The 57,671-nt window shown below is 51.0% G+C and carries 50 protein-coding genes (1 of these 50 running past the window's edge); 29 read left to right on the top strand and 21 right to left on the bottom strand.

All coding sequences use genetic code 11. The annotated features are described in order from the left end of the window. Positions 1-145: the 5' end (the start) of an alpha/beta fold hydrolase gene (locus JKP77_RS17510; RefSeq protein ID WP_218312462.1), read on the bottom strand. Its footprint begins 830 nt before the window's first position; the window shows 145 of its 975 coding nt (coding positions 1-145); its start codon is at positions 143-145; its stop codon lies beyond the left edge, outside the window. Between the two features lie 181 nt (positions 146-326). Between JKP77_RS17510 and JKP77_RS17505 the strand changes: the two genes are divergently transcribed. Genes JKP77_RS17505 through JKP77_RS17475 form a run of 7 tightly spaced genes read left to right on the top strand, consistent with a single transcriptional unit; the run spans position 327 to position 9,481 of the window. Further along, entirely contained in the window at positions 327-1,403 is a 1,077-nt protein-coding gene (locus JKP77_RS17505; RefSeq protein WP_218312461.1) for an alcohol dehydrogenase, read from the top strand. Then, positions 1,400-2,653, top strand: coding sequence for an acyl-CoA dehydrogenase family protein (locus JKP77_RS17500; RefSeq protein WP_218312460.1), 1,254 nt, complete (start codon positions 1,400-1,402; stop codon positions 2,651-2,653). Before JKP77_RS17505 ends, JKP77_RS17500 begins: the two co-directional genes overlap by 4 nt. Positions 2,654-2,695: 42 nt before the next feature. Continuing rightward, positions 2,696-3,892: an acyl-CoA dehydrogenase family protein gene (locus JKP77_RS17495; RefSeq protein WP_218312459.1), complete on the top strand. Its 1,197-nt coding sequence runs from the start codon at positions 2,696-2,698 to the stop codon at positions 3,890-3,892. 10 nt (positions 3,893-3,902) lie between these two features. Further along, entirely contained in the window at positions 3,903-5,030 is a 1,128-nt protein-coding gene (locus tag JKP77_RS17490; protein ID WP_218312458.1) for an acyl-CoA dehydrogenase family protein, read from the top strand. Between the two features lie 21 nt (positions 5,031-5,051). Then, complete coding sequence (locus tag JKP77_RS17485; protein WP_218312457.1) at positions 5,052-6,701, top strand: electron transfer flavoprotein-ubiquinone oxidoreductase; 1,650 nt, start codon at positions 5,052-5,054, stop codon at positions 6,699-6,701. Positions 6,702-6,710: 9 nt separating this feature from the next. After that, entirely contained in the window at positions 6,711-8,261 is a 1,551-nt protein-coding gene (locus JKP77_RS17480; protein ID WP_218312456.1) for a 3-hydroxyacyl-CoA dehydrogenase, read from the top strand. 17 nt (positions 8,262-8,278) lie between these two features. Next, entirely contained in the window at positions 8,279-9,481 is a 1,203-nt protein-coding gene (locus JKP77_RS17475) for a 3-oxoadipyl-CoA thiolase (protein ID WP_218312455.1), read from the top strand. Between the two features lie 125 nt (positions 9,482-9,606). Here JKP77_RS17475 and JKP77_RS22695 read toward each other — a convergent pair whose 3' ends face one another. Further along, entirely contained in the window at positions 9,607-10,773 is a 1,167-nt protein-coding gene (locus JKP77_RS22695; RefSeq protein WP_218312454.1) for a DUF418 domain-containing protein, read from the bottom strand. Positions 10,774-11,085: 312 nt separating this feature from the next. Between JKP77_RS22695 and JKP77_RS17465 the strand changes: the two genes are divergently transcribed. From JKP77_RS17465 to JKP77_RS17400, 14 genes are all read left to right on the top strand, one after another. After that, entirely contained in the window at positions 11,086-11,883 is a 798-nt protein-coding gene (locus JKP77_RS17465; protein ID WP_218312453.1) for an IclR family transcriptional regulator, read from the top strand. A 136-nt stretch (positions 11,884-12,019) separates the two neighbouring features. Beyond that, positions 12,020-12,685: a response regulator gene (locus JKP77_RS17460; RefSeq protein WP_218312452.1), complete on the top strand. Its 666-nt coding sequence runs from the start codon at positions 12,020-12,022 to the stop codon at positions 12,683-12,685. A 1-nt stretch (position 12,686) separates the two neighbouring features. After that, positions 12,687-13,988 carry a sensor histidine kinase gene (locus tag JKP77_RS17455; protein ID WP_218312451.1) on the top strand — a complete coding sequence of 434 codons (1,302 nt, stop codon included), beginning with the start codon at positions 12,687-12,689 and terminating at the stop codon, positions 13,986-13,988. Continuing rightward, positions 13,982-14,338 (top strand): cupredoxin domain-containing protein, encoded by a 357-nt coding sequence (locus JKP77_RS17450; RefSeq protein ID WP_218312450.1) that lies wholly within the window; start codon positions 13,982-13,984, stop codon positions 14,336-14,338. The genes JKP77_RS17455 and JKP77_RS17450 overlap by 7 nt, the downstream gene beginning before the upstream one ends. Further along, entirely contained in the window at positions 14,328-15,092 is a 765-nt protein-coding gene (locus JKP77_RS17445) for an FTR1 family protein (RefSeq protein ID WP_218312449.1), read from the top strand. The genes JKP77_RS17450 and JKP77_RS17445 overlap by 11 nt, the downstream gene beginning before the upstream one ends. Next, a complete protein-coding gene (locus JKP77_RS17440) occupies positions 15,089-15,793 on the top strand; it encodes a hypothetical protein (protein WP_218312448.1) in 705 nt (234 codons plus the stop codon). The genes JKP77_RS17445 and JKP77_RS17440 overlap by 4 nt, the downstream gene beginning before the upstream one ends. A 212-nt stretch (positions 15,794-16,005) precedes the next feature. After that, a complete protein-coding gene (locus tag JKP77_RS17435) occupies positions 16,006-16,704 on the top strand; it encodes a thermostable hemolysin (protein WP_218312447.1) in 699 nt (232 codons plus the stop codon). Continuing rightward, complete coding sequence (locus JKP77_RS17430) at positions 16,701-18,161, top strand: AMP-binding protein (RefSeq protein WP_218312446.1); 1,461 nt, start codon at positions 16,701-16,703, stop codon at positions 18,159-18,161. The genes JKP77_RS17435 and JKP77_RS17430 overlap by 4 nt, the downstream gene beginning before the upstream one ends. A 2-nt stretch (positions 18,162-18,163) precedes the next feature. Beyond that, positions 18,164-18,835 carry an iron-containing redox enzyme family protein gene (locus JKP77_RS17425; RefSeq protein ID WP_218312445.1) on the top strand — a complete coding sequence of 224 codons (672 nt, stop codon included), beginning with the start codon at positions 18,164-18,166 and terminating at the stop codon, positions 18,833-18,835. Then, the gene (locus tag JKP77_RS17420) at positions 18,832-19,644 is read left to right on the top strand and encodes an SDR family oxidoreductase (RefSeq protein WP_218312444.1); all 813 of its coding nucleotides are present in this window, start codon (positions 18,832-18,834) and stop codon (positions 19,642-19,644) included. The genes JKP77_RS17425 and JKP77_RS17420 overlap by 4 nt, the downstream gene beginning before the upstream one ends. Next, positions 19,641-20,282: a tetratricopeptide repeat protein gene (locus tag JKP77_RS17415; protein WP_218312443.1), complete on the top strand. Its 642-nt coding sequence runs from the start codon at positions 19,641-19,643 to the stop codon at positions 20,280-20,282. Before JKP77_RS17420 ends, JKP77_RS17415 begins: the two co-directional genes overlap by 4 nt. A gap of 368 nt (positions 20,283-20,650) precedes the next feature. Then, a complete protein-coding gene (gene arfB, locus JKP77_RS17410; RefSeq protein WP_218312442.1) occupies positions 20,651-21,064 on the top strand; it encodes an alternative ribosome rescue aminoacyl-tRNA hydrolase ArfB in 414 nt (137 codons plus the stop codon). A 193-nt stretch (positions 21,065-21,257) separates the two neighbouring features. Beyond that, entirely contained in the window at positions 21,258-21,548 is a 291-nt protein-coding gene (locus JKP77_RS17405; protein ID WP_218312441.1) for a hypothetical protein, read from the top strand. A gap of 506 nt (positions 21,549-22,054) precedes the next feature. After that, on the top strand, positions 22,055-22,573 hold the full coding sequence (locus JKP77_RS17400) for a hypothetical protein (RefSeq protein WP_218312440.1): 519 nt from the start codon (positions 22,055-22,057) through the stop codon (positions 22,571-22,573). A gap of 146 nt (positions 22,574-22,719) precedes the next feature. Here JKP77_RS17400 and JKP77_RS17395 read toward each other — a convergent pair whose 3' ends face one another. Further along, positions 22,720-22,914, bottom strand: a complete 195-nt coding sequence (locus JKP77_RS17395) for a DUF3185 family protein (RefSeq protein ID WP_218312439.1) — start codon at positions 22,912-22,914, stop codon at positions 22,720-22,722. Between the two features lie 308 nt (positions 22,915-23,222). After that, complete coding sequence (locus JKP77_RS17390) at positions 23,223-23,963, bottom strand: glucosaminidase domain-containing protein (RefSeq protein ID WP_218312438.1); 741 nt, start codon at positions 23,961-23,963, stop codon at positions 23,223-23,225. Between the two features lie 290 nt (positions 23,964-24,253). Here JKP77_RS17390 and JKP77_RS17385 point away from each other — a divergent pair, with 290 nt between their 5' ends. Then, the gene (locus JKP77_RS17385; protein ID WP_218312437.1) at positions 24,254-25,264 is read left to right on the top strand and encodes a substrate-binding domain-containing protein; all 1,011 of its coding nucleotides are present in this window, start codon (positions 24,254-24,256) and stop codon (positions 25,262-25,264) included. Between the two features lie 16 nt (positions 25,265-25,280). Here JKP77_RS17385 and JKP77_RS17380 read toward each other — a convergent pair whose 3' ends face one another. Beyond that, positions 25,281-25,787, bottom strand: coding sequence for a gluconokinase (locus JKP77_RS17380; protein WP_218312436.1), 507 nt, complete (start codon positions 25,785-25,787; stop codon positions 25,281-25,283). A 209-nt stretch (positions 25,788-25,996) separates the two neighbouring features. Between JKP77_RS17380 and JKP77_RS17375 the strand changes: the two genes are divergently transcribed. Continuing rightward, a complete protein-coding gene (locus tag JKP77_RS17375; RefSeq protein WP_218312435.1) occupies positions 25,997-27,370 on the top strand; it encodes a GntP family permease in 1,374 nt (457 codons plus the stop codon). A gap of 342 nt (positions 27,371-27,712) precedes the next feature. Here JKP77_RS17375 and JKP77_RS17370 read toward each other — a convergent pair whose 3' ends face one another. The 7 genes from JKP77_RS17370 to JKP77_RS22595 form a co-directional block, all read right to left on the bottom strand. Continuing rightward, positions 27,713-30,193 carry a glycoside hydrolase family 9 protein gene (locus JKP77_RS17370; RefSeq protein WP_218312434.1) on the bottom strand — a complete coding sequence of 827 codons (2,481 nt, stop codon included), beginning with the start codon at positions 30,191-30,193 and terminating at the stop codon, positions 27,713-27,715. Positions 30,194-30,467: 274 nt separating this feature from the next. Then, positions 30,468-31,463, bottom strand: a complete 996-nt coding sequence (locus JKP77_RS17365) for an aldo/keto reductase (RefSeq protein WP_220100201.1) — start codon at positions 31,461-31,463, stop codon at positions 30,468-30,470. Positions 31,464-31,817: 354 nt separating this feature from the next. Continuing rightward, positions 31,818-32,009 carry a CsbD family protein gene (locus JKP77_RS17360; protein WP_218312433.1) on the bottom strand — a complete coding sequence of 64 codons (192 nt, stop codon included), beginning with the start codon at positions 32,007-32,009 and terminating at the stop codon, positions 31,818-31,820. 238 nt (positions 32,010-32,247) lie between these two features. Further along, positions 32,248-32,766 (bottom strand): siderophore-interacting protein, encoded by a 519-nt coding sequence (locus JKP77_RS17355; RefSeq protein ID WP_218312432.1) that lies wholly within the window; start codon positions 32,764-32,766, stop codon positions 32,248-32,250. 1,006 nt (positions 32,767-33,772) lie between these two features. Continuing rightward, positions 33,773-35,212, bottom strand: coding sequence for an aldehyde dehydrogenase family protein (locus JKP77_RS17350; protein WP_218312431.1), 1,440 nt, complete (start codon positions 35,210-35,212; stop codon positions 33,773-33,775). Beyond that, positions 35,212-36,237 carry an AMP-binding protein gene (locus tag JKP77_RS22600; RefSeq protein WP_274608683.1) on the bottom strand — a complete coding sequence of 342 codons (1,026 nt, stop codon included), beginning with the start codon at positions 36,235-36,237 and terminating at the stop codon, positions 35,212-35,214. The genes JKP77_RS17350 and JKP77_RS22600 overlap by 1 nt, the downstream gene beginning before the upstream one ends. Next, positions 36,218-37,096, bottom strand: a complete 879-nt coding sequence (locus JKP77_RS22595) for an AMP-binding protein (RefSeq protein WP_218312429.1) — start codon at positions 37,094-37,096, stop codon at positions 36,218-36,220. Before JKP77_RS22595 ends, JKP77_RS22600 begins: the two co-directional genes overlap by 20 nt. A 317-nt stretch (positions 37,097-37,413) precedes the next feature. Between JKP77_RS22595 and JKP77_RS17335 the strand changes: the two genes are divergently transcribed. Then, a complete protein-coding gene (locus JKP77_RS17335; protein WP_218312428.1) occupies positions 37,414-37,902 on the top strand; it encodes a hypothetical protein in 489 nt (162 codons plus the stop codon). A gap of 363 nt (positions 37,903-38,265) precedes the next feature. Further along, positions 38,266-39,822 (top strand): alpha-N-arabinofuranosidase, encoded by a 1,557-nt coding sequence (locus JKP77_RS17330; protein WP_218312427.1) that lies wholly within the window; start codon positions 38,266-38,268, stop codon positions 39,820-39,822. 185 nt (positions 39,823-40,007) lie between these two features. Here JKP77_RS17330 and JKP77_RS17325 read toward each other — a convergent pair whose 3' ends face one another. The 5 genes from JKP77_RS17325 to JKP77_RS17305 all read right to left on the bottom strand — a co-directional run bounded on the left by JKP77_RS17325 (position 40,008) and on the right by JKP77_RS17305 (position 49,598). Then, the gene (locus tag JKP77_RS17325) at positions 40,008-42,395 is read right to left on the bottom strand and encodes a TonB-dependent receptor (RefSeq protein WP_218312426.1); all 2,388 of its coding nucleotides are present in this window, start codon (positions 42,393-42,395) and stop codon (positions 40,008-40,010) included. Positions 42,396-42,614: 219 nt separating this feature from the next. Further along, positions 42,615-43,805: an MFS transporter gene (locus tag JKP77_RS17320; protein WP_218312425.1), complete on the bottom strand. Its 1,191-nt coding sequence runs from the start codon at positions 43,803-43,805 to the stop codon at positions 42,615-42,617. Positions 43,806-44,103: 298 nt separating this feature from the next. Next, complete coding sequence (locus JKP77_RS17315) at positions 44,104-46,239, bottom strand: 3-hydroxyacyl-CoA dehydrogenase NAD-binding domain-containing protein (RefSeq protein WP_218312424.1); 2,136 nt, start codon at positions 46,237-46,239, stop codon at positions 44,104-44,106. Between the two features lie 260 nt (positions 46,240-46,499). Next, positions 46,500-47,060 (bottom strand): BON domain-containing protein, encoded by a 561-nt coding sequence (locus JKP77_RS17310; RefSeq protein ID WP_218312423.1) that lies wholly within the window; start codon positions 47,058-47,060, stop codon positions 46,500-46,502. Positions 47,061-47,444: 384 nt separating this feature from the next. After that, positions 47,445-49,598, bottom strand: coding sequence for a TonB-dependent siderophore receptor (locus JKP77_RS17305; protein ID WP_218312422.1), 2,154 nt, complete (start codon positions 49,596-49,598; stop codon positions 47,445-47,447). 169 nt (positions 49,599-49,767) lie between these two features. Between JKP77_RS17305 and JKP77_RS17300 the strand changes: the two genes are divergently transcribed. Genes JKP77_RS17300 through JKP77_RS17285 form a run of 4 tightly spaced genes read left to right on the top strand, consistent with a single transcriptional unit; the run spans position 49,768 to position 54,688 of the window. Further along, entirely contained in the window at positions 49,768-52,314 is a 2,547-nt protein-coding gene (locus JKP77_RS17300; RefSeq protein WP_218312421.1) for an efflux RND transporter permease subunit, read from the top strand. Positions 52,315-52,326: 12 nt separating this feature from the next. Then, positions 52,327-53,130, top strand: a complete 804-nt coding sequence (locus JKP77_RS17295; protein ID WP_218312420.1) for an outer membrane lipoprotein-sorting protein — start codon at positions 52,327-52,329, stop codon at positions 53,128-53,130. Next, positions 53,130-54,467, top strand: a complete 1,338-nt coding sequence (locus JKP77_RS17290) for a hypothetical protein (RefSeq protein ID WP_218312419.1) — start codon at positions 53,130-53,132, stop codon at positions 54,465-54,467. Before JKP77_RS17295 ends, JKP77_RS17290 begins: the two co-directional genes overlap by 1 nt. 5 nt (positions 54,468-54,472) lie before the next feature. Next, positions 54,473-54,688 carry a YgaP family membrane protein gene (locus JKP77_RS17285; protein ID WP_218312418.1) on the top strand — a complete coding sequence of 72 codons (216 nt, stop codon included), beginning with the start codon at positions 54,473-54,475 and terminating at the stop codon, positions 54,686-54,688. Positions 54,689-54,696: 8 nt separating this feature from the next. On the opposite strand, the gene JKP77_RS17280 is transcribed toward JKP77_RS17285, so the two are convergent. The 4 genes from JKP77_RS17280 to JKP77_RS17265 form a co-directional block, all read right to left on the bottom strand. Further along, a complete protein-coding gene (locus JKP77_RS17280) occupies positions 54,697-55,320 on the bottom strand; it encodes a hypothetical protein (RefSeq protein ID WP_218312417.1) in 624 nt (207 codons plus the stop codon). Between the two features lie 186 nt (positions 55,321-55,506). After that, a complete protein-coding gene (locus tag JKP77_RS17275) occupies positions 55,507-56,109 on the bottom strand; it encodes a hypothetical protein (RefSeq protein WP_218312416.1) in 603 nt (200 codons plus the stop codon). Then, positions 56,102-56,659, bottom strand: a complete 558-nt coding sequence (locus tag JKP77_RS17270) for an RNA polymerase sigma factor (RefSeq protein WP_338024888.1) — start codon at positions 56,657-56,659, stop codon at positions 56,102-56,104. The genes JKP77_RS17275 and JKP77_RS17270 overlap by 8 nt, the downstream gene beginning before the upstream one ends. Positions 56,660-56,668: 9 nt before the next feature. Continuing rightward, a complete protein-coding gene (locus tag JKP77_RS17265; protein WP_218312415.1) occupies positions 56,669-57,316 on the bottom strand; it encodes an energy transducer TonB in 648 nt (215 codons plus the stop codon). Positions 57,317-57,671 lie beyond the last annotated feature (355 nt).

The raw sequence follows: 57,671 nt of genomic DNA, 5'->3' as shown, positions 1-57,671 counted from the left end.
AGTGAATACTGCCGCCATCGACGTCGAGAGACTTTCCCGAAGGCGGGAACTGCTTATGAATGGTTGCATCTACCCGGCGGGTGTACATCCATGCCAGGAAAACGATAGCGAGCGCCGCGGCAATAATTACTAATAACAGTGTCATAACGGGTTCCTTAATCTACGCTTTTTAACCATACCATTGCGGCGCAAAAATAAACGATAAAGAAAATGAATGGGGTGATATTTAGTTTCGTTATTGTATTTGTTGTACCGCAGTGCGGTAGTATCTTTCACAATTTAGAGCGACTGACAGTCTGGTGTCAACGCAACAGAAGGAGGCGGCTGTGTACAGTCAGCAATTCTCAGAATACGGCGAAGCCCTGACGAAACAAGACTATGACTTGCCTGAGCCGAAGGGCAAAGAAGTGGTAGTGAAGGTAGAAGCCTGTGGTGTTTGCCACAGCGACTTACACGTGTGGGACGGCCACTTTGATATGGGCGGCGACAATAAAATGGATATTCGCGCCATTCGTGAACTGCCATTCACACTGGGTCATGAGATCGCCGGTGAAGTGGTGGCGGTGGGCGAAGAGGTGTCCGGCGTAAAGCCTGGACAAAAGTACGTGGTGTATCCGTGGATTGGCTGCGGCCACTGTCAGCTTTGCGATACCGGCTTTGAACACATTTGTAACAAGCCCCGCTCACTCGGCTTTGCGGTAGACGGAGGCTTCAGCACCCATGTCATAATCCCCGACGAGAAATACCTGCTGCCGTTAGGCAACCTGCCTGCCTCGCTGGCCTGTACTTATGCCTGCTCCGGCGTGACGGCTTATAGTGCGATTTCACAAATTCAGGAAGCATCAAAAAATGGCGCGGTACTGATAGTGGGAGCCGGTGGTGTCGGGCTTTCGGCATTGGCAATGGCGAAAAGCCTGATTGATGCCCACATCATTGTGGCGGATATCGACCCGCAAAAGCGCGAGCTGGCACTGGAAGAAGGGGCTGATGAGGTCTTCGACCCTGCTGACAGCAATGCGTTTAAAGCCTTAATGAAGTCTACTGACGGTGGCGTGGCTGCAGCTGTGGATTTCGTTGGCTCAGATAAAACGGCCTTGCTGGCTACCCGACTACTGAGAAAAGGTGGTATTGCCATCATCGTAGGCTTGTTTGGTGGCGCAATGCAGATCCCGGTACCCATTTTACCGATTAAAGCTATCACCATTAAAGGGTCGTTTGTTGGCAGTCTGGAAGACATGAAGGCACTAATGGCCTTGGTTCACGAAGGGAAAGTCAAGCCCATTCGTATTACCGAGAAGCCCCTTTGCTGTGCCAATGAAACGTTAAACGCGATGAAGCAGGGACAAATTACCGGACGTGTCGTACTGCGTCCGGATCAGGACAGCGAGGGCACACCAGCATGAATTTCGAGTACAGCGATAAAGTAAAAGCCCTGCGCTCGCAGCTGCAGAACTTCTTTGATAACTATATTTTGCCACGGCTTAGCGCTTACAGAAATGAAGTCCATGGGGGAACCTATCCGGTTTCATTTATGGAGGATTTGAAAGCGCTGGCCCGTGATGAAGGACTGTGGAATTTGTTTCTGCCGTCGTTGAAAGACGATGAACCAGGCACCCGGCTGACCAATCTGGAATATGCGCCACTGGCAGAAATCATGGGGCGGGTGAGCTGGAGCGCTGAAGTATTTAACTGTAATGCGCCAGATACCGGCAACATGGAGTTACTACACATGTTCGCCACGCCAGCCCAGCGCGAGCAATGGTTAACACCGCTGTTAAACGGTGAAATCCGGTCCTCATTTGCTATGACTGAGCCGGACGTTGCGTCCTCTGATGCAACCAATATCCAGACCAGCATTATTCGCAAGGGCGATGAGTACGTGGTGAACGGGCGCAAATGGTATATCTCCAATGCCGCGCATCCGAACTGCAAACTGTTCATTCTGATGGGCAAGACCGATGAGCAGAATCCGGATCGTCACCGCCAGCAGTCCATGATCCTGATTCCGAAAGACACACCAGGCGTGAAAGTGGTGCGCAACTTGTCGGTGATGAACCACACCAATTCTCACGGCCACTGCGAAGTGACGTTCACCGATGTGCATGTGCCGGCAGAAAATCTGTTGGGTGAAGAGGGAGATGGCTTTGCCATGGCGCAGGCGCGACTTGGACCAGGACGTATTCACCACTGTATGCGCAGTATTGGCCAGGCCGAGCTGGCGCTGGAATTAATGATTGCGCGTTCCCAAGAGCGTAAAACCTACGGCAAATATCTGCATCAGCACGGTGCGGTGGCGGAATGGATTGCGAAATCGCGTATTGAAATTGAACAGGCACGGCTGCTGGTATTGCGCGCGGCGTGGGCCATTGATGAACGCGGAGCAAAAGGCGCTGCCGATGAGATTTCGCTGATTAAGGCACTGATCCCAACATTACATACCACGGTGGTGGACCGTGCCATGCAGACTTTTGGGGCCATGGGTACCGGCCCGGATCTACCCCTTGCAGATATGTGGACCCAGGGGCGCGCACTGCGCTACGCCGATGGTCCGGATGAGGTACATCTTCGCAAGATTGCGCGCATGGAACTTAAGCGTGCACAGGAAGCTGGCACTGATCTCAGTCACTATTTTTATACATCGTCAGCAGAGTAACACGCTGGCCAGGACACGTTATTAACTACGCAGGATATCGCCATGAATACAGATTTTACAGAACAGGAACTGGCGTTTCAGAACGAGGTGCGTTCGTTTTTTGAAAACGAGCTACCCGAAAGTGTAACCCGCCGTTTAAAAGCCGGATTGCGCATGGATAAAGCGTCGCAGGTAGATTACCAGCAGGCACTTTACGAAAAGGGCTGGGCTGGCATCAACTGGCCGGTCGAATACGGCGGCACTGGCTGGTCGGCTACACAGCGTTATATCTTCTTTAATGAAGCCGCCCGTGCGAAAGCCCCGCGTATTATTCCGTTTGGCCTGAACATGGTAGGGCCGGTTATCTATACCTTCGGCAACGACGAGCAAAAGCAGCGTTTTCTGCCGGATATCCTGTCCAGCAAAGTGTGGTGGTGTCAGGGGTATTCCGAGCCAAATGCCGGCTCTGATTTGGCCAGCCTGAAGACAAAAGCGGTGCGCGATGGCGATAACTACATTGTTAACGGCGTGAAGACCTGGACCACACTGGGCCACTACGCCGACTGGATTTTTTGTCTGGTACGCACCAGCGACACCGGCAAAAAACAGGAAGGGATCAGCTTTTTGCTTATCGACATGAACTCACCCGGCGTGACAGTAAAACCCATCATCACACTGGATGGCCGTCGCGAAGTCAATGAAGTGTTCTTCGAAGATGTCAAAGTCCCGGTAGAAAATCTGGTAGGTGAAGAAGGCAAAGGCTGGACTTACGGCAAAGTTCTGTTGACCCACGAGCGCAGTAATATCGCTGGGGTGGCCACCAGTAAACAACGCCTGACAGACATTAAAGGCATGCTGAATAATCCGCCGGCCGGCGTGCCGCCGCTGAAAGACAACAGCGTGTTAATGCAGCGCGTAATGCAGACCGAAGTCGAGCTGACAGCGCTGGAATACACCGAGCTACGGGTATTGTCTTCGGTCAGTACCGGTAAAGCACCCGGACCTGAGTCCTCCATTCTGAAAATTAAAGGGACTGAAGTGCAGCAGGCGCTGGACGAACTGTTCCTTGAGCTGGCGGGCATTTACGGATTGCCATTTGTTCCGGAGCAATACGACGATGAAGATCCATCGCTGAAACTGGAGCCGTTCTTTGCGCCGAATGCTGCCCCGCATTATTACAACAACCGTAAAGTGACGATTTACGGCGGCACCAACGAAATTCAGAAAAACATTATCGCCAAGCAAGTGCTGGGCGTGTAAGGAGGACATCATGGATTTTGCATTAACCGATATCCAGGAGATGCTGAAAGACAGCGCCTCCAAATTCATCAACAACGCCTATGACTTTGATGCTCGCCAGAAGCTGAGCGCCTCTGACACAGGTTACAGTGAGGAACACTGGCAGCTGTTTGCCGAACTTGGCTGGCTGGCTCTGCCGTTTGAAGATCAGTATGGCGGCCTTGACGGTACCGCAGTAGAGCTGATGGTGCTGATGGAAACCTTAGGCAAAGGGCTATTGCTGGAACCCTATCTGTCTACGGTAGTGCTAAGCGGTAACCTTATTCAGCGCCTGGGCAACGAGTCGCAAAAAAGCGAGTGGCTTACGGCCATTGCCGGTGGCGAAAAGAAAGTGGCTTTTGCTGGCTTTGAAACGGCCAGTCAAACCGATATTACGTCAATCACAACGCGTGCCGAAATCAACGGGGACAGTGTGAAATTAACCGGCAAAAAGCCGGTGGTGCTGCACGCCCAGTCTGCCGACATGCTGCTGGTGGCAGCGAAAACCAGTGATGATGACATCGGCGTATTTATGGTGTCACCGAAAGAAAGTGGCGTCACCATCGCTGCCTATCCAACCAATGATGGCGGTCGCGCAGCAGACGTGACACTAAACAATGTCACGGTATCTGCAGACGCACGTTTAGGCGAAGGCGAAAACGCGACAGACGCGATAGGCCGGGTACTGGCTGATGCCGTTATTGCCGTGAGCGCCGAAGCAGTGGGCTTGATGGAGAAAATGCTGAATGCGACCGTGGAATACACCCGTGTTCGCAAGCAATTTGATATGCCCATCGCCCGTTTTCAGGTGCTGCAACATAAGATGGTAGATATGTTTGTGGAAGTGGAGCAGGCCCGTTCCATGTTGTATTACGGCGCCATATCTTTGTCAGCAGATAACGGTGTGGATGCCGCAAAAGCGGCGTCGATGGTCAAAGCCAAAATCGGGAGTGCCAGTCGTCTGGTGGGCCAGACAGCGGTGCAGCTTCACGGCGGCATGGGTGTAACCGAAGAGTTGGACGTTGGGCACATGTTCAAGCGTCTGACCATGATCAACACATTATTCGGCTCGCATGATGCGCATATGGATGCACTGATTAAAGCCGAACAAGCAGCCTGATTGACTATCCGCGGAGGGTGTATGGAACGCGAAGTAATGGAATTTGATGTGCTGATTGTGGGGGCCGGTCCTGCCGGCCTGGCAGCAGCATACCGAGCGAAAAAGCAGGCATCAGATGCGGGAAACGATCTGCAGGTTTGCGTTATTGAAAAAGGCTCTGAAGTCGGCGCGCATATCTTATCCGGCGCGGTAGTGGATACGCGGGCACTGGATGAGCTTATTCCCGACTGGAAAGAAAAGGGCGCTCCGCTGAATGTGGAGGTGACAGAAGACCAGGTATTCTTGTTGTCAGACAACCAAAAGTCCCGTCGCATTCCCAATGCGTTTGTACCAAAACCAATGCACAACGACGGCAATTATATTGTCAGTCTTGGGAATGTCTGTCGCTGGCTGGCGGAACAGGCCGAAGCCATTGGTGTGGAAATATTCCCGGGTTTTGCCGCCGCTGAGATTCTTTATGGCGAAGACGGCAGCGTTGAAGGTGTCATCACCGGTGACATGGGCGTGGGCGAGAACGGCGAAGAAAAAGATGGCTACATGCCGGGCATGGCCTTAAAAGCGAAGTACACACTGTTCTCTGAAGGAGCACGCGGTCACCTTGGGAAACGCCTGATAGAGCGGTTTGAGCTTGATAAAGACGCCGATCCACAGCATTACGGCCTGGGCATTAAAGAGCTGTGGGATGTGCCGGCTGACGTCCACAAACCCGGTCTGGTGATCCACGGATCAGGCTGGCCGTTATCGGATGGCACGTCGGGCGGATTTTTCCTTTATCACGGTGACGATCAACAGGTCGTGGTCGGGCTGATTGTCGACTTAAATTATCAAAATCCAAGTGTCAGTCCGTTTGACGAGTTTCAAAGGATGAAACATCACCCGGAGTTAGCGCAGTATCTGAAAGACGGGAAACGGGTTGCCTATGGTGCCAGAGCCATCACTAAAGGCGGCCTGAATGCGTTACCAAAAATGGTATTTCCCGGCGGGGTGCTGATCGGCTGTGATGCAGGCACCCTGAATGTAGCGAAAATTAAAGGTACGCACACGGCAATGAAAACGGGCATGCTGGCCGCGGATGAAGCCGTGAATGCGTTGCTCAACAACGATTCTCCTAAGCCTGAGCTTAGCGGTTTTGAGACTGCTTTTAAAAACAGCTGGGTTTACGACGAGCTCGAACGCAGTCGTAATTTTGGTCCGGCGCTGCATAAGTACGGCACACTGCTTGGCGGGGCGTTTAATTACATTGACCAAAACTGGTTTGGCGGAAAGCTTCCCGTGCACCTTCGCGATACCACACCAGACTATGCGCAGTTGAAACCCGCCGCTGAGTGCGACGTGATCCAGTATCCGAAACCCGACGGCAAGCTAAGCTTTGATAAGCTTTCCTCCGTGTTTCTGTCCAACACCAATCATGAAGAAAACCAGCCTTGTCACCTGAAGCTGAAAGACCCCACCATTCCCATTCAGCATAATTTGCCAAAGTTTGACGAACCAGCCCAGCGTTATTGTCCTGCGGGCGTGTATGAAGTGGTTGAGGAAGCAGGTAAAAAGCAGTTTGTGATAAACGGCCAAAACTGTGTGCACTGTAAAACCTGTGACATTAAAGATCCTGCACAAAACATTACCTGGGTTGTGCCTGAAGGGGGCGGCGGCCCCAACTATCCGAACATGTAAGGACAAAAAATGGCTGACTCACAGATAAAACAGGTTGCCGTTATTGGCGCCGGCGCTATGGGGCGTGGCATCGCCCAGCTTATGCTGCAAAGCGGGCTGAGTGTTGCACTGTTTGATCTTAACCGTGACATGTTAAGTGACGCGCAGACAACCGTCTTTTCGATGCTGGATAAGCTGGTGGCGAAGGGCAAGCTGAGTGAGCAAATTGCCGCGGATGCACGCCATAATCTGTCTTTACACAGCGCAGATGACTTCAGTCCGTGTAGCCGGGCTGATCTGGTTGTTGAAGCTATTGTCGAGCGACTGGAGGTAAAGCAAACGTTGTTTACCTCCCTTGAAGCTATTGTGTCAGAAAACTGTATTCTGGCCTCCAATACGTCATCGTTATCAGTAACAGGAATAGCCAGCGTATGTGAGCACCCTGAAAGGGTCGCCGGGCTGCACTTCTTTAACCCCGTTCCTATCATGAAGCTGGTGGAAGTGATTGGCGGTCAGCGTACAGCACCAGCCGTGACTGACACGCTGAGCAAACTGGTGACATCAGTGGGGCACGTTCCCGTGGTCGTTGCGGATATGCCTGGCTTTCTGGTGAATCACGCCGGGCGTGCCTACAGTACCGAAGCCTTGCAGTTGTTGCTGGAGTCAGTTACCACTACACGGGAAATCGACCGCATTTTAAAAGCGCAGGTGGGGTTCAAAATGGGGCCGTTTGAGCTGTTTGATTTAACCGGGCTGGACGTGTCGCATGCGGTAACCGAGTCGGTGTTTAACCAGTATTATCACGAGCCAAGATACCGCCCGAGCCCGCTGGCAGCTAAACGTGTAGAAGCCAACTTGCTGGGCCGTAAAACCAAAGAAGGGTTTTATACTTACCCTCGTGACACCAATGATGCTGTGGTACGCACTGATGTACCTGACACCCTGCCCAACAGCGTGTGGCTGGATCCTTCCTGCCAGCAATGGGGAGAAGAGTTTGTCGCTACGCTGCACACACTGTGCGATAAAGCGGGCGTCTCGGTGGAAACCACTGACACACCCTCTTCCGATGCATTATGTCTTTGCGCGCCGCTCGGCAAAGATACCACCACCAGCGCCACTGATGCCGGTCTGGATGCCACAAAAGTGATAGCAGTGGATGGACTGTTTGGTCTGTCAGCGCATCGCGTCGTGATGATATCTCCGGCAACGTCAGCTGAATATCGTGATTACGCCCATGCCTTGCTTTCTCACGGCGGTTATCCGGTCAGTGTGCTTAATGACAGCCCGGGTTTCGTCAGTCAGCGGGTGCTGGCGGCGATGGTAAACCTTGCCTGTGAAATTGCGCAGCAAGGTATCGCGCAACCGGCTGATATCGATAAAGCGGTAACGCTGGGTCTAGGCTACCCCAAAGGGCCGCTGGCCTGGGGCAACGAGTTAGGACCACAGCGAGTCCTCACCGTATTAGAAAACCTTCAACAGCTGACCGGCGATATGCGTTATCGCCCCAGTCAGTATCTTCGACGTCGCGTGGCGCTTGGCATGTCGCTTAGCGACACCGGCACACGGGCAAGTCAGGCCTGATCTCAAGGAGTCTCAACATGTTAAACGCCTGGATTTATGATGGCCTTCGAACCCCGGTAGGACGATTCGGTGGTGCCCTGGCAACGGTCAGACCGGATGATTTACTGGCAGGCTGCTTAAGCGCACTGATGGCAAGACAGCCTTTGTCGCCGGATAAACTGGAAGATGTGATTATCGGGTGTACCAATCAGGCTGGCGAGGATGCCCGCAACGTTGCCCGCCATGGCGCACTGCTAGCCGGGATCCCGATTACCGTAGCGGCACAGACACAAAACCGACTGTGTGGCAGCGGCCTTTCAGCCACTATTGAGGCTGCCCGCGCTATCTCCTGCGACGAGGGTGACTGGATGATTGCCGGTGGCGTAGAGAGTATGACCCGGGCACCACTGGTGATGGCCAAAGCTGAAACCGCCTTCAGCCGTCAGTGCACAGTGTTCGACTCTACGATTGGTGCGCGTTTCCCGAATAAGCAAATAGAGGCGTTGTTCGGTCGCGATACCATGCCGCAAACGGCGGACAATATTGCAAAAATGCTGGATATCGGCCGCGAAGAAAGCGACGCCTTTGCCTACCGTTCCCAGCAAAACTATGCTGCAGCCAAAGCGCGGGGCTTTTTCGAAGAAGAAATTACTGAGGTGCAGGTTACCGGTAAAAAGGGTCAGATTACCCGCGTTGTGGAAGATGAACATCCGCGCCCGGAGGTCACCGCAGAAAAGCTGGGCGCATTGAAAACCTTGTTTGATGGTGGTGTGGTCACCGCTGGCAATGCGTCTGGTATCAATGATGCCGCCGCTGCGCTGTTGCTTGGTTCACTGGACGCTGGCGAAAAGGCTGGTATGAAACCGCGTGCGCGTATTCTGTCGGGCGCAGTTGCTGGCGTTGAGCCGCGTGTCATGGGGCTGGGGCCAGTCGATGCAATCAATAAAGCGCTTGCCCGCGCAAAGCTCAGCCTGAAAGACATGGATGTGATTGAGATTAACGAGGCATTTGCTACACAGGTTTTAGGGTGTTTAAAGCAACTGGATATCGCGTTTGACGATGCCCGGGTCAATCCTAATGGCGGTGCGATTTCGGTGGGGCACCCATTAGGCGCCTCGGGTGCGCGGCTGGCGCTGACAGCATTACGTCAGTTGGAGGTAGCCGGCGGCAAGTACGCCGTGGTCAGCCTGTGCATTGGTATCGGTCAGGGCGTGGCGATGGTAATAGAGCGGTGTGAGTAGTTCGCTATCGCCAACCCCTTCGTATTGGTGCCTTTGGCTGTGAATGTTTCTATTTCAGTGGGCTGATAGGTAGTTTTCGTGAAGCTAAAGGTGAGTGACCGGGTTAGTTTCGCTGTCGTTCAACGTCACAGTGGCCGGCGCCCGTATGTGGCCCAGCGCCACAGATATTCAATGGGGCCATAGCCTAATCGTTTGAGGGAATAGGTTCCCGTCACGTTGAAAAAAACGAATACGCACAGTGCGATAAGCAAACCTGTAAAAGGTGAGATTGTCGAGAGCAGGTTAAAGCCGATGGGCAGGAACAATATAGCGTAAACCATGCAATGACCGATATAAGCGGTCAGCGCGGTTCGCCCCACTGGCGCAAAAATTCGCATTACCAGGGCTTTTCTGGGTGAGTAATAAAGCAGAATTAGCGCCAGAGCATAGCCAACCGCGACCAGTGGCACACCAATATATTGCAGAGTCTCTTTTAACCACTCTGGGGTATCAACCACCTCTAACCACATTAGCGTGGTGACAAATTCGATACTCAGGCCTGTAGGTAGGATCCATCGAATATGCCGTTTCATCCACGCGGTGTTGTCTTTCAGTGAATAAATAATATGCGTGCGAACCAGCCAGCTACCGATAAAAAAGCGCCCCAGAATGTAAAGGCCCCACGCGAGGATCCCGGCATGAAGGATCTCCTCTTTTATATGCAGGGACAGCATCGTTTGTAACCACAAAAGGTAGTCACCAGATTCAACAGCGTCATATTGCAATTGAATGGCAGTTTCAGGTGGCATGCCCAGGAGACTGTCACTTTCCAAAAGAGGCCTGGCAAAAAGCGCAAAAATAACGCCCGTCAGCAGCATGGTAGAGGGCTTGATGTTCCTCACTAAAAACAAAACCAGCCCTATTAATGCGTACTCGTGCAATACATCGCCAGGAAAAATAAATATTGCATTGGCAACGCCGAGAGTGAACAGAAAGCACAGACGACGCAGATACAAAGCCGTAAAATTACGGCCGCTTTGTTGGAAGCGCTCCAGCATGATCCAAAAGCCGATCCCAAAAAGCGTTGCAAAAAGGGTATTCGCTTTATTAAGAAAAAACAGATCAGAGGCCAGGACTGTCAGATAATGAAATGGACTGTCCAACCATAAAATGAGAACCTCATCTTTTACCGGCAGTTCGTAAAACGCCAATCCCACAAAGTGCACGATGAAAACGCCAAGCAAGGCGAAGCCGCGAAGCACATCAAGCTCTTCAATACGAGGGAACGCATCTGCTGCGCAGTTCTCCTTCACACATTACCCCTTAAAAAAAGCGATATCTAATCATCGCTACAGAGCCGTTCCGAAAACGCATAGTGGAAACTGTTTACGCTACAGAATATATAAAAGCACTCCCTAATGCACATCACAGACCGTGCGACGCAGCAAAAACGCAAACGCGTCGCGCAATACGCTTTCAGGCTGATACTTGTGAGTGACTAAATTGGTAAACTTTCAGGCGCAGTGTACAATCTGTTAATTACGCCTTTACAGGCAAGAATAATAAGCCGGTAGGGCAGACTGCGAGTGATACCCTTTTACCGGTGCAGCGTGAAGTTGGTGAGTATGAACGATTTTTTTGATTTGCCCCGCAGAAAGCCGGAAGAAAAAGACCGCAAGTTTGTCGAGGCGCTGGCTCGTGGACTGGATGTACTCAGGGCTTTCAGCCAGCAGGGCGGTGTGCTGGGCAATCAGGATCTGGCCAAGCTCACTGGCTTGCCCAAGCCTACCATCTCACGCATGACCTACACACTCAGCCAGTTGGGCTATCTCTCATTCAACCCACAACTTGAAAAGTATCAGCTGGATGCCGGCGTCCTGGCATTAGGGTACGCCTATACCTCAAACCTGCAGGTGCGTCGCGTTGCCAAGCCAATTATGGAGGCATTAGCCGGACGGGTGAATGTGTCGGTTGGCTTAACCATTCGTGAACGTTTATCGATGCTGTACGTGGAGAACTGTCGCGGTGATGACTCTCAGGCTTTGCGAATGGAAGTCGGTTCGGCATTGCCTCTTGCTAACTCTGCTGCCGGCCGGGCTTATCTGGTGGGGCTGCCAGAGGACGAGCGCGACATGGTGATGCAAGAGATCAAAGAGCGGGTAGCAAAAGACCGCTGGAAGCCGCTGAAAAAAGGCATTGAGAACGCGGTTGCGGAATTTGAGTCACAGGGCTTTGTCACCTCCTTTGGTGACTGGGACCGGGCGGTAAACAGTGTGGGTGTGCCACTGCAACTAAAAGACGGGCGTATTCTTGCGCTGAACTGTGGTGGCCCAACCTATCTGGTTTCTGAAGAGCTGGCGTTAAACTCGCTGGGTCCACAGTTGGTGCATGTTGCCAGAGACATTGTCGCGACAGGGGTGTAATGCGTCCTGACTTTCGACGTTACTGATTACCCTCTGACACGTATTTTCTTTGCTGCGCAAATTGCGACTTAATGCTTAAGGTTAACTTAAGAAATTGCTGTTATGCTTAGCTAATACCTTTTTGTAAATCAGTGTTATGCGTATATTGTTAGTGGAAGATGACAAGCCGCTTTCTGACGCTCTTTCAAGCTCATTACGGCGCGTTAACTATGTAGTCGACTGCGTATTCAGTGGGCGTGAGGCGCTGACTACGCTGCTTGCCAGCCAAACTGATATTCTTATTTTAGATCTCGGGCTTCCGGATATGGACGGTCTGGAGGTATTGCGTAAAGTACGGCGTAATGCTCCTGCGCTGCCCGTCATCATTCTTACCGCACGGGATAAAACCACCGATAAAATTCTCGGCCTTGATGCTGGCGCTGATGACTATCTTCCCAAACCGTTTGAAATTGATGAATTACTTGCCCGGTTACGCGTGCTCGAACGCCGGTTAGGTACAGCCAACAGCGCACTGATTCAGGTGGGAAAGGTAAGCTTAAATACGCAGACGCTGGAGTTAACCGTCGACGGTACGCCAGCCTCTTTGCCGCGTCGGGAACTGATGCTGCTAAAAGTGTTGATTGAAAACGCAGGGCGTATTCAGTCAAAACAGCAACTAGAATCGCGGCTTTATGAATGGGGAGAAGAAGTGGCCAGCAATGCGGTTGAAGTGCACATCCATCACGTCAGAAAAAAGATGCCGAAAGGATTTATAAAAACGGTTCGCGGTGTGGGCTATTGCATACCTGTCGCTGGGGCCTGATTTGTCATCTATACGCCGGTACATGACCCTGATCCTGGTAAGTGCGATGGTGCTTATTATTTTCAGTGCGGCTATTCACGGTTATCGTGCGGCGATGTCTATGTCCTCTCAGTTGCTCGACAGTGAACTGAAAAGTATGGTGCAGGCGGTCACTTTACAATATCAGCCTGAAAATGCGCACGTTGAAAATGAACTGGTGTATCAGGTCTGGAGTGACGATACGCTGGTGTCAAAGTCTCCGAATGCCCCATCGGAACCCATCGCATTTGGCGATGCCCCGTTCAGCGATCAGAATTTTCAGGCGACTCGCTGGCGGGTTTATCAGCAGGCACTTTCTAACGGTATGGTGATCATGGTCGCGCAGCCGCTTCAAAACCGCATAACGCTTACCGATTCACTGACTGTCTCTGCAATAATGCCGTTTATCTACAGCGTACCGATTCTGGCTGTGATTGTGTTCTTTTTCGTGTCGCGGGGATTGCGCCCGCTGAAGACGCTATCGGCAAAATTATCGGCGAGAAAGGGTAAGGACCTGTCGGCCATCCGGCTTTCCCGCGTGCCCGAAGAAATGCAACCTGTGGTGGATACGCTTAACGCGATGTTTTCGCGGCTTCATGATGCCTTTGAGCGCGAACAGCAGTTTGCCTCTAATGCCGCGCATGAATTGCGCACCCCGTTAAGTGTCATGAAAATCAACCTGCATAATCTGGCATCGGAACTGCCCTCTGAGAAAGGTAAACTTTCTGCGATCCAACAGGATGCGGACAGAATGATTCATGTCGTGAACCAAATCCTGCTGCTGAGTCGCACCAGCCCGGAATTGTTTTATCTACAGCTGTCGTCCGTGGATGTGTATAGCATTGCGCAGCGCGTGATCACCGACTTGTACAGTAAAATTGAAGCAAAACAGCAAGATATTAGTCTCAATGGTGAAGAAGCCTTTCTGATGAGCACCGAGTTTACGCTCTACACGCTGCTGCAAAATCTGATTGCCAATGCCTGCACCTATTCGCCCGAACGCGCAATCATTCAGGTTTCTGTTGCCACTGATGCTGGCGGTGTGGTGATTACCGTTGACGATAGTGGCCCTGGCATTGCGCCTGAGGAAAGGGCGAATGTGCTTAAGCGGTTTTACCGTGATCAGCAGGACGCAAAATACAAATCACATGGCAGTGGACTGGGGCTTGCGATTGTCGGACAGATTGTCACATTACACCATGGTAGTATCGAGCTGGACACCGCATCACTTGGCGGATTACGTGTCACCGTTGCGTTACCCTCAGAGCAGGGGGCATTATGCTAAGCGTGCCTTACCGGACTCTGATAGCACTGTCGTTTATCTCTCTTCAGGCCAAAGCGGCGATGCCGGAAGCTATCGTTGAAATCAAAAACCATCTGTTCAGTCCTCAGGAAGTGATTATTCCTGCAAACAAAAAAGTCAGGCTGGTATTTATAAATCATGATGCCACGCCTGAGGAAATTGACAGCTTCGATCTGAACCGGGAAAAGGTGATATTCGGCAACAGTAAAGGCACGATATATGTTGGTCCGCTGCCGCCGGGAACGTATCGTTTTTTTGGCGAGTATCATCCGAATACTGCCGTTGGAGTCGTACGGGTTGTCAGGCCGGAGGCGTTGCCTGATGCTGATTAATACCGTCATCTTATTTATTCGCGACACGCTTCCGGTTTTCCTGTTGGTAAGCCTGGTGCTGGCGTTAGGCTCGCAATTTATCCGCATGTTAACGGTGGCTCTGGTTTGTGGGCTGATCCTGGCCATGCTGACTTACAGCAGTCTCGGTACGCTCTCTGCGCTTTTCAACGGAGGCGGCTTTGAGCTGCTAAACGTATTCGCACTGGCCGTTGCCTGGGCAGGGTTTTGCGAATGGATGCGCAGGCTGACAACGGCCAGTAAGACAGATTCTGGCTGGCCGCTTTTCGTGCTGATTGTTGCCATTACGCTGGTGAATGCCGTGCCCTTTTTCATCTACTCCTTCGCTTACTGGTCTACTCAGCAGGCGGACATGGCGTTAATGGTAGGAACGGTAATTGGCCTTGGCATCAGTTGCAGTGTTGCGGTGTTACTTTTTGTGGGGGTTTCTGCGCTTGAACGTCCGTGGGCGAAACGCGCCATGCTGAGCGTATTCGTGGCCGGACAGGTAGCATCGATTGCCGTATGGCTGGAGCAAATCAATGTTCTGACTGAGTCATCAAGGTTGTGGAATACCAGTGACTGGGTTGCTGATGACAGCGAGTATGGACACTTGCTGAATGTACTATTTGGCTACGAAGCGACACCTAGTGCCGCGTACGTTCTGATGTATTTAATGGTGGCGCTCAGCCCCACGGTTTATGGTTTTATTGCAGGGCGGTTTCGAGCTGCCAGCTCTGTCGCGAGGTCATTATGAAAGTATTTTTGCCCGCGTTGCTTGTGGTGGTCACTGTGCTGATATCGGCCAGTGTGAAGGCAGACAACTTTAATGTCGATAAGGTATATCACCCTTATGTACTTCCTTTTGAGCGGGAGTTTGAGTGGCGGCTGACGTCACGGCAAAATGACGATGGCAATGTTCTGATGCAACGCTTTTCTTATGGTCATGCGTTGTCAGAGCGCGTCGTGCTGGAAGGCTATATCGTGGGAAGCCGCGACGAATATGACGACTTCGGTATGGAAGGCTACGAGCTTGAAATTCGTTGGATGCTCACTGAGCAGGGCAAATACTGGGCCGACTGGGGCGCACTGTTTGAACTGGAGAAGCAACACACTACTGATGACTGGGAGGCCACTGCCGGGATCCTCACGGAAAAAGAATTCGGTCGATTCAGTTTAACCACCAATTTTATGCTCGTGTATGAGTGGGGTGAAACTGTCGAGAACGAATTTGAGGGCGAGTTCAGAATGAAGTATCGCTATCGCTGGATCCCTGAGGTGCAACCCGCTGTTGAGTTCTATGCTGCCGAGGGTTATGTGGGAGTAGGGCCTGCATTTATGGGGATCCGCCGGTTCGACGGCCAGCGACAACTTAAATGGGAGTTGGGTTTTATCGCCGGACTTAACGGGGATAGTAAAGATCACACGTTAAGAATGTCGCTGGAGTACGAGTTTTAAACCACACAGCCTGGCCACAGGTTGCATGCCAAAGATACCCCTTTGTCCTTTCAGGTATTGTGTGTCGTTAACGGGCGTTCAGCTTCTGCGTTCACGTCTGATACCCCCTGCAGCGTGAATGGACAAGAAATTTCACTAAATAATCCAGGCTTAAGCTTTCCTTAAGGTTGACAGCAGATACTTTACAGCAACAGTCAACAAGAGTTTGCGATATGTTGTGTCAAACTGAAGTATTACAGCCTAAAAACAGCGTAAAGCTGACATCGCAGCGTCGACCCGCCGGGGCAAGTATGGATCTTATTGTCGCCGAAGCAGGCACCTGCTACCGCCAGACACTTGAAGGCTTTATTCAGGATGGTTTCAAAAAGTCTCATGGCGCACATATTCGAGACTTTCTTCCGGTACTTGTAGGCGTAGGCCGTGGCAAGCCGGAGGCTGCACTTGGGATCCGAAAAGGCAGCGCGCCACTTTTCGTCGAGCAATACCTGTCGGCACCGTTGGAAACGGTGCTGGAAAGACATTATCTGGCGGTACCCCGGGAAAAGACCGCTGAAATTGGCAATCTCTACAGCGCCTCCCCACGCTTCACTATCCCTTTGTTACTGGCAACTGCCATGGCGATGTGTGAACAAGGGGTAGAATTGTTGGTGTTCACCGCAACCGATAAATTGCGTCAGTTGCTGATGAATAATGGTGTGAAATTGTCGGTGCTGGCGAACGCTGATCCTACACGTCTGGGCCCTTCTCAAACGCATTGGGGGCGCTATTACGACAGCCAGCCGCAAGTTGTTGCATTTTCCCTGCAGGAAACATTTGCGCTGTTTGCAAAGAACAACACGCTAAGTGCTATTACAGACACCATCTCTCTGGCATTTCCTGCGTTTACACGTTCGCTGGGGGCCTCGCTATGATCCTGAACAATGCGGACCTGTGGCCTGATAGCATTGCGCTGGAATCCGGTGCACAGCAAATCAGCTATCGCGAATTGAAACTCGCCGTCTCTATGCGCTCCCGGTGGCTGGAAAACCAAGGCGTAAGTCGCGTTGCGCTGCTAGCGGATAACAGTCCTGAATGGGTCATGTGCGATCTCGCCTGCCAGCAGAGCGATATAGTGCTGGTGCCTGTGCCCTCTTTTTTCACACCCGCACAACAAGCGCATTTGCTTGACGAAGCAGGGATTGAACTGGTTATTAGCGACCGTCCGCTGGACGCAGATGCTGAGAGAACGGACGACTGTCCCTTTGAAGGCTGCCAGGCGTATCGTCGTCGCGTTACCACACTTCCCGTCATTCCGGACGGTACGGGAAAAATTACGTTTACATCCGGCTCCACCGGCACACCAAAAGGTGTTTGCCTCAGTAATCTGTCGCAGGCGGTGGTAGCACAGTCGCTGGTAGAGGCGCTGAACATGCCTGAAGTCAGGCACGTTTGCGTGTTGCCATTGGCGACATTACTGGAAAATATTGCCGGTGTTTATGCGCCGTTGATGGCCGGCGGTACCGTCGTTTTGCCAACCGACAAGATGCGGGGTTTTCACGGAAGCCGCCTGACAGATCCAAATCATTTCCTGTCATGTCTCACCGCGTCATGTGCGCAGTCGATGATCCTGGTGCCTGAGTTATTGCAATTGCTTGTGTCAGTATCTCGTCAAGGCTGGCATATGCCTGAGTCGTTTAAATTTGTTGCGGTTGGTGGCGCTGCGGTTCCCGCTGCACTCATCGAAGAAGCAAGAAAGCTGGGGTTGCCGGTGTATCAGGGCTACGGACTCTCAGAATGTGTGTCAGTGACGACGCTGAACTTACCTGGCAGTGATGGTGCCGGAAGCGCGGGACAGTCACTGGGACACAACCGTCTGAGTACAGAGAATGGCGAGATAGTGGCCCGGGGTACGCATTTTCTGGGTTATCTGAATTGCCCTGACAGCTTTTACCCATCTGAAGTACGCACAGGGGATCTTGCCAGAGAAGAAAACGGTTACTGGTTTATTCACGGTCGCCGTAAGAATCTCATTATTAATTCATTTGGCCGCAATATTTCTCCGGAGTGGATAGAAAGCGCCCTGCTGGCTACCGGACAGTTTGTCCGGGTAATGGTAGTAGGAGAAGGTAAGCCCCATTGTGGCGCGCTGTTGTTCCCCGCTGACGATGCGTTGTCAGCGTCAGAAATTCAGCAGGCACTGGACTACGTAAACGCAACGTTGCCTGATTATGCCAAGGTACTTGTCTGGCATCGGTTATCCGCTTTACCGGATAACAACGAGCTGCTGACCGCGAATGGCAAGATTCGCCGCGACAACATGACGCGCTATTTTTCATCTCAAATCGATTCTATGTATCAAACTGCTGAAGCGCAGCTTGAAGGAGTGTAATTATGAAACTTTATGAACGTTTACAAGCAGAAACCCAGGCCGAGCGCGCTTATTTAACAGAGTCTCCCATTATTAAGCAGTGCTTTACCGGCGATATCTCCCTTAGCGACTATACTGCGTTTCTGACTCAGGCTTATCATCACGTGAAACATACCGTTCCGTTGCTGATGGCGACCGGTGCCTCGCTTCCGGAGGCGAAGGAGTGGTTGCGTGAAGCGGTTGGTGAATACATCGAAGAAGAAATGGGACATCAGGAGTGGATCCTGAATGATCTTGCTGCCTGTGGTGAAGACAAAGAACAGGTTCGTCGCAGCCAGCCAGCCGCCGCGACAGAACTGATGGTGGCATATGCTTACGACTGCATTCACCGCAAAAATCCGCTCTGCTTCTTCGGCATGGTGTTTGTTCTGGAAGGCACCAGTATCGCTTTGGCGGACAATGCTGCGGCATCAATAAAAGATGCCCTGAGCCTGTCACCCAAAGCGTTCAGCTATCTGCGCTCTCATGGCTCGCTGGATCAGGAGCACATCGTGTTCTTTGAAGGGTTGATGAACCGAATTGAAGACAAAGAAGAACAGGACATCATTATCCATTCTGCGAAAATGTTCTTCCAGCTATACGCCAATATCTTTCGCACCCTGCATAGCGGCGAACAGGTGGGAGTAGCAGCATGAATACATTTGTCTGGAAGCGTCAGGTGTGCCTGTTGACAGGCGCAACCGGCGGCATTGGTGAAGCGTTCGCCGTAGCGCTTGCGGAGAAAGGGGTCTCACTAATCCTGACCGGACGCAATCACGAAAAGCTGTCCTCACTGCTTTCACGACTACCGGGAAATCATACCCTGGTTTGTGCAGATATTGCGCAGCAGGAAGGCATCGAAAAGGTAATAAGCGTGTGTCGCGCCAAAGCACCGACCATGCTGATAAACAATGCCGGCGTGTCTGAAACCGGGGGATTTACCCAGTCATCTGCGAGCGATATCAGTAAGGTGATCACTACCAACCTGGTGGCACCAATGATGCTGACGCAGCGTCTTCTGCCGTTACTGCGCCATGCAAAAGAGGCCTATGTTATCAACGTTGGGTCAACGTTTGGTAGTATCGGTTTCCCTTGCCATTCGCTGTATTGCGCCAGCAAGTTCGGACTTCGTGGCTGGACTGAGTCGCTGATGCGTGAGTACGCCAACAGTGGCGTGAAGTTTCTTTACCTGGCACCTCGCGCTACGCGCACCAATATTAACTCCAGTGCAGTGGTTGAGATGAACAAGGCGCTGGGGAATCAGATGGATGAGCCTGCCGAAGTCGCACAGGCACTGGTCACTCAGATTGAGCACGGGCAGCCCCGTCGTTTTCTTGGTTTTCCGGAAAAGTTATTTGCCAGAATTAACGGTGTGTTCCCCGGCCTGGTCGACCGTGCCCTGATTAAGAAACTCCCTACAATTCAACACTTCATGTCGTCGACGAAAAAGGAGACCATGCTATGAAAAAAGTACTGTCGTTCGTTTTACTTGTTGTTATCAGTCTGTCAGCGAGTGCAGAAATGCCGTCTGCTTCAGGGCTGCAGGATATTCAGTCGCGCTGGGCGCAAATTAACTATCAGCAGGAAGAAGGCGATGCCAGAACCGAGGCCTTCGAGGCGCTGATAAAAGATGCCGAAGCGTTGGTTTCCCGTGAGCCAACGGCTGACAACTACATCTGGCTTGGTATCGTGCAGTCTACTACTGCCGGTGCGAAAGGCGGTCTGGGTGCGCTGAGCTATGCTAAGGCGGCCCGCAAGAGCCTGGAGAAAGCGCTGTCGATAGACGAAAATGCGCTTCAGGGATCTGCACTCACCAGCCTGGGCGTGCTGTACCATAAAGTTCCGGGTTGGCCGATTGCCTTTGGCAGTGACAAAAAGGCGAAAAAGCTGCTGACGCAGGCGCTAAAGATTAATCCTGATGGTATCGATCCAAACTATTTTTATGCCGAGTTTCTTTTCGATGAGGGTGATTATCAGGACGCGATGGCACACCTGAACAAAGCGCTGGCAGCATCGCCGCGACCTGACCGCCCGCTGGCCGATGAAGGACGCCGCGGTGAAATACAGGCGCTGATTGCGAAAGTCGATAATAAGTTGCACTAAGTCCGGCCACGGTGTGCCGGATGCCAACACCACTCCCCCGTCGCGTCCTACTCTGGGCGCGACGACTTGTTCCTGTATCTCTGCGGTATATCTCTTCAGCAAGGCTTAGCGAATGACTTGTCGCTGTCGTAACTCAGGCATTGCCGTTTGTCGTTTCTTTGTTATCGGAATTGTACGGAATCGTTATGCAAATTCAGTATCAGAAGCTCTCTGACCACGATGTGTTTTGACAACATCATCACCGTTGGTAGAGTAGTGTTCTGATAATGACAACATGACTTCGCTGTTGCGCTTTTACTGGGCGCGGTAAATGGTTCTGGTCATCGTTTTCTCAGATTACAACGCCCCCATTCGCAACAGGCCCTAAAATGATAGAAATTTCTTCCCGCCTGGTTCTGGAAGACAGTGAAGTAGAAATGACCGCTATTCGTGCACAAGGCGCAGGTGGCCAGAACGTCAATAAAGTCAGCAGTGCGATTCATCTGCGCTTTGATGTTCACGCCTCTTCATTGCCCGAACCGATTAAGCAACGCTTATTGTCCTCGCGTGACTCCCGGCTTACCAATGAAGGTGTGTTTGTGCTAAAAGCGCAAAACTTTCGCACTCAGGAACAAAATCGGCTGGACGCGGTGCAACGGTTAGCTGAATGGATCCAGGCTGCAACCAAAGTACAGAAGAAAAGAAAGCCGACGAAGATAAGCAAAGGGGCAAAGGTCCGACGAAAAGAAAACAAGCAAAAACAGAGCAGGCAAAAAGTACTGCGTAAAAAAATCGATATCTGATTCCGGTGTCTGCGTGGTTTTTTGCGCACCCAATTGCAAACAAAGTGTTAACATCTTTCGTGTTTTTATCGCAATTAACCATTTGGATGAATTTTTAGCGGATCCAGATTGCAGTTAGTATTTACTTACTGCTACAATCTGCCCCGGTTAAGTTCGTGCCAGGACGGCACATTAAGGCAAGGATGTACTCCTCATGAAGCGCGCAAATCTCATTCCTTCAGTGTTGTTCGGGGCTATTCTCGCGTCTATTATTATTACTTCACCGGAAGCAGAGAATCTGAAATTACCTGTCAGTACATTACCGCAGGTGGTTGAGTTTTCCGGTAAGGCCAGTCAGCAATCGAGAGTACAGCTTCAGTCTGTTACCCCTGCGGCAGCCGAACAAAACGATTTTGCCCCCTATTCGCAAAGCATTGATAGCTATGATGTCGAGACACAGCCCAGCCAGACCCGGCACGGTGTGTTTTCACTTCAGGCAGGATAAGCAAAAACCACGATTGCTATACACGGCGAACGTCTGCTTCGCACCGACAATGACGGAGCTGCCAGCCAGATCTCCTCTCGTCAAAAACTCACATTGTTTGCCCTAATCACTGCGATCTTCAGGCCGCAACTGCGTTAGCCTTTTTTTGTATCACCTGTGATGATATGTGCTCATGATTACCTTTTTTCTGAGCTGACCACTATTTTTCAGGTATTCTCTGTTCTTCAGAGTGACCGCGTTCCCTGCCGTGACGCTAAGTCGCTCTCTTTCTTCCCCGCTAATTCGCTATATCATCTCTGCCTCTGCCTCTGCCTCTGCCTCTGCCTCTGCCCTGTCTCTGAGCTGGCGCTGAAGCGTGAGAGGCTATATGTGTTTTCTCCCTACGTTACTGTCAGCGTGTCTATTATTGCCGATTGAGTCGCCATAGCGAGGGGAGTATAGTTAATTCAGCTGTCCGCAGACCAGCTATCTGTTATGGAATACACACGCTCGAGAGGAAAGCCGGGATGAAAGACATTGTATGGGAAATTGCGCTGATCGGCAGTATGGTGTTTGTCTCAAGTTTACTTCTGCACTACCTGGCCTATAGAAAAGGGTTGCTGAGTGTATGGAATGAGGATGGTGAAGATCAGGTTCAAAGCGAAGAGGTAACGGATGAACAGCGCGAGAGTGAATCCAATCCGTTAATTCAAAAATGGCTGGCGTTTGGTGGTGGGTACTACGGCATCATCGCTTTCGTTAAGCTGCTTATTATTGAATTCAGGCAACTACAGGACCTTGTGAATAACTGGCAGGGAGTTGAAGCGCTTGCAGGAAGCGTTAATCTTAACAGTATTATTGGGTTAATTGTCAGTGCCTTCTCATCTCAGTTTCAGGCCTTTGCCGAAGCCATATCGTGGCCCGCGCATTATATTTCTACCTATCCTGTCCCGCAGTGTGCAGTGTTTATTATTGCGACTTATCTGTTATATAAAGGCGCGCAGAATCTTGCCTGGGTTCGCAGCCGACGTGCTGCCGTACAGTGACAGGCTGATTCGCTGTTAACAGTAACGGCTAAACTCAGGCGGCTTGCGTGTGAGAACGGGAAACGTGTCTGACGACGACGATCAGACAGAGGTGCAAAAAAGCGCAGCATCTATCCTGCCTGCTGCGCCTTGCTGTTGATACGCTGTTATTTCACTTTGAATATGCCAATCAGGATGCAAACCGCGCCGCCTATCATGCCCAACCAGGCCTCCATCGGCGTGTCACCACTAAATGCTCTTTCAATTTGAGAGGTAGCAGAGTCGTAAACATCATACCCCCACATCGCCAGCGCAACACCAATGATTATCAGAACAATTCCAATCACTTTACCCAGATTCATAACCACTCCTTTATCACCGAAAAATCGGTATTTATTGTTAGTTGTTAATAATATAGCGCTGACGCAACCAGATGTCACAAGTAAGTGCGTCGTTACGAAAGCAGCCTGCACTGCCGTTCCGGTAAGTTAGTGCCGTTAAACACAATACAACGCGGCGATAGCGGTCATCCGAGAAGGGAATCATCTTTTGTAAATGCGAACTTCAGGGCTCGCTGAGTGACTAGTGACATATTTACACTTTCCCGAAAAAAGCCGCCCTGTCGGGCGGCTGAAAATCTATTTGCATCTGGCTTAGTGAGCATCTTCACTTAGAGCGTGTTTTCATACTCATTCAGCTTGTTGTAGAGGATCATTCCCCGAAGTTCTTTACCGTATTCTTCACCACGTTCAGAGTAACGATTCAGTCCATGGGTCAGCTTAATACCCGTGACCGGCTCGTCTCTGAGCCTTAACCGTGAGCGAATATCCCGTAGCGGCTCGTAGGCCGTGTGCCGGTTTAGGTTGAGCATATAACTTTCCACCGACTCTGCAGGTGAGTCAAAGGTCGCCACTTCGTGATTTTTCCCAGTATCTCTGCTGCCGGGCACAATGCCACACCCTTTTTCAAAGCACCACTGGCCGAAAAAGTTGTTTCCCTGCTGCGCAAACCTGGACGTACCCCACGCACTTTCATTGGCGGCCTGAGCCAGTGCCAGCGATACCGGAACGATGTCGACCCGCTCAAGCAAAACATCGCAGACATCACCGTCGGTCAGCTCGGATTCACCAATGCGGTAAGTTTCCGCCACATCGCTAAACGCCGAATAGCTGTTTTCGCCCTTACTGCATTTTTGCTCAATCGCCTTTCGCTGCGCCAGGATATCGCTGTTAACCTCTTGCATGATGGGCGCGAAATAACTGAAAAAAGCTTCTTTGCGTTCAATACCGGCTGGGTACTGGGAAAAATCTGGCGGTGCTTCGCGCGTGAAAAACACATTCCAGACCACGACAGCAGCAATCAACAGCGCCAGAATAGCGCCGATAGCGATGTTGCGGTTTATACCAGCCATATCGTCTCCACTACTTTTAAAATTTATATTCGCCCAACACACCATAGGAAATTATCGAGGCTGTATGCAAATTAAACGAAATTAATGTTACGTCATTTATCAGGGCAGATACCGCAGTACGTGGCGGATATCGACGGTGTAATGTGCCGGAACCCGCAGAGGTTTACAGAGGTAAGTCTGTTACTGAACAGGCTCAGGGGTAATCAGAGGCTAAGAGAAGGGACATAACTCTGTTTTTCTATAAATGTTACGTGTAACATTTCGTTAGCTGACAGCCTCAAGAGAGCCGAATGACATCCCAACGCCGCGTAACACTGCAGGATATTGCAGATCAGCTGGGGATCACGAAGATGACCGTGAGCCGTTATTTACGGGACCCGCAAAAAGTTGCTGAGAAAACCCGTGTGCGTATTGCACAGGCCATAGAATCGACAGGCTATATTCAAAACCGTGTGCCGGCAATGTTGTCAAAGTCGTCCAGTAAGGCAATCGGGATTGTCGTACCTTCACTCTCGAATCAGGTGTTTGCCGAGTTAGTGCAGGGAATTGAGACGATTACCCGTCAGCAGGGGTTTAGTACACTGATTGCGCATACCGGTTACGATCCGCTGACAGAAGAAGAGCAGGTTGCGGTACTGTTGTCTTATCAGGTAGACGCTCTCATTCTTACGCAGACGGATCATACGCTCCGTACCAGAAAAATGCTTGTCGCCGCCGGGTTACCCGTTGCAGAAACAATGGAGCTGCCTGTTGAGCCTATCGATATTGCCGTTGGCCTGGATCATATTGCGGCTGCCACAGCCGCCACCCGGCGTATGATCGATGCCGGAAGAAAATCCATTGTCTATCTTGCGGCAAGACTGGATACCCGCACATTGTTGCGGCAGCGGGGTTATGAACAGGCAATGAAGCATGCCGGTCTGAAGCCGTTGACGGTATCCACGTCCGCACACTCGTCTTTTACAACAGGTTCGTCACTTATGCAGCAGGCGTTTCAGCAATCGCCTGGGCTGGATGGTGTATTCTGTACCAACGATGATCTGGCTGTGGGCGTGATGCTGTACTGTGCGGATAATGGGAAGACAGTACCGGAAGACGTCGCGGTGGTGGGGTACAACGGGCTTGATGTGGGCCAGGCTATGCGGCCAAAGCTTACCAGCGTCGTGACGCCCCGATATCGGATAGGGGAAGTTAGCGCTGACTTGTTGATTAAACGTATTCAGGGTGAAACACCGGCGACATCGTACGTGGATGTCGGTTTTTCATTTACCGACGGGGCGACTGACAGAAACCACGTCTGAGCGCAGGCGCGCCGCATCATGCTTCAAGCAGGGCGATGGTTTGCGCTACGATCTCTGCTGGTGCCAATGTAACAGGCATGCGGATCACATCCTTCTCGTCGTCCTGGGGCCGCTCAAGGGTGGCCAGCTGGCTGTCCAGCATGTCTGCCTTCATAAAGTGTCCCTCACGGCCTTGCATACGTTCGGCCAGCAGGGCTCTGTCACCATCAAGAAACAAAAACACACAGCGGTCACTGGCCTGACGAATGATGTCGCGGTATGCGCGTTTTAATGCAGAACAGACAATCACTGCGGACAACCCGTGCTGCGTGTAATTCGCGGCCGTCTCGGCAATCTGCTGTAACCACGGATAACGGTCTTCATCGGTCAGAGGAACCCCGGTGGCCATTTTCTCTACGTTTGTGCGCGGATGTAAATCATCGCCGTCGATAAATCTCACATCCAGAGCAACGGATAACTGGCTGGCAATGGTACTTTTCCCTGAGCCACTTACGCCCATCACGATGATAACAACTGGTTTCATAGTTCCCCCGCCTGCGGTGTCGGCTCAGGTGTACGGTTATCAGACAAGACGAAATAAGGTCTTGTTGCTGTCCGCCAATGTAAAAATCAGGTAAAGAAAGATCAAAAAAGAGGTTTACGTGTACCTGGTTATCAGTACTATGTTACCGGTAACTTTTTGCTTTGTGAATGACTTGGTTTTAGTTCACAGCAGAAAAAAAGGATGTATACATGGACATATCACAAACATCGGGGGCGACACCGCTGTTACTCACCGGATTGGGTGCACTTATCTGCCTGATCGTGCTAATCCTCCGTTTTCGGATCCATGCGTTTGTCTCACTCACGCTGGTAAGCGTACTAACGGCACTGGCCGCCGGTATCCATACCGACGAGGTAGTCCCTGTTTTACTTGGCGGGTTTGGCGGAACGCTGGCAGCGGTTGCGCTACTGGTAGGCCTGGGGAGCATGATTGGGAAGCTTCTTGAGGTGACCGGCGGGGCGCAAGTGCTGGCAGATACGCTGATTAGCCGGTTTGGTGAAGACAAAGCGCCGCTGGCGCTAGGTATTGCTTCACTGTTATTTGGCTTTCCCATCTTTTTCGATGCCGGCCTGATTGTGATGATACCGATTCTGATGAGTGTGGCAGCACGCCTGGGCGGGTCAACCCTTACCTATGCGTTTCCCGCTGCCGGTGCGTTTGCGGTTATGCACGCGTTCGTGCCTCCACACCCCGGGCCAGTGGCGGCGTCAGATCTACTGGGAGCCGATATAGGGATGCTCCTTTTGTATGGACTGCTGGTCGCTATCCCTACCTGGTATCTGGGCGCATATCTTTATGGCCTTTATGCGGGTAAGCGATTTCAGGTCGACATACCGGCATTATTTTCGCAAAGCCAGGAGCAGGGGATATCGGGTAACCCGCCTTCCTTTTCGACGGTGTTACTGGTACTTCTCACGCCGGTACTGCTGATATTTCTTGATACCGGCCTTAACACTTTGCAGGTTGCCGGCGTCATTTCGCAAAATGAACCCTGGGTGGACACACTGCGCATGCTGGGCAAAACGCCGGTAGCGCTACTGATCACATTGCTGCTTTGTGTGCTCTTGTTCACGCCCCGGCTGGGAAAAGAGAAAGTTGAATCCTTATGCAGTGACGCCCTGGGGCCTATCTGTGGTGTGATACTGGTTACCGGTGCAGGCGGCATGTTTGGTGGCGTATTACGTGCCAGCGGAATTGGCGAGGCATTGGCCGGATTGCTGGCAGACACCGGGTTGCCAGTCATCGTGGCGGCGTTTGTGATCAGTACCTGTTTGCGGGTAGCACAAGGGTCGGCAACCGTCGCGTTGACTACGACTGCAGCGTTGATGGCACCTATAGTCAGCGTGACGCCGGGCCTGTCAGAGGCCGATTTGTGCTTTATTGTGATCGCGATTGCAGGTGGCGCAACCGTATTGTCGCACTTCAACGATTCCGGATTCTGGTTGGTGTCGCGGTTACTGGAAATGGACGAAAAAACGACCCTGAAAACCTGGACAGTGATGGAGACTTTGTTAGGTAGTATCGCGTTTGCTATTGCTGCTATCCTGAGTGTGATTTTCTAACGTCGATTGTGATATTACGCGTGCGTACTGAATGTGGTCGAGAGACGATACGGTATGAATATGACTATTGGCGGCATTGCCTGATATTCGTCAGGTGAGTGGCTTTAGATTGTATTGCCTTTCACTATCTTTGTTGCTGTCGCCTCACGGTAAATACAATGCGCCGGGAGTACGGGAAGATAAATAAGGGTTTTGTTGGCTCACCGGCGCATCAGGCGCCGACTGTCGTTGAGTAGCGCTCAAGATTGCTGGCAGTCTGCTTTTTTACCCATTTCTGAGCGTAGCAAACGAACGCTGCACCGGATTAACCCCGGTACAGCGTGCGGGACGAGAATTAACGCCTTACTTGTCCAGTCGGCCAGCAAGTTTCAGCGCCGCATTGACGGTGAAGATGTATGCCCCGCCGAGATTAATCACATACTCATTTTGTCCCCACATAAACGGCCAGTTTTCCATATTTTCTGGCAGGTCAGGTTTCAGAATGAGTACACCCGGGACGATGGCGCCGCTGATAAATGAATAGTCTGCGCGGTTCATCCCATAGGCAACTTTCTTGGACACCGTACCCACGTTCGATACAAAAGAAATGTCGGAGTCAGGATGGGTGCCGAAGAGATAGTCCAGCGAACGGTAAAGCAACGCATCGCTGAATAAATCCGGGTAAGCCGTGTGCAGGTAATACTGCGTCATCGCCATTTCCAGAATGGTGCCATTGCCGGCCCAGCCATACTCAGTAATAACCACCCCGAATGGATTCTGGCTGGTCGCTTGTTGCAACTGTGGCTGATAGCGCTCAGCGGCTTTGCGGATTGCCTGCTGGTAGGCGTTGTCCATGTGCGGCAGCGCACGGATCGCTAAAATAGCGCTGCGTCCAAACGATTCGCTGATGTATGGCAGCAGCGATTGCAGGGCTTTTTTGTATTTCTCGTTACCGGTGGTAATCAGCAGTTCCGTGGCGGCTTTAAGTTTTTCTTCCTGTAAGCCGCCGCCGGTGGTATTCCCCACCTGAAACATATTCGCAGTCTGGTTCGCTTCCTGATCCCATGCTGCGATGGCAGTATCAATACTTTCCTTCGCCAGTTGAGGATTATAATCTGCCAGCGCCCGACTGGCGGCAGCTAGCGCCGCCATCGAGCCATAATTTAGTGGCGTAGACTTACTGGTAAACGCCCAGCGATCATCAAAAACGCCACTGTGGATACCGTCTGACTCGGTCTCAGCCATATCCGGGTTGTATATCAGGTTATCGGTCATCGTCAGACCGTCACCCAGGTGAGTGTACTGACTCAGGTCTGGCACAATAATGCCCGGAATAGCGTGCCCTACAGCACGGTATTGCGCTAACAATGCCAGAGTGCCGTGCTCAATTTGTTGTAACAAATCCGGCTTCGCATCGGGCACATGAATATCGACGTATTTCTTCTCATAATCGACAAGGGTTGTGTCCCGGTCCAGACCGAACTCTTCCCATACCTGGACCAGCGTGCGTACAGTGCGATATTGGGTCTGCGTGCGAATGTCATAATCGCCCGCATCATACCAGCCACCGACATTCAGACCCGGAATATGTTCACCGGGTTCGTACTGGGTGTCTGTCGTGGGCCCCTGCGCATACAAATCAAAGTGCTCATGATTAACGGGCGCCTGCAGTGCATCATCCAGATGGGAGGCACCATGCCAGACGCGATACGCTTCGTTGATCAGCATATGGTCCATTTGTACGGGGAAGAAGTGGTCCAGTGTCGGATACCAGGCACCATCAAGTACATCAGGCGCAATCGGGAACGCGGCGGTGGTGGTTGGTCCGAAACGCAGCTGATAAAGTCCTTCTGAGGTAATATCTGTGAAATCAAAACTGGCGTATTGATAGCGCGTGTAATCATTTTGCTTTTCAGGCAACGCCGATTTTACCACCTGCAGGGTGCCGTCAGTGGCCACCTTGAGCAATTCGATTTTACTGTCGATAGCAGCGTTTTTATCCAGCTCAATCACCGCGCGTTTGGTTTGTCCTGGCAGGTAGCCCACCTGAGAATGCGCTATTACCGGTGCGCGTTGCCAGTTGTCATCCGTGCTGGCCGTTAGTCGCCAGTTTAAGATTTCGCCTTTCTGGCCTTGTGGCAGCATGCCCCGGACCACATACCAGCCGTTTTGCGCTTTAGCGCGGCCATCATAGAGCGCCAGCTCGCCAGAGGAAGAGGTAATGGAAACGCGTTTCTGGCTATCCTCAGGTGCCAGCACCAGTTGCTTTCCCAGGGCCAGAGGTTCAGGCTCATACTCATCGATAATTTCTTTTACCCCTGTTGGATAAAGCGGAAATATGCCGGGCTTGCCATCGGCAAGAAACGTTGTTTCCCGATACGTGGCTGGCAAAAACTCCATATTGAAACCGGCTTTCCCGACAAGCGCCTCGGGTAGCGCTTTTTCACTGGAAAGTGAGATTTCAACGCCGTTGTCGATCGGTTTGGCGGCAATGGTGTACTCAAAATCATACTCTGGATATGCCAGTGTGGCCCGAATGATTCCTGTGTCCTTATCGACCGTGCGCTCAACAAAGGTTGGAATCGGATCCCACTGTTCTGGTGTGGCGCTCAGTCTGACATCGCCGTTAGTGGCGCTGCGTTCGCCAAAATGAATAAGTTCGACGCCACTGATCTTTGAGTCGCCGAACATACCATTATACCAGTTGCTGAAAACCACAATGTCCAGAGAGGGCTGTGAGAAGTATTCCTTGTCATTGAGTTTTGGGGACGCGGCCATGGCGGGCGATATCGAAGCAGATACCAAAATGCCGCTAATTGCTGCGGCAGTTAATGATTTAAACACGTGATTTCTCCGGTAAAAATGTTAACCAGAGGTTATCAATCCCGCATGCCAATGAAATTACGCTATTGAGTTTTGCTATTGCTGATTTTAGGTAGATGCGACGATGTCTGTCACCTTTCAGCGAGTCCTGATGCAGGCAGTTACGGGGCAGGGGGCAGAGCTGGAGAGTCGCCCTTACCAAGGTATAGTGCGCGGAAAAATAACAAGCGACGCCTCGTTCGGCGCCGCGAGTATCCTTTTTTCGCCAGTGAGTGTCTGGCGGTACTCAAGACATTTACACCTGGCAGCGGATCGCAGGCTCAATCTCCTTTAGGTAAAACGCATAAAGTCTGTCGTGAAGTGCGTCTGGCAGAGGTGCCAGAGAAGCGGTGCTGGCATTTTGCGTCACCTGTTTCGGCGAGCTGGCACCGGGAATGATTGCGGTAACGGCTTCGTGATCTAAAATCCAGCGCATCGCAAACTCTGTCATCGACAGCGATTCTGGCTTAAATGTTGTCAGCTTATTCACCAGTTCCAGACCTTTCTCAAATTCTATTCCGCTGAAGGTTTCACCGACGCTAAAGGCATCTCCGTCTTTGTTGAAGTTTCGGTGGTCGCGTTTATCAAACTGCGTCTGTTTGGAAAACTTACCAGTCAGCATGCCACTGGCTAACGGCAGGCGAACGATGATACCTACCTGTTTGGCAACAGCCTCATCGAACAGATCCGTGACCGGCCGCTGGCGCATAAGATTGAAAATAATCTGTAGCGAAGCAAGATCATCATGCTGCATACAGGTATGCGCTTCTTCCTGCGTTTCCACGCTGGCGCCGAAATACTTAATGTGGCCTTCCTGCTGAACTTCGCGCAGCCAGTCGAATATATGTGATTGTTGCAATACCTCATGTGGAATACAGTGCAGCTGCAATAAATCCAGCGTGTCGCGCTGAAGCCTGTCCTGTGCTCGTTTCACGGAATCACGTAAGTCATTCAGGCTGTACCCGTCCGGATAAGTACCTTCACCTCTGCCGTATTTTGTGGCGATAACTGCGTTCGGTGCGAGGGTGGAGAGTGTTTCACCCAAATAGCGTTCACTCTGGCCATCACCATAGACATCGGCGGTATCAAAGAAGGTAATGCCATCGGCGACTGCCTGCTTCACAATGGCTGTTGCGGTAGTCTCGTCAATGGGTCCAAAATCGCCACCCAATTGCCAACAACCCAGACCGACTTCGCTGAGTTCAAGGCGCGTTCCGCCCAGTGGCCGTGTGGGTATTGTATTGTCTGACATGCTTACTCCTGCAATGGGTTAGTGTGAGTTTATAGCGCCGGAGATAACGCGAAAACGAGAGGTTCGCACGCTTCTTAAGGCATACAGAGGTACGGCAACGCCGCGCTTTTTGATTTGTGTGACTGTCTCTGTCCTCACTGTGAACACAAAGGGTAGCAATATGATGTGTTGTCGGAATACCGTTTTTTGTTTTCGGGATAATGATTTCTGTGTAGCGAATTGTTGAGCCCGGTCTTTGGTGAACGTCAGGCACAAAAGACGAAAGGCCGTGGATGTCACCAGCAAAACGTAAGTGAAACAGGCAAAAAAATAGCTGCCGATGGCAGCTATTTCTTGTCAGAACAGACGACAGACTTAGTTCAGAAAACTGTCTACTTCACGCTCTGCTTCATCACGGCTCTTGCCGTAATTTTTCTGAATTTTGCCAACAAGTTCCTCTCGACGACCATCGATTACATCCAGGTCATCGTCAGTCAGTTTGCCCCACTGCTGCTGAACCTTGCCTTTCATTTCTTTCCAGTTACCTTCAATACGGTCGTTATTCATGATTTCCTCCTTAGAAAACAAAGAGCATTATATGCTCGTCACTTATAACAGGAGCAAGCGCTGTTCCAGATAAAATGGCGCGCGGCTAATGCCCGGTAACTCCATGAATTGGCAGATGATTCAACAAACCAGGCCGGTCATGAATCTCAGCGTTGACGACACTGACGTCATAAATCCGTGCACAATTTACAGTCGTTATTTCACATTTTTCACTTTTTACCGACATGGCCGGTAGCTGTTACTCAACACTTACCGATGTTTTCACCGCATTAAGGACAGCTAAATCGCGACGTTTATCTGCTTTATGCTGCTCTTCACTTCGTCCGCGACGCCAGTAGCTGCTTACATAAAGGAAATCGTGCTGGATGCCTTTTTCCACCTTAAAGAATGCCCGAAGGTGGCGCATCAGACTGAATTCGCACGCAATCCACACAAAGGGCTGTCCCTGTCGCCAGGTAACATCACTAACTTGTTTCGCAAAGTCATCGGCGGTGGCTACCAGCCAGTGTAGCGCAATCCCCGGTGGGTGTTGCAGTGCGATACGATCGTCATGGTGTGGTATCTGGATAAAGGCATCGCCGCAGGCGGTTTCAGGTAAAGTCTCAAGGTGACTGGCTATCGCTGGCAGTGATGTAAGGTCGCCGGCGAACAGTAGCCAGTCGAATTCAGGATGTAGCGGCTTTATCGAGCCTGGTCCGCGAATAAGAATTTGCTCCCCTATTTTCACCTGCTGCGCCCAGCGTGACTCGCTGCACACTGGCAGATAGCCTGACGGAGCGTTGCACGGTTAAGGGAAACGCGTTACTTTTTGACGGGAGTAGCTTTCTTTTTGCCGCAAATATAGAAGTAATGAAGGGAATTTTTATCATTCAGACGCGCTCCTTTACGTCGTTTTCAGATAACGAGGCACAAAAATCGCGCAAGCGGTATCCATTGACTTTGCATTCACTGCGCTGACGGCTGACAGGCTTACAACATTGCTTTCATCATCTGTGCCAGATCTTCATCTACGCCAGTTTTCGTCAGTCAGACTAATCCGGGACCAACCTGAAGCAGGCTGACTGAAGCGAGGCAACATTGCCTGGCCCGAAGTAACAGTGCGCTGCTGAGTAGCCTAAGCGAAACAAAAAGGGAGAGTCGTAGTGACCGCGGACAACTTCTCGAAAAGGCGCTAACCGGTACGACACGTCGTTGAGGGAGGCAAGGCATCGTTGAGTTGATATGTTCAGGTAGGGTGTTACGTCAATCGGGGCCCGAAAGTTGTGAGAATTTTTTTAGAAGTGAAAAAGCAAGACAAAAAAAAGGGGCCGAAGCCCCTGGAGGTTGAAGAACCACAACATGGAAAACACTTTTGGAGACGTAAACCAGCTGGTGAAGCTGGCTTATGTGCTGATTAATTTATACCCATCAGAAAATACTTTCCGCAGCAAGGTTTATATTAAGGTCTTAATTCTGATACGAATGGGCGCACTATAACGGCACGCGAGTGGACGGTGCCGGCATTGTTATAAAGGGCAATAACCTTGCGAGGAATGAAGATCAGCACGTGGGACATGCAAAAAGCAAAGCGACAGCGCTGCTTTCCTAGCGGTTATGTGTAAAAGCAAAAACGCTGTCGTTGGCAGGAGCCGTGATTTGCTACGTGTGGTGACGCCACCTGTTTCGGTACCGGGTCAGGACGTTAGCGGCCCTGCTTGTATCCCGGTAATTTATTAAAGCCCGCAACCATCAGTGCCTGTAAGGCTTAATGGTAAGGCTGAGTCTCACGGTGCATCGTAAAAACCCGGAATGGATTTGGTTTCCATGAAATCATCAAGACCGTATTCGCCCCATTCTCTGCCGTTTCCGGACTGCTTGTAACCGCCGAACGGGGCAGTTAAATCGGGGTGGGCGCCGTTGATGTGAACCATGCCTGTGCGCATTCTTCTGGCAACCTGACGTGCCCGTTCTGGTGAGCCTGACACATACCCTGATAGCCCGTACGGACTGTCATTGGCAATACGCACTGCATCGTCTTCATCGGTATAGGGCATGATACACAACACCGGACCAAAAATTTCTTCCTGTGCAATGGTCATGTCATTGGAGACGTCAGTGAAAATAGTTGGTTTAACGAAAAAGCCCTGAGACAGGTGCGATGGAAAGTCACTGCCGCCGGCCAACAGGGTTGCACCTTCCGCTATCCCGGCATCAATCATTGCACGTACTTTGTCGAACTGACGCTGGTTGGCAAGCGGACCGATGCGGGTTGTTTGCTCGTTTGGATCGCCGACGCCCTGAAGGGCTTTTTCCGCCACTGCGCGGGCTATGTCATTCACTTCCTCCAACCGCGACGCAGGGACCAGCATGCGGGTAGGGGCCGTACAGGTTTGTCCGCTGTTAGAAAATACTGACTGCACACCGGCTTTTACTGCTTTGGCGAAATCAGCGTCATCTAACAGAATGTTGGCTGACTTGCCGCCTAGCTCCAGTGAAACGCGCTTCACCGTATCAGCCGCCGTTTTAGATACCGCCGTTCCTGCTCTGGTCGAGCCGGTGAACGACATCATATCAATATCAGGATGTGAGCTCAGTGCGTTTCCTACTGTCGCACCATCGCCATGTACCAGATTAAATACCCCCGCCGGCACACCCGCTTCATGCAGTATCTGCGCGATAAGATCGGCGCTCAGCGGCGACATTTCACTGGGTTTGAGCACCATAGTGCAACCCGCAGCCAATGCGGGGATCACCTTGCACATAATTTGGTTAACCGGCCAGTTCCATGGCGTGATCAGGCCAACTACGCCGATAGGCTCTTTACGTACGCAGGTTGTGCCCTGCTGGTGTTCAAATGCAAACTTACTAAGTGTTTTTGTAAACGCGTCTATGTGTGCTATCCCCATGGCGGCCTGCAAGTCGGTAGACAAGCTCACAGGCGCACCCATTTCCAGCGTGATAGCCGCGACCAGGTCGCTGTAGCGGGCTTTATATAGAGTCCGTATCGCCTTCAGGATATCCAGTCGCTGCTCCACGGAAGTTTGTGACCACGACGCAAAAGCGGCTTTTGCCGCAGAAACGGCACTGTCTACATCGTCGACCGAACCCAGCGCTACGGCCCCATAGGGCTCCGCCGTCGCCGGATTAACCAGTGCCTGGGTCCGGGTTGTGCGTGGCTCGCACCATTGACCCTGAATATAAAACTGTTTGCTGTCTGTTTTCATTACGACTCCGAGTCAGAAGAGGCTGCTTTGGGGATCGCTATCACGCCCGGGCACAGCGGCTCCTGGTAAAGTTGTTCTACGTTGCTTTTACGCAGGCTCAGTACTGCTGACTGATTAATACTGCGTTTGTCGGACACTTCACCGGCGTCAGCATCTGGCGGAGTTGTCAGCCAGGAAAAGCGCCGGATGCGCATTGATGCGCCTGAATGTGCTGTATTGTGTTGCAAGAGTGCCTGTTTCACTTTTTGCGTCAGAGCGTCACTTTTCAGCAAGCTGACAAGGTCGCCCTCGCCGGGCACAACGGCTTTTATTCCTTCCGGATTTGGCCAGGCCAGGATCCCTAAATAGTCTTTGTCCTGGCCGGTAATGACGATATCTGCGACTAGCGGTGTCAATGCACTTAAAAGCAGTGATCGCAACGCGCCAGTGTGAACCCAGGTACCATTAAGTAATTTGAAATCTTCGCTCACCCGGCCAGCAAAGCGCAGGCCTTTTTCAGGGTTATCGTCGTCTACCCATTTCACGGCATCCCCGGTACAGAAGTAGCCCTGGTCGTCAAAGACCTCCTGCGTCTTGGCCTCGTTGTTGATATAGCCAGTCATAATTTGCGGGCCTCTTACCCGCATCTCAAATTTGTCGCCAACGGGCACCAGTTTCAGTTCTGTTCCCGGCAATGGCAGACCCACAGAGCCCATGCTGTTGGTCTGCCAGTGTACCAACGTAATGACCGCTGCACTCTCTGTAGAGCCTAGTGCATTTATCATTGGAATACGATGCCCGGTTTCCGCTATTGCCAGCTTTTGAAAGCGATCGTAGGTAGACTGAGGCATGTCCGAGCCGCCATAGCTACACCACTCAAGCTTGCTGAAAAAGCGCTGTCGCAGCGCGTCATGTTTCTCCAGCGCATCCAGTAACAGCGCGTAAACTGCGGGTACCGTGGTATAGGAATCGACGGCGACATCAGCGATGTTTTTCAGGGTTGTCTCAAATTGTCCCGGCAGTGGCTTACCTTCGTCGATGTACATGGTACCGCCATTGTAAATCACCCGGTGAATGTTCTGGTTTCCGGCATAGGTGTGATGCCGGAAACCAGTCCAGAAGTGTCGGCGGGTTAGTGTCCGGGTCTACGTGGATCAGCGAGTTAAGTGCTGACTGGGTATACGCCAGGTTGCCATGGGTATTCATCACTCCTTTAGGCGCGCCGGTAGAACCAGAGGTGAACAAAATCTTGGCAACATGGTGAGGCGTCAGGCGACGAATGGCATGTGTGACAGCTTCAGTCGCCGGAGTACGCAGCAGCGTATCGAAGGAAACCGCATTGCCGGACACGGCGTCCGGGTTATCCGCTGTTACATAAATCACAGGAATGCGTCGCAAATCCAGTGCGTCCAGCGCACGCTGATACATTGAGGCATCCTGCACAAAGACAGCACCGGGATTCACCGTCTTTACGATAGCCTTAAGCTTTTTAAAGTCTTTGCTGAGTAATGAATAGTTTGGCGATACCGGGGCCAGCGGAACGCCTGCTTTATACCCTGCCTGAATGAGCGTGGCATGCTCAAGGCTATTGCCAGAAAGAATCAATACAGGGGATTGTTGTCCTAAGTCCTGATTCAGCAACCACTGCGCTATGTTGTCAGATTTGTTGTCGGCGTCCTGATAAGAAAAGTGTTGCCATTCACAGCTGTGCGGATGTCGCTGCGCCATAAAGCTGCGTTGCGGATACCGGGTAACGGTGTGCTTAAACATTGCAACCAGGTTCTCGTGAACCGGGCGCAAGGGATGCTGGCTGACAACATATTGCGAGCCATCGCTATGAATTTCCCTGCTGACTTTCGGGGGCTCCCAGTTATTCTCCGGAAACGTGGCATTTTCAGTATTCATCGCTATCGAGTGCGCCCTTTCATTACTATGTTGCAATGTCGTTAATACTGACAGAATTGCGGTTGCTGCAAAATCATAATCCGCATTGCGAAACTATAAGCCTAATTTATGGTAGTGGGGTAATGCGTTGGTCAACAGCACAACGAGAGATATTAAGGGGATTACTCGTTGTCTTGATGAGGGTGACACTGGCAGAGGTGTTACCCGTCTCTGAAAGGTAGATCTGGGGCCAATGTGGTAGTAAATACTGACTTCACTGGAAAAATGGCAGGGAGTTTGGCAACATTAGTGAACTGACGATTTCAGGGAGAAACTTCATGATCAAAGGCGTGTCGCTCTTATTGAGCTTACTATTTTTAATGTCTTGCAGTCCGCGCCCTGCCTACCAGGATGTTATCAGCACTTTTCAGGACAATCGTCCCACTTTTACCATGATAGCGTCGCTCGCCTGTGATATCGGAAAACGTTCGCAGCAGGCGACGTATGAGATTACCGGCGAAAACAAGAAAGAAGAAGAGCTGCTGGCGTTGGCGCAATCCGTCGATATTGACGCCATTACGGTAGTCCGCGAGTCAGAACGCTGCCGTCTTTCGATGCCGGTTTGGGAGGCTACCGATGACACCGTGTGGACCCGCTATGCCTATCGATACAACGTCAAACTACCCCACCCCTATCTGCAAGAAAAGCATGATTATCAGCAGATCACCAGCTCGGTATCGCAAAAGCGGCCTTCAAGCATGGGGTTCGATATGAAGTTGTCCAGAAAATGGTTTTTCAGTTTTAAAGCCAGTCACATCAATCCATAAACGCCAATAGGCCGGAAGCGTCTGTCTGTACTACCATCGTGATCGTTATCCTTTTCGGTTAGTCACCGCGCTGATAGCGGTTGCTGTCTTAGTAAATGCGAACGGCTAACGCTCCGCTCTTAGCTTGTCATTATTGTGGTAAAACACATACCCTCCTTTGACACTACCCGCGTAGCAAAAGCGAAGTGTGGCGTCTTGTTGTACCTTGCGTTTGCACCACCGCTGCTCTGATAGTTGAGAGATTGAACACGCTAAGTTCTGGATACGAAAATTCATAAAAATACATTCAAATCTCATTACCTCTGCGCGTAGTCAGAAACGGTACACTGCATGTTGGGTTTTTATATATGGAATGTGAATGTAATGTTTAAGCTTAAACCTTTGTTGTTTTGTTGTTTCACTATGGCGGCTTCATCGGCGCTGGCGAAACCGGAAAGTGTCGACATTAATATCGATGTACAGCAACCCGGTGCGGTGTTGAATAAGAACATTTACGGCCAGTTTATGGAACATCTTGGTCGCGGTATTTATGAAGGGATCTGGGTAGGAGAAGACTCAGACATACCTAACCAGGACGGGTTCCGGTTAGATGTTTTGCAGGCCCTGCGAGAATTAAAAGTGCCGCTACTACGATGGCCAGGCGGTTGTTTCGCTGATGAGTATCACTGGCGCGATGGGATTGGCCCGCGTGATGAACGTCCCAGAACCGTAAACAGTAACTGGGGCGGCGTAATTGAGGATAACGCATTTGGCACGCACGAGTTTTTTGCGTTTGCCGAGCTGCTGGGAGCGGAAACTTATGTAAACGGCAACCTGGGTACCGGCAGTCCCCGCGAAATGGTGGAGTGGTTGCACTATATGACCTCAGATGCCGACACCACCATTGTGCGTGAGCGTAAGAAAAATGGCCGTGACAAGCCGTTTAAGGTTGATTATTTCGCAGTGGGTAATGAAAGCTGGGGATGCGGCGGTAACATGACGCCCGATTACTATGCTGATCTCTACAAGCAATACTCTGCATTTCTTAAAGCGCCGGAAGATAACCTGCCTAAATTTATTGCCAGCGGGGGCACCGATGACCAGACCGAGTGGACACGCACGCTGGCAGAAAAAGTGAAGCCTTCGTGGAGCCTGCGGATGGATGCCATCAGCCATCACTACTACACCATTCCTACCAGTGACTGGGAGAAAAAGGGCAGCGCAACGGGATTCCCGGAAGAAGAGTGGTTTTCGGCTTTGCACCGGACGCTACGGATCGAGGACTTTATTGAAGAGAACATAGCCATACTCGATGAACTGGATCCTGAAAAGAAAATTGGCTTTTACGTTGATGAGTGGGGCACCTGGTATGACGTTGATGAGGGGACAAACCCTGGCTTTCTGTATCAGCAAAATACACTGCGCGATGCGGTTATTGCCGGGCTGAATATTCACGTGTTCAATCGATATGCTGAGCGTGTGCAAATGACCAACATTGCACAGATGGTGAATGTATTACAGGCGATGATTCTAACCGACAAAGAGAAAATGGTATTAACGCCAACGTATTACGCATTCAAAATGCACATCCCGTTTCAGGATGCGACCTATCTGCCAGTGAGCATAGAAGACACGCCTGCATACAAGCATGGCGATGACAGTATTCCGGCTATCAGTGCGTCTGCCGCTAAGGCAAAGGATGGCAACGTTTACTTATCGCTGGTAAACACACAGCTGGAAGGCGCAATTGACGTGACGTTGGATGACGTGAAGCAGGTTCAGGGTCAGGTATTAAGCAGTGACAAGATGGACGAGCACAATACCTTTGAGCAGCCAGACAACATTGCTCCAAAAGCGTACTCTGTCAGTGTCAAAAATGGCAAAGCGGTGATCACCGTACCTGCAAAGTCACTCATGGTACTTAACCTGGGGCAGCTGTAATTTGAGACGCGATAATTAACGTGTTCTGATGTGTCTGCCTGCCGCTAATGGTTATTGTTTGCGGCTGCGCAGACACTACCGGTACATCGCAGGCCATAAAAAATGCCAGTCAATATGTTGACTGGCATTTTTATTTTCATTGATAAGGTAGCCTGAATCTATCGTGCAACCTTATTATCAACCTGTTAGTAGAAGGTATAGGTGGCTTCTACGCCGATGATACGGCCTTTAGACAAGGGCGAAAACGTACCAAACGAGAGTTGCGTATCGCCGCCGTGTTTCACCTCATCGAACAGGTTTTTACCGAAGACAGAGAACACCCAGCTGTCGTTGTCTGTTCTGAAATCAATACCGGCATTCAGGATCTGCAAGTCATTGATGTAGCCTAAATTGTTATCGGTATAGAAGGTTTTGTCACGGTAAGAGTAATTCACCCGGGAAGTCATGACGCCCCAGCCTTCCAGTTCCAGATCGTGGGTCAGCCCGACACTGTAAGTGATGTCTGGTACCCGTGGAATTTTCAGTTTTTCGTCAGCGCCATCTACCATTCCGTCGCCGTTAAGGTCGTAAATGACATCCGTATAGTCTGCGTCAATCAGGCCTAAATTGAAGGTGGCGGCCAGGTTTTCGGTAACACGCACAATACCATCGAATTCCAGTCCCAGCATTCTGGCTTCTGCGGTGTTTTTGATAATCTGAATAACCGAACCATCAGGCGCAGGCAGGTTAACTTCCCGCTGCATATCGTCAATTTGAGTCAGGAATACGGCAGCATTAAAGCGCCCCCAGTCATGATCAGACTTATAGCCCACTTCAAAACTGTTCACGGTTTCTTCATCAAACGGACCTGGTCCATTCGCTTCACGAAGCTCCGGTGTGCTGATATCGGCGGTATTTCTTAAGTTGTAGCCGCCTGAGCGGAAGCCCTTACTCCAGTGGCCGTATATGGTCGTTTGATTATCATACTTGTAGGTTGCGCCCACTTTTGGCGAAACGCTGGTCCATTCTTCGTCATCAACAAAATCGAATGCACAATCATTGTCCAGATAGATATTACACACCGGACCTTGCGGAATGATAAATCCGTCGTTGATGGACGAGACGTTGCGGTTCAGTGAGGCAATTTCTACTGACTTCTCTTCGCGGGTATAACGCAGTCCCGCAGTCAGCGTCAGCTTTTCTGTAAGGTCGTAGTCCACGGCACCGAATACGCCAACGCTCTTAGTATTGTGGTTACCGCCACCATCCTGATAAATCCCTGCCGCCAGCAGATCCGGTACGCCATCACCGGTAATATCCTGAGATACGGTGGTCAGCGGCAGTAAGCGTCGCTCATGGTAGGTGAGGTCGTTGTCATAGTGATACAGGCCCACTGTTACGTCAGCCTTATCAATGGGCTTGTTGTAACGAAGTTCGTGGGTAGTTTGCTCGGATGCAGTCCACGCATCGGAATGGAAAAGGGTAAATGGCTGGGAATCAATATCGCCAAGTGACGGTGAATAGTAATCACGATACCCAAAGATATAGGTAGCAGTACCGCCGCCTATATTGTAATTCGCCGTGACGGAGGCCAGCTCGGAATCCATTTCCTGACTACCACGCTCATTAATTGAGAAATCATGAGAGTCGCGATCGAAGGTTTGTGCGAAAGGGGCCAGCGGATGCGGGCTTGGAAACGCGATATTCGGGTTAATACCAAGGCCATTAGTATGGTTCTGTGACGCAGGGCCATCACCTTCAGCATCCATGTCTTCGTATTTGAAGATCATTTCAAGATCTTCAGTCGGTTCCCAGTAAGCGGTACCGCGCAAAATGGTCTGCTTGAAGGCGCCGTGATTACTACCATCAAAGCTGTTTTTGAACCAACCGTCGTCATCGGTGTGATACACACTGAATTTGGTTGATAAGGAATCGGTAACCGGAATACTGACGGTGCCCTGTACGGTGGTTTGATTGCCACCAGGACCGCCGCCGGTCAGTGATGCTTTGATGCTGCCTGCCACGGTATCTTCAGGGCGCTTGGTGGTGATAAGCACTGCACCACCGGTAACATTACGACCGAAAAGGATCCCCTGCGGCCCGCGCAGTACCTCAACCCGGGCAACATCAAACATGTCAGTAACGACACCCCCGTTTGTGCCCACATAAACGCCATCGATAAAAACACCCACAGTTGGGTCGATAGACGGGATTGAGCTGTTTACGCCAAGGCCACGGATCGAAAAGTTGGCAACACCGCGTGCGGTGCCCACGTCATCCATCACCACGTTAGCGATGCCGACTGACAAATCATTGAAGTCTCTGAATTTCATGGCTTCCAGCTGCTGTGCGCCAAACGCCGTAATGGCAATCGGAACGTCCTGAATGGATTCCACCCGTTTACGTGCGGTTACCTCAATTTTTTCAAACAGCTTATCTGTTGCCTTTTTTGATGCCGGTGCTGGCTCTTGCTGCTGCGCGGTGTCTTCTTGCGCGATAACCTGCGAAGAGGCCAGTGCCAGTGCGACAGACGATGCCAGTAAGGTACTGGTAAATCGAGTTCGGGTACTTGCTGTGGTCGACTTGCTTATCATGTACGTGTCCCTTTGAACGGTCTAATATTAAACCTGTTAACGGTATGTTATAAATTTGATAAACAAGCTAGCACTGGCAAATTCTACGATCAATACAGTGGAATGTGTTTTCGCACAGTAAAACCAATTTTAATAATGATGGTGAAAAATTAGCGACAGTGATAGTGGTCGTGCAGCCCGCGTGCGTATTGGGAAAGATGAAAATAAGTCTACGCCCGCTCAGCGGGATCGGGCAGGGGCCAGCTGAATCATTGCGATAAGCGCAAAGCTGGCGACCAGGACCGTAGCAGCCAGAAAGGGCAGCCGGTGGCCATAAGAATAGAAAAGGGCAGAAACCGGTGGGCCAACCACATAGCCCATGGCAGGCGTTGCGGTGATCATCCCGGTTACAGTGGCCTGCTTTTCCGGGTGGCAGCGGCTGGTGGCCACTGCGGCAATAGAGGGATAGCCCATTCCCATCGCCAGCCCCAATAAGATCATAGCGCAATACAGCCCATACACGGTTTGATGCAAATACATCAGCAGATAAGCAGCTGCCAGTAACGGCATGGCGATCATAATTAACTTTTCGGGACGCGCACGGGTTCGCTGCACTATCAGCAATTGTACGCCCAGTGAAAAAATAGCGCTTATCATCATGGCAAGGCCTACGCCCTGCGCTGCTTTTACCGGCGTTGCCCCATAGTGGTCAATCAGGAAGAAGCCGAGTGTTTGCTGCATCATGGCCATGGCGCAGAATACGCTGGCACATAAGGTAATTAACAATGCTGTCAGAGGCTTCAGGCTGTCCTCATCGCCAGTCTCCTGAGCACTATTGGCTGGCGAAGGTGGTGGCGCAACATGCGTCGGAAGTTTCGTCCATACCAGAAACAGAGCAATAAGTGTCAGCAGGACAATAGAGTAAAGTGGGGTAAGTAAGCCAAACCCGACTAAAGCGCCTGCATAGGTGGGGCCCAGCACCTGACCCAGATTGTTCGCAGAGGTCACCTTACTGATGGATTTTACCCGCTGCGACAATGGACTGATGCCAATCGCATAGCCCACCGCAGAAGGCGGCGTGGCTGACATGATACTGGATTGAAGACTTCGGGCGAGCAACAGTGAAATAAACAGCAGACTACCAACAAGGTAGCCGTTAAGCCCCAGTGCCCATACTAACGCGAACAGCAGGGTGCCAAGGGTATAGCCGGTGAGGCCTACCATCAGAATGCGCCGGTGTCCTTGCTTCTTCGCGATGCGACTCCAGAAGGTCGTGCCCAGTGCAAAAATAAATGCCGAACTGGACATGATCACAGCGACCTGAAATTCCGTCAGGCCGGCTTCTCTGCCCAGAGAGGGCAGTGTGGTAAGAACGACGCTCTGACCCATCGAGGTGGCCAGTAAAGCGAAAAATAAAATTCTGAATGGCATACTTGGGCCTGTTGACCTTTGGTGTTTATTTCTGCTTCGCGGGTCTGCGCTATTGCCGCGTATGTGATTATGGTCAGCACGCAAAAAGACACCGTAATTCGCTGGTAACTCCGGCCCAATCAGTGTTGTTGAGTAGTAAGCCTGAGCGCTTTCCTGAAGCAGTTACACTGATCAGAAACAAAAATCGACAGGCCGCTATCTGCTGGTTGTCGCAAACACGGACACCAGGCGGAACCGGGCGGATCGCCTATTCTACACAGGTAATGACATAAACCCGATAGCATTCATCACGTTTTGTTCAGGCGCGACGCTGACGTTTGATGCCGTCTACCGGCAGCGTGTCGAGACTGGCCAGCGGTGTACGCGATGCCATTGCCTGTGTCAGGTAGGAGGAAGGTTTCCACCTCGGCCCGGATGAGCGCTCCAGCGCTTCAAGCTCAGCCACGACATTGTCCAGCCCAAGACTGTCTGCATAGCATAGAGGTCCGCCCCGAAATAGCGGGAAGCCGTAACCGTTTACCCAGATAACATCAATGTCGGAAGGGCGCTGAACAATGCCTTCCTCAATGATTTTACAGGCTTCGTTGATAAGCCGCAGTGTGAGACGCCGGACAATGGTGTTGTTATCAACCGGTGCGCGATGTATGGATAATGCTGCAGCCGTAGAGGCGATAATGTTCTCGACAGCAGCGTCGGCCACCGGCAACCGGCTACCTGGTTCGTAACGATAGTAACCGGCTTCCGTGCGTTGTCCTTTGCGCTCAGCCTCAACCAGTTTGTCTGCCACCGGGCTGGTAACGGGCAGGTTATCAGCACCGCGTTGTTGTCTTGACTGACGAGCATGATAGCCACCTTCAAGACCAACCAGATCGGCCATTTGAAAGGGGCCCATGGCCATACCAAACTGACGCATGGCATTATCGGCTTGTTCGACGCCGGCTCCTTCCAGCAGCAATGCATCAGCTTCTCTGCTATAGACCGACAACATCCGGTTGCCAATCAGGCTGTCACTGCCGCCAGAAAGCACAGCCACCTTTTTCAGCGAGCGCGCCACTGCCATGGCGGTAGCGACAGCTGTCGGGCTGGTATCATCGCCCTGCACAACTTCTACCAGTTGCATCAGATGCGCAGGGCTGAAAAAGTGCATGCCGACAAGCTGGCCAGGCGATGTCAGACCCGCGGCGAGGATATTAATGTCCAGCGTTGAGGTATTGGTTGCAATAACGGCACTGGTACTAAGCACTGTGAGCAACTCAGCGAACAGCCCACGCTTGGCATCCGCGTGTTCCTGAATCGCCTCAATTACCAGTTCTGTTTCTGAAACTGCAGCAAGCTGGTGTGATGTCGTGAGTCTGTAAAAGGCCGCATCGCGTTGTTTATGCGTGAGTTTATGGCGTCGCAGCAAGCTGGTAAGCGACTGTTCGATCGCGGTCCTCGCAACGTCCAGTGCATGTGAATCATTGTCTACTAAGATCACCGGATAGCCGGCCAGAAGACAGGATGTGGTGATGCCCTGGCCCATCTTTCCGGCGCCCACAATACCGATAGAGCGAACCGAAAGTGGTGTCGTATCTGCTGCAAGAAAATCGACTCTTGGTGCGCGGCGCTGTGCGAAAAAAAGATAGCGCTGGGCGCGGGATTGCTCCGATTGCAGGCATTCATTGAACAGACTGCGTTCGTAGCTTATGCCTTTCGCGAACTTACCTTTGGTCGCAGCCTCTACCGCGTCGACTGCGGCCAGTGGCGCATGAAATCCTGGCGACGCGTTTGCCAGTTTCTCGCGGTAATCTTCAAAAAAGTCTTTGTTCAGCACCGCGGTATTCACTTTGCGCTCGCTCAGCCTGCGGATTGGCGAGTGTGTACGCAGCAGGTGTCTGGCATAGTCTTTCGCGTTGGGTAATAAATTGTCATCGACCACTCTGTCGATAAGTCCGGTCAGGCCACCTTCTCTGGCACTGCTGAACTGGGCTGAGGTAATCATATTCAGGGCGGCTTCGGCGCCAATCAGCCGTGGTAAACGCTGCGTTCCCCCTGCTCCGGGCAGGATCCCTAATTTAATTTCAGGGCATCCTAACTGGGCATGGCTGTGTGCAATTCGATAATGGCAAGCCAGCGCCAGCTCCAGTCCGCCGCCCAAAGCATTTCCGTCAATAGCGGCCACAACGGGTTTTTCAATCTCGTCAATAATTGCCAGCAATTCCGGGAGTGAGGGAGCTTCAGTGGGTTTACAAAACTCATGAATATCGACACCGGCAGAAAACGCCTCGTGCTCGCCATGCAACACGGCTGCAAGTAATTTCTTGTCTTTCTGAAAGGTAAGAAAAGCGTCCTTTAATTCGCGTCGAACGCGACCGGAAAGGGCATTCACCGGCGGATTATTGATAGTGATGATTGCGATATCATCTTCTCTTTCAAGCTTTACCACGTCACACATGAGCGAAACCTCGTTTTCAGCCTGCGGGCATTGTAAACTGAAAGTTGAGTTATTGTAAAAGTATATTTCGCACAGCGGTATTAAGTGTTGTTTTAAGAATTGCTTAAGAAAAAGTGACGGATGCTATTCCTGCACGTTTTCGGTTAACGTGAACGGGTAATACATCTGAAGACATAGCGTGCAGGAAAAAAAATGCCCGCTAAAATAGCGGGCCAAATCAGAGGTAAAGTTAAGGCCTGAATAGGCCTAGAGGGGAGAGGTTAACTGTCTACAGACAGTTCACTTATTACGTCATCGACGTCATCAGTGTTCGTTGCTATGGCTATCGCCAGATCCCGTTCACTTTCGGATCCCACGGTGCCAGAAAGAGTAACAATCCCTTGTTTTGATTTAACATCAATGTCGATACCAGAGAGTTGATCGTCCAGTAGCAAACGGGTTTTAATTACCGTGACTACTTTTGCATCCTGCAAATCTCGTGTGAACGCGTCCCAATCACCATCAAAATCATCTGGTGTAACCACAGACAACCGGTTATCAACAGATTCAACACCATCCAGCGACTTGACTAACTCCGTGGCAAGCGCTTTGTCGACGTCACTGTCGACCTTTCCTGTGAGGATGACTTTCCCGTCCCTGACGTCCGTGTTTATGTCGAATGTGTTTAACTGACCATTGAACAGAAGCGTGGCTTCGGCTTTACCATCAATCCATGCGTCCTTGGCTGATGCTTTCCATTGGTTGCCCGAGTCATCAGCAAGTACCGACGAAGACAAGGTCAATGCTGCAATCGTTGCAGTTACGCTAAGTAAACGTGTCATTGCTGTCTCCTGTTCGTTGTCTGTATTTACTAGTAAGCTAAGAGTGTGCCAATCCTTTTCGGTTTGTTTAAGTATCTGATTTTTATCTATATTGCAGTTTAGACCTGGATCAAAGTTAAAATTAATTTCATCTTGTGAGTAGATTTTTCTCACAGTGTGTCGTTTCTTACAGACACACACTACAACGAAAGTATGATGTGGAAATCTTTGCTGCGATACCTGTCAGCGATAGCGGCTACACGCGGATGTGCGCTGCCTGTTGGTATGATGAGAACGATATAAAAAAACCAGCAATGTGTTACTGGCTTCGTGATGATGTTTGCTGGCTGGTATAAAAGAAGGTGCTGACTAACCCAAAAGGATTAGCAGCACCTTTCAGGGAGACTAGTATGTCCAGTTTACCGACAACATATAGTTGCGTGGTGCCCCATAGAAACTCTGTGCCCAGTACAGCGTGGTCAGATAGCGTTCGTCCGTCAGATTGTTTACGTTCGCGCTAACCCGCAATGAGTCAGTGACATCATAGCTTGCCATCAGGTTTACCAGGGTGTAGCTGTCCTGATTTGTGTAGAACGGAACGTCCTCAATCGCGCCCTGCTCCCGGAAGATGGCATCCTGCCACTGAACCGATGCGCCGACTCTGAGTTCAGGTATTGACGCGAACTGATAGTTGGTCGCCAGGTTCAGCTTTTTCTCAGGTGTATAGGCTTCTACCTGATCATTGCCGTCGATATCAAAGAGTGTGATACCCAGTGAGGTTTGCAGGTTAGGCAGGAGTTCACCGGAAATATCCAGTTCCCAGCCTGTAGAGTTAATGCCTTCGCTGCCCTCGTAAACTGACTCCGGAATACCGGTGACAGGGTTCACAATATCGGCCGAATATACCGCAAGGTTGGTTTGTTTGATGTCAAAGTAAGCAACCGTTAGCAGTGCACTATCGTCAAACAGGGAGGCTTTCATACCGACTTCAGCGGCTTCGCCGGTGACCGGGTCAAGCCGTTCGAAATTCTCATCTTTTTCCGTTTGAGTCTGAAACGTTTCGGTATAGCTGGCATACAGGTTGATATTGTTATTTACCGCATATACCAGTCCGGCGTAAGGCACTAGCTCAGAGGCATCAGTGGTCTCATCCACAGCGTAGGAGGTGCCTTCCACCTCAATGTCGTTGTAGCGCGCGCCGAGGATCAGATTCAGGTCGCTGGTTAATGACAGGTTAGTCGCCGCGTAGTAAGCGATTTGGCGCTGCGTTACATCACTGGTGTATTCCGGGCCAGTATCGGTCAGTTCAGGGAATATTACATCGCCGTTATAGTCCTCCATCGCAGGTAATGCCGGGAAACCATTGCCTGTGTGGAAGTCGTACAGGGAACGATCCTGGTATTCCAGATGACCGTAATTCACGCCAAATACCACATCATGGGGTTGGCCGAAGGCGCTAAATACGCCGCTTAATTTAATGTCGGCATAGTCTTGCTTATCATCAAGATCATATTCACTGGCGTAACCAATCAGGCCTAGTCCGGTTTCAGGATCGATGGATGAGTAGGTGTAAAATAACAGCGAGTCTTCATCGGTATCCACGTGCATATAATCGGCATTCAGTGTCCAGTCATCAGACAACTGATGCTCTAGACTGGCAAATACGCGTGTGTCAGTAACGTCCCAGCGCGACCAGTCAGCCGCCGTATTCGTGCTGGTTGGGAAATTGGTAGGTGTACCGTCAGAGTAGAACAGTGTCAGCGCGCCCCACATGTTGCCTTTGGCATCACTTTTTTGCTGGCTTGCACCGACCAGAAGTTCGGTATTGTCTGATAAATTGGCAGATAACACACCGTAAGCAACCGTTTTGTCGACTTCGTAGCGATCCAGATATGATTCTTTATCTTGTTTCGCCAGTACTACACGGCCGCTGATGTTGTCGGTAAGTTTGCCGGATGCATCAACGTCCAGGCGCTTATTATTCCAGCTCCCAATTTGACCACGAACAGACACAAGGCTGTCCTCAGTGGGCTTTTTTCTTACCAGGTTAACCGTTGCTGATGGGTTGCCTACACCCGTCATCAGGCCGTTTGCACCTCGGATGACTTCTACACGCTCATAGATGGCGGTATCCAGATCGCCGTGGGTGTTGCCATTGATTACCGGCAATCCAAGTCCGTCTACCTGAAAGTTTGAAATATCGAAACCGCGGGCCGTGTAATAGGTGCGGTCTGTCTCGACTTCTTCTACATTTACTCCAGTGACATTGTTAAGCAATGTGTTTACATCATTAAGGGAATAGTCACGGATTTGCTCAAGCCCGATCACTGATACTGACTGTGGCAGATCTTTAATGCTAATCGATAGCGGTGAAGCCCCGTCTGCTTCGTTATAGCGGTATCCCTGAAGACGCTGTCCGCTGACGGTGAGCTTTTCTATACTGCTGTCATCAGGTACTTGTTTTACGTCATCACTGTACTGGGCATTCTCTTGTGCGGACAACGCGGTGGAGAGGCTTAATGCGAGTAATGTTAGGGGATAAAGACGAGAGACTTTCATAAGATCCTTCATAGTAAAAAAAGTGCGAATGAGAATGATTCGCAGTAAGTTACAGGTTATTGCGCTGGCTTTCAAGGATAGTCAGGTAAAATTAATATATAAGAAAGTTGATATATAAGAAATATCGAATATAATGGTCACGGTGTGGTCACTAGTAAGTTGTTCAGAGATGAAAAAAATTTCGCATGGGATAGTCGGGTTCAGTACACAAAAACCGTTGTGGGTATATGCGTTACTGCTATTGATTGCAGTAGGTGCAGGTAGTCAGATCCCGCGCATTCAGATTGATACCGACCCGGAAAACATGTTGAGTGAAGATCATCCTTCACGGGTTTTTCATAACCAGACAAAACAAGACTTCGCCATGCATGACGCCATTGTAGTCGGTGTCGTCAACGATGGCGGAGACGGTGTGTATACGCAGGCGGCACTGTCGGATATCCATGCGCTCACCGATGATATTCTTGCCATTGATGGCGTTATAGATGCGGATGTTATGTCGGTGTCTACGGTGGATAATATCTCTCAGGAGGGGGTAGGAACCATACGCTTTGAATGGATGATGCCGCGCCCGCCTGCATCAGAGCAGGAAGCGCAGCAGATCCGCCAAAATATCGAACGACTGCCCTTATTTTATGACACGCTGGTGGCAAAAAACGCGAAAGCGGCAGCCATTTATGTGCCGATAGCCGATAAAAACGAAAGTTATCGCATTGCTGAAGAAATTCGAAGCGCTACCCAGACGTTAACCGGCAACAACACCTGGTATATCACTGGCCTGCCCGTGGCGGAGGATCAGTTTGGTTTTGAGATGTTCGTGCAAATGGGTATTTCAGCACCGCTGGCCGGACTGACAATCTTTATCCTCTTATTCCTGTTCTTCCGAAATTTGCCACTCATCACCGCGCCAATGGTAGTGGCAATGGCCACCGTAATTGTCACCATGGGGCTGCTTATCGGATTTGGTTTTACCGTGCATATCATGTCATCCATGATTGCTATCTTCCTGATGCCAATTGCCGTAGTGGACTCGGTGCATATTTTGTCGGAGTTTTCTGACCGCTATAAGCCTGGGGAAAGTGCATCGAAAACCATCACCAAAGTGGTAGAGCATCTGTTTACACCGATGCTGTATACCTCGGTGACGTCCTCCATAGGTTTCTTCTCTTTGATGCTAACGCCTATTCCGCCAGTGCAGATTTTTGGTGCCTATGTGGGTTTCGGCATTCTGTTTGCGTTTGTGGTAACCATCACCTTCATTCCGGCCTATATCTCGCGCATGAGTGACAGTGCACTTATTAAACTGCAGGCCACGTTGCACGAGGGCAGTAGCAACGGCTCAAGAGTGGCACGTATCGCCCGTGGACTGGGACACATCGCGAACCATTATCGTGGTGCGCTGCTGCTGACATTCGGTGCAGTTTTCATGGTATCGGTATGGGGTATTACACAAATTCAGATTAACGATAATCCGGTACGCTGGTTTAAATCAGACCACGAAATTCGTGTGGCTGATCGTGTACTGAATGAAAACTTCGCTGGCACCTACAACGCGTATCTGGTGTTAACCGACGAACGTGACCTGCCTGAAATCAATACGCTGATGCCGGACGCTGATGTCCCGCCTTCACTGCAGATGTGGGTAAGTGAAGTCAAAGCCGAGCTAACATCCGAGCCTGCGAACGAGCAGATTCAGGGTCTGATAATGGCTATCGACGATAAGCTGTTTGAGGTTGGCAGCGATGAAGAAATGGCGTATCTCGATGCAGTCATGGCGAAAGCAGATGCGGCGCAATCTGCTATGAAAACCTTTCAGTCGCCTGAGGTGCTGGCGTACATCGAGCGCATGCAGAACTACCTGAACACCACCGGGAAAGTGGGGAAATCCAATTCACTGGCAGATGTGGTGAAAGTGGTAAACCGTGAGCTACGTTCTGGTGATGACAAAGACTATGCACTGCCTGACTCCGGTGCTGCGGTCGCACAAACGTTATTGCAATACCAGTCTTCACACCGCCCTAACGATCTCTGGCATTTTGTCACGCCGGATTACCGCAGCAGCTTAATCTGGCTGCAGCTTACCAGTGGTGATAATCAGGATATGACGGACGTGGTGTCACTGGTAGAAAGCTATATAGACAGCCACCCGCTACCTGAAGGACTGTCAGCTGACTGGGCCGGAAAGGCGTATCTTAATGTGGTGTGGCAGGACAACATGGTAGCCGGCATGCTGGATAGCCTGATGAGTGCGTTTGTTATTGTCTTTATTATGATGGTCTTGCTGTTCCGTTCCTTTATTTATGGCGCGCTGGCGATGCTGCCGCTGACCATAACGATTACCTTCATTTATGGACTTATCGGCATTGTCGGTAAAGACTACGACATGCCTATCGCCGTGCTGTCCGCACTGACACTGGGACTGTCAGTGGACTTTGCGATCCACTTTTTAGAGCGCGCCCGGGCAACGTTCCGTGAAACCGGTGATGTAGCCAAAACCATGGATGAGATGTTTGCAGAGCCCGCCAGTGCCATTACCCGCAACGCACTGGTGATTGCCCTTGGTTTCACGCCACTGCTGTTCGCGCCACTGGTGCCCTACATTACGGTGGGCGTATTCTTAGCCAGCATCATGGCAATTTCTGCCCTGGTCACCTTGCTGGTATTGCCGGCGTCGATGACACTGCTTCGTCGCTGGGTGTTTGTGCCTTCGAAATAAGGAGAGGTAACAATGACGATGTTTAAACGTAATTTACTGGCTTCACTGAGTGCTGCCCTGCTTCTGGGGCAAACGGCTATTGCGCAGGAAGTGGATGTGGATGCACTCATTCAGCAAGCCGAGAAGGCGGCGTATTACGCCGGTGACGATGGCCGCGCGGATGCGCGTATGCTGATTGTTGATGCGCAGGGGCGCAAGCAGATGCGTCAGTTCACGATTTTGCGCAAAGACGTAGAAGACAATGGCGATCAGAAAATGATGGTGTTTTTCTCACGCCCCACGGATGTCAAAGACACCGTATTTCGTGTGGAAAAACACGCCTCCAACGATGTTGATGACGATCGCTGGTTGTATTTGCCCGCGCTGGATCTGGTAAAGCGTATCTCGGCCGGAGATAAACGTACTTCGTTTGTCGGTTCACACTTTTTCTATGAAGACGTGTCGGGACGTGCTGTAGCGCAGGACAACTTTACGCTGCAGGAAGAGACTGACGATAAGTACGTGCTAAAAGCCACACCGAAACAACCTGACTCTGTCGAGTTTGATCATTACATCGTGCATATCGATAAAGCGACATCACTGCCGGTTCTGATTAACTTTTTCAAAGCCGACGGCACTCACTATCGTCGTGTGGAAACGGTAACGGTAGAAGAGGTGCAGGGATTTCCCACCGTATTGCGCTCAAAAGTGTCTGATCTGGCTTCAGGCGGCTACACGCTGATGGAGTTCAGAAATACGCAGTACAATATTGACCTGCCGGATGATGTGTTCTCAGAACGCAGTTTACGTACACCGCCGATGAAATGGATCCAGTAATGAAGAGGTTGGCTTTCGCAGTCTCGCTGGCACTGATGATGTCGGCATCACCTGCAACAGCGCAGGATGCTACGCCGCCACCTGAAGATGAATGGCAAACCGACGGCTTTGACGAGTGGGGCGATTGGGAAGAAGAGGACGCCTCACCGCTGACGATTGCTGGCTTTGTTGAGGTAGCGGCCGGGCGGCGTTTGCAGAACGCCCCGGCACTTTCTTCAGATACCACATTGGCAGATGTCCGGGTACAGCTTCAGGCCGATTATGCCCTGGAAACCTCCCAAATCTCGTTCCGCGGCGATGTGTGGTATGACGGCGTAACAGACGACGTGGAAACCTCGGTGCGTGAACTGTCATGGCAGGGAAACCTTGCCATGCTTGGCGACTGGGGTAGCCATTTTGATGCCAAGATCGGGCAGCAGGTGTTGACCTGGGGCACTGGCGATTATGTGTTTTTAAACGATATGTTTCCTAAGGACTACCAGTCTTTCTTTGCCGGTCGTGACGATGAATATCTCAAAGCCCCCAGCCTGTCGGCAAAAGTGTCAGGCTACTTTGATGCCGTTAATGTCGATGTGGTAGTGACACCGGAATTTGAGCCGGATAACGGCATTACTGGTGAATTCTTTTCGTTTTTTAGTCCCCAGGTCGCGATGAATATTGCCCCTGAGTTTACTGTTGCACAGGACAACGAGCCAGACGGCAGCGAAGTGGCTCTGAGACTTTATAAAACGGTGGGGACCACTGAATACGCGCTGTATGGATACCGCGGTTACAACAAATTACCGCAGGCCGCCGATGAACTTGGCCGCCCCACGTACAGCCGGTTAAACGTGTATGGTTTCAGTGCGGTACGTCCACTGGGGCCGGGGTTGGGTAAGTTTGAATATGCCTATCATGATGCGGTGGATGACAGTCACGGCGACAATCCTCGGATACCAAACAGTCAAAGCCGCTTTCTGGTGGGCTATGAACAAGAGTTAGTGGCGAATTTAACCGGCAGTGCGCAGTGGTATGTGGAACGTACACATGATCACGACGCTCTGCTGGCAAACTCACCCTGGCCGGTTTTCGAGCAGGAAGAGACACGCCATGTGATAACCACGCAGCTGCTTTATCGCGCCATGCGGCAGACGCTGACTTTCCAGGCTTTCAATTTTTACTCTCCCACAGACGAAGACGGTTATTTGCGTTTAAAGGCAACCTATTCGCCGGGAGACAAGTGGCAGGCGAGCGCGGGTGTGAATGGCTTTTATGGCAGTGAAAATCACACCTTCTATAGTCAGTTTCGCGATGCGTCCAATGTGTATGTGTCATTCAGATGGTTTTATCAGGAGTAAAGCGTATGTCAGCTGAAAGAGCGTTAACCGCATTTGCTGGGTTTATGGTGTTGTTGTCAGTGGTGTTAACTGTATGGGTGCACGAAAACTTTATCTGGTTCACTGCATTTATTGGTGCCAACCTTTTCCAGCAAAGTTTTACCGGCTTTTGTCCGGCAACAATTGTGCTGAAAAAGGTATTTGGCTTTAAAACGGAAAAAGAGCTGGCGTTGGGTAAGTAAGGCTCGACTTATCCGTGACAACGCTTGCTGGCGGTTTTGTTACCGTTTTTATCTGAAACCGTATGGTCGCATGAGACATTGGTTCCGTTTGCAAGGTGAACACCGCTCAGCATTTTCTGCTCGGGACCCTTTTGGGGGCTCGTTAGCGCTCGCATGTCGTCAGTCATTTCCAGGTAATGCCCGTAACATGCCGATTGCAAAGTGTTTTGTTCGCAATAGGTAACAAAGCTTTTCAGCTGTTTTCCAGCATTGGTCGGGCTTTCTGCTGCCACGTCCCATGTATTCGCTTGTGTCAGGCACGGTGTTAGCCAGACTTCGCCGGGCACAACCGGGTTGGTATCAAAAATGTGGTGGCGATGGCGCTTAAACGTCGCCAGGTTTTCTTCTGTTTCAAACCGCGCGCGCATCAAGCCGTCGTAGTCTTTAAATGTGTAAACGCGTGTTTTGAACAGTGGCTGATGAAGACGCCTTTGCGCCTCAGCCTCCAGTGCACGATGCTCGATACAGCGTTTAATACCGTGCACATCGCAGCGCGGGCACAATGTTCGAATATTATCGTAACTATCTGACACCGCTGAAAAGATGTAATTGCAGTCAGCACAGCGATACACCTTGGATTTCTTCTTATTCATGGTATTACCAGATGATCAGTTTTGGGGATACTGCGCCAAAAACAACTTTTGTTGGCGAGGTAAATATAGAGGGTGGGGCTGCTTCTTCAACTATACATAAGTCTAATATACATAAGTTTAATTGTTTGAGGCGTGAGAATCGCAACAGGAACATTAAGTGGGGCTCTCACCTAACCCCACCGGCGGCTATGAACAGGAAGCCAGCCTGTTCTCTGTAAGTGTTGGTAAGGGTTTGGTCAGTTCGATAATGTAACCGTCCTGATTAAATGCGATATCCACACTGTCACCGGGAGTCAATACGTCGGGCATACTGTTAGTTTCGTGAAGTGTTGCCACCAGTGAATCAGACAGTGCAATAATGTCTTCATTACAGCTGCTTAAAATCAACGTTTCCCCTACCGCAACGACGGTTGCAGGCTGCTGATATCGCGACATTACCATTAACTGGCGCTGCTGATAAGCGGTAAACTGACGCGTTTTTTGGGCGCGAAAATCTGGCTGTGTGGTGTCGCTGGTATCAAACCCGTGATACTGAACCATGGCAACATCGACGAGCATCCCGGGTTGACTCACAAGCGTTATGCTGGTGCCCCATATGCCAATAAAAGCAATGATTGCCACCACCGCCGCCGCGGCCAGTTGCCATTGCCGTAGGGGGAGCGGCGAAGACGTTTTGCGTGCGTGATGGCTGTTCTTCTGCAGCACATAACGGCGCAGTTTATCAGGTGCAGGGTGGTGACGCTTATGCTGTTGATATTGTTCCGCGAGCGGATCGTGCTGGTCAGTCATGAGCGGCCTCCAACGCGCTTTTCAGATTTTCACGGGCATAACGCAGGCGCGTTTTTATGGTCTCGCGGTTGCTGTGACAGATTGTTGCAATTTCCTGTAAGCCAAACCCTTCCTGCTGCAGACAAAATGCTTCGCGCTGCGCAAAAGGTAATGCGGCCAACGCTTGCCTGAAGCTATCTGATTGTTGATAGATGGCACTTTCGGGCGCGTGCTGTCTGCTAAGCAGTGCATCGTCATATGTAAGGCGACGCTGTTTTCTGATTTCATCAACCAGGGCGTGCCTGCCAAGGGTAAAAAGCCAGCTTTCAAAGCGTCCGCTGGCAGCGTACAGGTGGCGTTTCTCAATAACCGTTACCCAGGTTTTCTGCGCCACATCCATGGCAGTATCCGGTGAGGTCATGGCCAGCAGGAAATGATAGAGATCATCGCCGCACTCATCATAAAGGCGCGCGAGCAGCGCCTGCTCGCCGGTTTCGGCGTAGCGGCTCATCAGCATGTCGTTTGACACGCTGAGCCCGAGCCACTGCTGAATGGAGAGTACCACGCTCACCTGATGTCCTTATTGGTCTAGTTTGAACGTCAATAGTACACGCATATCGGGCTGGCTCACAGCACTGCCGTCAACCATCTTCGGGCGGTACTTCCAGCGCGCCAGTGCGCGGCGGGCTTCACGGTTGAACACTCTTGCCGGTTCGGCATCAATCACGGTGATATCCTTTACGCTACCGAGCTGGTCGATAGTGAAGGACAGTGACACCCAGCCCTCAATGCCATCACGCGCTGCCGCGGGAGGGTAGGCCGGCTCAATTTGTACCACCGGGCGCGCCTGCTGATCGCCCTGTCCCATAGTGAAATCGTTACCTATTTTTATTCTGTCTATGCCGGTGAAATTAGTGCCAATGCCAGGTTCACCCATAGCCACCTCGGTAGGTTCTGATTTTATTCTGGCTGGTGGTGGCGGTGTTTTCGGCTTTTCCCGTTGTGGTATTGTCGGCCGCACTATCGTTTTCTCGTCTTCCAACTGTAATACCGGGTTTGGTATTACTGGCAGTGTACTAACTACAACCGGGGTCTCATCCTGAGCAACCAGCTTCGCCATTACCACGAATAATCCGAATGTAATCACGCCCCCCAGCGCAATAGCGCCGAAAACACGTGCTGTTGAGGTTGTCGGGGTATCTACATCTGCATAGGTGAGTGCTGTCATTGTATTTCTCCTCTTTTCAACCAAACGTCTGAGAAAGAAAAAAGGGGTGAAATCCGTAACGAATTTTTACGAAAAGTTTCAGCAATTCACTAATTATTGACCATAATAAAGTGTCATGCAGTGTGAATTTTAGTCTTGGGGACAGCGCTGAAATCGTGCTATTGCATTGTTATTAATAAAAAAGCTGTCGTGTTCTGGTGGGACACGCACACCTTAGAGGTAACTGATTATGGTTTCACGTTTCGTCATGATTTCCGCCTGTCTGCTGGCTTCAATTGTTTGTATGGATAATTCTTCCCTAAATTCCCCACAATTTTTTCAAAGATGGGTAAAGTGAGGCCCAGACTTTGGCTGC

It is taken from the genome of Alteromonas antoniana (genome assembly GCF_019249295.1).
In the GTDB taxonomy this organism is placed as follows: Bacteria; Pseudomonadota; Gammaproteobacteria; order Enterobacterales; family Alteromonadaceae; genus Alteromonas; species Alteromonas antoniana.
Note: the sequence above shows the minus strand (reverse complement) of the source record. Positions and strands in the feature narration are given on the sequence as shown.

Excerpts from the sequence above, each read along its gene's own strand:
- JKP77_RS17445 (WP_218312449.1), top strand. The coding sequence starts at position 14,328 with ATGCTGATTAATACCGTCATCTTATTTATTCGCGACACGCTTCCGGTT.
- arfB (WP_218312442.1), top strand. The coding sequence starts at position 20,651 with ATGATAGAAATTTCTTCCCGCCTGGTTCTGGAAGACAGTGAAGTAGAA.
- JKP77_RS17360 (WP_218312433.1), bottom strand. The coding sequence starts at position 32,009 with ATGAATAACGACCGTATTGAAGGTAACTGGAAAGAAATGAAAGGCAAG.
- JKP77_RS17480 (WP_218312456.1), top strand. The coding sequence starts at position 6,711 with ATGGCTGACTCACAGATAAAACAGGTTGCCGTTATTGGCGCCGGCGCT.
- JKP77_RS17385 (WP_218312437.1), top strand. The coding sequence starts at position 24,254 with ATGACATCCCAACGCCGCGTAACACTGCAGGATATTGCAGATCAGCTG.
- JKP77_RS17415 (WP_218312443.1), top strand. The coding sequence starts at position 19,641 with ATGAAAAAAGTACTGTCGTTCGTTTTACTTGTTGTTATCAGTCTGTCA.
- JKP77_RS17495 (WP_218312459.1), top strand. The coding sequence starts at position 2,696 with ATGAATACAGATTTTACAGAACAGGAACTGGCGTTTCAGAACGAGGTG.
- JKP77_RS17500 (WP_218312460.1), top strand. The coding sequence starts at position 1,400 with ATGAATTTCGAGTACAGCGATAAAGTAAAAGCCCTGCGCTCGCAGCTG.
- JKP77_RS22595 (WP_218312429.1), bottom strand. The coding sequence starts at position 37,096 with ATGAATACTGAAAATGCCACGTTTCCGGAGAATAACTGGGAGCCCCCG.
- JKP77_RS17475 (WP_218312455.1), top strand. The coding sequence starts at position 8,279 with ATGTTAAACGCCTGGATTTATGATGGCCTTCGAACCCCGGTAGGACGA.
- JKP77_RS17310 (WP_218312423.1), bottom strand. The coding sequence starts at position 47,060 with ATGACACGTTTACTTAGCGTAACTGCAACGATTGCAGCATTGACCTTG.
- JKP77_RS17420 (WP_218312444.1), top strand. The coding sequence starts at position 18,832 with ATGAATACATTTGTCTGGAAGCGTCAGGTGTGCCTGTTGACAGGCGCA.
- JKP77_RS17330 (WP_218312427.1), top strand. The coding sequence starts at position 38,266 with ATGTTTAAGCTTAAACCTTTGTTGTTTTGTTGTTTCACTATGGCGGCT.
- JKP77_RS17395 (WP_218312439.1), bottom strand. The coding sequence starts at position 22,914 with ATGAATCTGGGTAAAGTGATTGGAATTGTTCTGATAATCATTGGTGTT.
- JKP77_RS17435 (WP_218312447.1), top strand. The coding sequence starts at position 16,006 with ATGTTGTGTCAAACTGAAGTATTACAGCCTAAAAACAGCGTAAAGCTG.
- JKP77_RS17390 (WP_218312438.1), bottom strand. The coding sequence starts at position 23,963 with ATGGCTGGTATAAACCGCAACATCGCTATCGGCGCTATTCTGGCGCTG.
- JKP77_RS17440 (WP_218312448.1), top strand. The coding sequence starts at position 15,089 with ATGAAAGTATTTTTGCCCGCGTTGCTTGTGGTGGTCACTGTGCTGATA.
- JKP77_RS17465 (WP_218312453.1), top strand. The coding sequence starts at position 11,086 with ATGAACGATTTTTTTGATTTGCCCCGCAGAAAGCCGGAAGAAAAAGAC.
- JKP77_RS17325 (WP_218312426.1), bottom strand. The coding sequence starts at position 42,395 with ATGATAAGCAAGTCGACCACAGCAAGTACCCGAACTCGATTTACCAGT.
- JKP77_RS17320 (WP_218312425.1), bottom strand. The coding sequence starts at position 43,805 with ATGCCATTCAGAATTTTATTTTTCGCTTTACTGGCCACCTCGATGGGT.
- JKP77_RS17295 (WP_218312420.1), top strand. The coding sequence starts at position 52,327 with ATGACGATGTTTAAACGTAATTTACTGGCTTCACTGAGTGCTGCCCTG.
- JKP77_RS17365 (WP_220100201.1), bottom strand. The coding sequence starts at position 31,463 with ATGTCAGACAATACAATACCCACACGGCCACTGGGCGGAACGCGCCTT.
- JKP77_RS17485 (WP_218312457.1), top strand. The coding sequence starts at position 5,052 with ATGGAACGCGAAGTAATGGAATTTGATGTGCTGATTGTGGGGGCCGGT.
- JKP77_RS17350 (WP_218312431.1), bottom strand. The coding sequence starts at position 35,212 with ATGAAAACAGACAGCAAACAGTTTTATATTCAGGGTCAATGGTGCGAG.
- JKP77_RS17380 (WP_218312436.1), bottom strand. The coding sequence starts at position 25,787 with ATGAAACCAGTTGTTATCATCGTGATGGGCGTAAGTGGCTCAGGGAAA.
- JKP77_RS17490 (WP_218312458.1), top strand. The coding sequence starts at position 3,903 with ATGGATTTTGCATTAACCGATATCCAGGAGATGCTGAAAGACAGCGCC.
- JKP77_RS17335 (WP_218312428.1), top strand. The coding sequence starts at position 37,414 with ATGATCAAAGGCGTGTCGCTCTTATTGAGCTTACTATTTTTAATGTCT.
- JKP77_RS17460 (WP_218312452.1), top strand. The coding sequence starts at position 12,020 with ATGCGTATATTGTTAGTGGAAGATGACAAGCCGCTTTCTGACGCTCTT.
- JKP77_RS17375 (WP_218312435.1), top strand. The coding sequence starts at position 25,997 with ATGGACATATCACAAACATCGGGGGCGACACCGCTGTTACTCACCGGA.
- JKP77_RS17300 (WP_218312421.1), top strand. The coding sequence starts at position 49,768 with ATGAAAAAAATTTCGCATGGGATAGTCGGGTTCAGTACACAAAAACCG.
- JKP77_RS17450 (WP_218312450.1), top strand. The coding sequence starts at position 13,982 with ATGCTAAGCGTGCCTTACCGGACTCTGATAGCACTGTCGTTTATCTCT.
- JKP77_RS17285 (WP_218312418.1), top strand. The coding sequence starts at position 54,473 with ATGTCAGCTGAAAGAGCGTTAACCGCATTTGCTGGGTTTATGGTGTTG.
- JKP77_RS17405 (WP_218312441.1), top strand. The coding sequence starts at position 21,258 with ATGAAGCGCGCAAATCTCATTCCTTCAGTGTTGTTCGGGGCTATTCTC.
- JKP77_RS17315 (WP_218312424.1), bottom strand. The coding sequence starts at position 46,239 with ATGTGTGACGTGGTAAAGCTTGAAAGAGAAGATGATATCGCAATCATC.
- JKP77_RS17265 (WP_218312415.1), bottom strand. The coding sequence starts at position 57,316 with ATGACAGCACTCACCTATGCAGATGTAGATACCCCGACAACCTCAACA.
- JKP77_RS17400 (WP_218312440.1), top strand. The coding sequence starts at position 22,055 with ATGAAAGACATTGTATGGGAAATTGCGCTGATCGGCAGTATGGTGTTT.
- JKP77_RS17425 (WP_218312445.1), top strand. The coding sequence starts at position 18,164 with ATGAAACTTTATGAACGTTTACAAGCAGAAACCCAGGCCGAGCGCGCT.
- JKP77_RS17305 (WP_218312422.1), bottom strand. The coding sequence starts at position 49,598 with ATGAAAGTCTCTCGTCTTTATCCCCTAACATTACTCGCATTAAGCCTC.
- JKP77_RS17275 (WP_218312416.1), bottom strand. The coding sequence starts at position 56,109 with ATGACTGACCAGCACGATCCGCTCGCGGAACAATATCAACAGCATAAG.
- JKP77_RS17280 (WP_218312417.1), bottom strand. The coding sequence starts at position 55,320 with ATGAATAAGAAGAAATCCAAGGTGTATCGCTGTGCTGACTGCAATTAC.
- JKP77_RS17290 (WP_218312419.1), top strand. The coding sequence starts at position 53,130 with ATGAAGAGGTTGGCTTTCGCAGTCTCGCTGGCACTGATGATGTCGGCA.
- JKP77_RS17430 (WP_218312446.1), top strand. The coding sequence starts at position 16,701 with ATGATCCTGAACAATGCGGACCTGTGGCCTGATAGCATTGCGCTGGAA.
- JKP77_RS22600 (WP_274608683.1), bottom strand. The coding sequence starts at position 36,237 with ATGTACATCGACGAAGGTAAGCCACTGCCGGGACAATTTGAGACAACC.